We start from the raw sequence: 55,367 nt of genomic DNA on the forward strand, positions 1-55,367 counted from the left end.
GTTGCGCGCTTAAACTCTCACGGAGACCACCATGAGCAAACGATACGCCAAACTGGGACCCGGTGAGGGTCTCAACTATGACTGGGAAAACGACCACACTTTTGTGAAAGTTTCCGGCCAGGACACGGATGGCGCATACACGCTTATGGAAGACAATCTGAAGGCCAGCTTCGCGCTTGGCCTTCATCGCCATGATACCCACGCCGAGACTTTTTACTTTCTGGAAGGCGCGGTGGAATTCTACGTTGATGGCGACTGGCATCGCTGTACGCCCGGCACAACCATGCATGTGCCACCCGGAGTACCCCATGCGTGTCGCGTCGCCGATGGCGCGCCCGCCAGAATGCTGATGATCTTTCAGCCCTCGGGGTTCGACGGGTTTCTGGCTGAACTGGCAAAAATGACCGAGGCTGACTTTGCAGATGAGGCGAAAATGGCCGAGCTGAACGCGCGTTACGACATTGTGCCGATGGGGCCGGTTCCAGCCCATCCGGAAGACAGGGTCTAAAGATGACCACGCCCACGAAAATGTCCGGCGTTTACCTGACGCGCCACGGCGGTCCCGAAGCGCTGGAATGGCGCGAGGATATTCCGGTCCCAACGCCTGGTCCGGGGCAGGTTCTGGTTCGGGTCGCGGCTGCAGGGGTAAACAACACCGACATCAATACACGGGTCGGCTGGTATTCCTCGGACGTGACCGGGGCAACGGACGCCGTTGATCAGGATGTTGATGCCGGAGGCTGGGGAGGTGCGTTGGCGTTTCCGCGCATTCAGGGTGGCGATCTATGTGGGATAGTCGAATTGGCAGGGCAAGAGACCGGGTTTCAAGCCGGGCAACGGGTGACCTGCCCGATCAACTTGCCGCGCCCACGCCCCGGCAATCCGACTGGCTTTATCGCATTAGGCTCTGAAATCGACGGAGCGTTTTCGCAATACTGTCTGGTTCAGGCCGACGACCTGTATGACGTGACGGCCTCACCCCTGTCAGATGTCGAAATCGCCGCCATCCCCTGTGCATTTGGCACGGCCGAGAACCTGTTAACCCGTGCTGGCGTGACCGCTGGTCATAAGGTGCTGGTCACCGGTGCCTCGGGTGGCGTGGGCCTTGCCGCCGTGCAACTGGCGTCTCTACGCGGGGCGACGGTTTGGGGCGTTACGGGATCAACCAAGGCCGAGGTGGTCAAAGCGCAGGGGGCCGTGGACACCTTGGACCGCAACGCGCCGCTGCCCAAGGACATGTTCGACGTCGTGATCGACGTGGTCGGAGGCCCGGCATGGCCCGGCCTGATCCTGGCCCTGAAACCCGGCGGGCACTATGCTGTTTCAGGCGCAATCGCAGGACCAATCGTTTCGGCTGACCTGCGTGAGATCTACCTGCGCGACATCACGATTCGCGGCTGCACACATCAGGCATTTGAAGTCTTTGGCCGCCTTGTCGAGATGATGAATGCGGGCCGCATCAAGCCTTTGGTTTCCAAGACCTATCCACTAAGAGACATCGCCAAGGCGCAGGAGGACTTTCAGTCCAAGGCGCTGCCGGGAAAACTCGTTCTAATTCCGTAGGGAGGTTGGCAAATGGCGGATATCACGCTTCTGGATGGCTCGATCGGGCAGGAACTGGTCAAACGCAGCGGGGACAAACCCACGCCGCTGTGGTCGACGCGCGTGATGATCGACCACCCGGAACTGGTGGAAGCGGTCCATGCCGAGTACTTCCGCCGTGGTGCGACGGTCGCGACGACCAACACCTACGCGGTCCATCGCTCTCGGCTGGAACGTCTGGATATGGAGGATCAACTGCCCGATCTGGTCCGTGCGGCGGTTACCCAGGCGAACCACGCACGCACGGGCGGTTCCGGGCGCATCGCCGGGGCGCTGGGTCCTTTGCTGGCGTCTTATCGCCCCGATCTGAATCCTGATGTGGAAGACGCCGCCGAAAAGTTTGCCGAGTTAGTTACCCTCATGTCCGATGACGTCGACCTTTTCCTGATCGAAACCGTTTCCTCGGTGCAAGAGGCCGAAGGGGCCCTGCGTGGTACGGCTGAGGCAGGCAAACCGGTCTGGCTGGCGCTTTCTGTGATGGATGATGACGGAACACGGCTGCGATCTGGTGAAATGCTTGCCGATATTGCGCCTCTTGTGGATCGGTTCAACCCTGACGCTGTTCTGATAAACTGTTCCCGCCCCGAGGCCATTCCTGCCGCGCTCAAGGTCATAGCCACGATGGGGCGGCCATTTGGGGCCTATGCAAATGGGTTCACCGGGATTGCACAGGATTTCCTGAAAGACGCGCCGACAGTCGACGTGTTGACACAGCGCCACGATCTTGGACCCGAGGCTTATGCCGATCATGCCATGGAATGGGTAGCGCAGGGGGCAACGATTGTTGGCGGATGCTGCGAAGTCGGGCCGGATCACATAGAGGTCCTTGCCGATCGATTGCGGTCCGCCGGGCACCGGATTGTCTGAGAGGAAAGTGATGCCATCGCCGTCGAACATCCCGGCTTCTAACGCGCAGCGACATTTCGACATCGTTGTCGCGCCGGGCTATGTGCTGCTGGAACTGGCGTCATTGGTTGAAGTGCTGCGGTTGGCCAACCGCGTTTGTCCGAGCCCGCCATTCACCTATGCCTATCGCTCTCTGAGGGGTGGCCCGGTCGCCAGCAGCAGCGAGGCGACGATCCAGACCGACCGCATTCCGTCGCAGCCCAACGCGGACTATTTGTTCGTCATCGGAAATTCCGACCCCGATCATCCTGATCTGTCTCTGGGGCGTGTTGTGTCGGATTATACTTTCCGCGGCGCACAGGTCTTTTTGCTGTCCGAAGCTGCAAGCCGCTATATCGACGAGCAGGGGACCGAGGACATGTCGACCCACTGGGAAAACGCGTCCTTCTTGCGTGAACGTCGCGCCCAGTTCGAGGCCAAACTGTCGATTGCAACAGAACAGGGCGCCGTGGTGACCTGCGCCGGGATGGAGGCCACTACCGATGTAGCGCTGGCCGTGATCGGGCGTCATATTTCCGGGCCAACAAGAATGACCGTGGCCGACATCATGCTGCACGAAAACATCCGGGATTTCTCGTCTCTCCAACCATTTTCCGGATCAAAGACCACCGCTACAGGTGACGCCAAGCTGGACCAGTGCATCAAAGTGATGCAGGCTAATATCGAAGACCCGCTGCCGATTAACGAAATCGTCGAAGCGCTAAAGCTTTCGAACCGGTCGCTGGAACGGAAATTCAAGAACTATTTCGGAACCACGCCAAACGGTTTTTACCGCGAAATGCGGCTGGCCAAGGCCAATAACCTGCTGCTGAACACAACGATGAGCGTTCGCGAAATTGGTCTTGCCTGCGGGTTTCCCAACGGTTTCTCGTCGGTCTACAAAAGCTTTTTCGGCGTGACACCCTTTGTGCTGAGACGTGAAAAACGGCAAGTCAAACAACGTTGATTTTTGCAAATGGGCTGACGTTTTTCGTGCATTCTGTGTCGCTCTTTCGTGCCATTTTGGGTGGAAACTCATAAAGCGGAATCATGAGAATGGCTGATCTTCCAAACAAGGCCCGTGTTGTCATTATCGGTGGTGGTGTCATCGGATGTTCGGTGGCGTATCATCTGACCAAGAAAGGCTGGAAAGACGTTGTCCTGCTGGAGCGTAAGCAGCTGACCAGCGGCACGACCTGGCATGCGGCGGGTCTGATCGCCCAGCTGCGCGCAACGGCGAACATGACAAAGCTGGCGAAGTACAGCCAGGAACTCTATGGCTCGCTTGAGGAAGAAACCGGTGTGGCCACAGGCTTTAAACGCTGTGGATCAATCACTGTTGCGCTAACCGAAGAGCGCAAAGAAGAGATCTACCGTCAGGCGGCCATGGCGCGCGCTTTCGGCGTCGAGGTCGAAGAAATCGAGAATGAGCGTGTTCAGGAGCTGTATCCCCACATCAACCTCGAAGGCGTGAAGGGTGCTGTTTACTTGCCGCTGGACGGTCAGGGTGACCCGGCCAACATCGCCTTGGCATTGGCCAAGGGCGCCCGTCAGCGTGGCGGTATCGTCAAAGAACGTGTGAAAGTCAGCGACATTGTCAAACAAGACCGCAAGGTAACCGGCGTAGACTGGGTCGCGGATGACGGCAGCGCATCTGGTCATATCGAATGCGACATGGTGGTGAACTGCGCCGGTATGTGGGGGCATCAGGTCGGCCAGATGGCTGGCGTGAACGTGCCGTTGCACGCCTGCGAACACTTCTACATCGTTACCGAAAATATCGACGGTTTGACTCAGCTGCCGGTTCTGCGCGTTCCCGACGAATGCGCGTATTACAAAGAGGACGCAGGCAAAATCCTGTTGGGTGCATTTGAACCGAATGCCAAGCCCTGGGCGATGGACGGTATTCCTGATACCTTTGAATTCGACCAGCTGCCCGAGGATTTCGACCATTTCGAACCGATACTCGAAGCCGCGTGTGAACGTATGCCGATGCTGGCCGAAGCGGGTATTCACACCTTCTTCAACGGGCCCGAGTCGTTTACCCCCGATGACGCCTATCATCTGGGCCTCGCGCCTGAGATGGACAATGTCTGGGTCGCGGCGGGCTTCAACTCGATTGGCATCCAGTCCGCCGGTGGCGCTGGCATGGCGCTGGCCGAATGGATGGATAGCGGTGAAAAACCGTTCGATCTGGGAGACGTGGACATCAGCCGGATGCAGCCGTTCCAGGGCAATAAGCAGTACCTGTTTGAGCGCTCGAAAGAGACTCTGGGTTTGCTCTATGCCGACCATTACCCCTATCGCCAAAAGGCCACTGCGCGCGGCGTGCGTCGGACCCCATTCCACCACCACCTGCTGGAACAGGGCGCGGTCATGGGCGAGTTGGCGGGTTGGGAACGTGCCAACTGGTTCGCGAATGAAGGGCAGGAGCGCGAGTATCAATACAGCTGGAAACGCCAGAACTGGTTCGAGAACTCGGCTGCCGAGCATAAAGCCGTGCGCGAGAATGTCGGCATGTATGACATGTCGTCCTTTGGCAAAATCCGCGTTGACGGCCCCGATGCCGAAGCATTCATGAACTATATCGGTGGCGGCGATTACTCGGTCCCGAATGGCAAGATCGTCTATACTCAGTTCCTTAACCGCGCAGGCGGGATTGAGGCGGACGTGACCGCCACCCGCCTGACCGAGACCGCTTATCTGGTGGTGACCCCGGCAGCGACCCGTTTGGCTGACCAGACCTGGATGCAGCGCCATGCGGGCAACTTCAACGTCGTCGTCACCGATGTTACGGCGGGTGAGGGTGTTCTGGCCATTATGGGTCCAAATGCGCGTACGCTGCTTGAAAAGGTCTCGCCCAACGATTTCACCAACGCGACCAACCCGTTCGGCACCGCACAAGAAATCGAGATCGGCATGGGCCTGGCCCGCGCCCACCGTGTTACCTACGTGGGAGAGCTTGGCTGGGAAATCTATGTCTCGTCCGACATGGCAGGTCACGTGTTCGAAACCTTGCACGAAGCAGGTCAGGATATGGGGTTGAAACTGTGCGGCATGCACATGATGGATAGCGCCCGGATCGAAAAAGGCTTCCGCCACTTCGGCCACGACATCACTTGCGAGGACCACGTCGTCGATGCCGGTCTTGGTTTTGCGGTCAAGGTCGACAAGGGCAGCGATTTCATCGGGCGCGAAGCGGTGATTGCGCGTAAGGAAAGCGGACCGCATAACCGTTTGGTTCAGTTCAAGCTGACCGATCCGGAACCGCTGCTGTTCCACAATGAGCCGATCATTCGGGATGGCGAGTATGTGGGATACCTCTCCTCGGGCAACTATGGCCACACGCTGGGCGGCGCAATCGGTCTGGGTTACGTGCCTTGCGAAGGCGAAAAGGCGGCTGACGTTCTGGCTTCGACCTATGAGATCGATGTCTGCGGTGTGAAGGTGAAAGCCGAAGCATCACTCAAGCCGATGTACGACCCAAAATCCGAGCGCGTTAAAGTTTAGCGCCAAGGTTCGACACACGGGGCGCTGCGGCGCCCCGTTTTCTTGGTACATATCAATTTTCTTGATGCGACCGTTCACGGTTTTCGCAGTTTCCAAACCCTCCGGAACAGCCGTATAGACAAACGGTATCACCCGGAGATCCATGATGGCGGACGTCGCAACATCACCCCAGAATGAGGACACGCCAAAAGGATTGGCTCTGGCGGTGACCGCCTACGTTCTATGGGGTTTCCTGCCGCTTTACATGAAAGCTCTGGCGCATATCGGGCCGGTCGAGATCGTGGCGCATCGGATTGTATGGTCGGTGCCTGTGGCGGGGCTGTTGCTGGTGGCGCTAGGGCGAACCGGGGATTTGAAGGCTGCCTTACAAAACCCAAAAATGCTGGGCATGGCCTGTCTGACAGCGGCCTTGATCTCGGTGAATTGGGCCATTTACGTCTGGGCGATTGCCAGCGGTAACGCATTGGACGCAGCGTTGGGCTATTACATCAACCCGCTGTTCAGCATTGCGCTAGGGGCAATCCTGTTACGTGAGCCTTTGAATCGTACGCAATTGGCGGCGGTGGGGTTAGCTGCTTTGGGTGTGCTGGTATTGATCGTCGAAGCGGGTCGGCTGCCGTGGGCCGCGCTGGCCCTGACGGTCAGTTGGGGGTTTTATGCTTTCTTCAAACGCTCGCTGCCCATCGGCCCCAATCAGGGCTTTCTGCTTGAGGTTCTGATCCTGCTGATCCCAGCCTTGGTCTACATCACTTGGTTGGGGGCAAAAGGAACCGGCCACTTTGGCGCTGCCGCTGGGGACACCATGCTGCTGGCCTGTGCCGGCATCGTCACCGCTGTTCCGCTGCTGGTCTATGCCAACGGGGCCAAATTGGTGCGGTTGTCCACAATGGGAATCCTGCAGTACATCGCGCCGACGATGATCTTTATCACGGCGATTGCCGTGTTTGGGGAACAGATCGATCGGGGCCGTATGATCGCCTTCCCGCTGATCTGGGCGGCTTTGGTGGTCTATACGATCCCGATGATCCGTCAGATGCGGGGTCAGCGCTGATGCAATAAGTCGGCCGCGGCCTCTGCCCACAAGCGATAGGCTTTGGGGCTTGGGTGATATCCGTCCGGAGCAGCCAGTGCCGGGTCATCCGGAAACTCCAATGACAGGTGCCGGGCTTGCGGGAATGTCGCAGCGGCCTTTTGCAAACCCCGATCCAGCCGGGCCGCCTGTCGCCCCAGTGCCCAGGCCAGAGGTTGGGGCAGGGCCGGAAAACGGTTCATCTGTGGCACGGCGGTGACCACGACGCGTCGAACACCCAGGTTGCTCGTCAGATGATCCAGAAGTTGGGTCTGCAAAGCCGTGAACTTTTGCCGGGATACTCCACGCGTGACGTCGTTTACACCCAAGGCTGTCACGGCGGCGTCATAGCTGCCTTCAAGGTGGTTCAATCGTTCCAGCGTATCCTGTGTTGTGTGACCCGTCGTCGCCTCCAGCCGCCACTCCACGCTGTAATGGCGGGCCAACCGCGCCACGAGAAACCCCGATAGTGCCTGTTGCTGTCGCCCAGCCCCCACACCCGCGGCCGAGCTGTCACCAGCGATGAGCAGCCGCAACCGGGGGCCGCGCCCTTCGCGCCCTTGGCGCGGGCCGGACGGTTCGGGCAGCAGCTGAGCGTTACGACGCACGGAAATCGCCTGTGCTGCCAGAACCGGCAACAGTGGGACACGCAATATCTGATCGGCGGCAATCGGGGCAGTCATGGTTAGCTGAGCGCGTTTTTGTATTCGAGGAAGCGGGCGTCTGTCATCACCCGGGCCATCATCGCCTCGCGCAGGGCACCAATGGTTTTGTAGGGGCGCATGACTACTTCGAAGTTTTGGATCAAACCCTCGTCGTTCAATGTGATCAGATCGACGCCGACCGCGTCCAGATCCCCGACCTTGCATTGAAACTCCAGCGCCCAATCTTTGCCTTCACCCATAATCCGGCGATAGCGGAAGTCGGAAAACACCTGTCCCACGTGACCCAGAACAGCCGCCACGGGTTCGCGTCCGGTCCAGGTGCTGTAGTAAGTCGGCGGGGAAAACCGTACGTCTTCGGCCAGCAATTCGTGGATCAGGGTTTCATCGCCCTTGGCGACAACGTCTTGCATGCGCTCGATTGTGGGGTGCATGGGTTCTCCTCCGCTTTGGGTCTGAGAGTTGCTGAACCGATCCGTTCAGGCAAGCCCGACGTTGCGGGAACCTACGCCGTGCGATAGGCAGGCGCGCATGAGCGAGACCTATGATCCCCCGAATACGCCGTTGGATGTGCTGCATGAGGATGCACAGCTGATCGTGGTGAATAAGCCCTCGGGGTTGTTGTCTGTGCCGGGGCGTGGCGCGCATCTGGCCGATTGCCTGTTGACCCGCGTGCAGGCGGCGTTTCCTCAGGCTTTGCTGGTGCATCGGTTGGATCGGGATACCTCGGGTGTCATGGTGTTTGCCCAGTCACCGCACGCACAGCGGCATCTGAGCATGCAGTTTGAAAAGCGCCAGACCCGAAAAACCTATGTTGCGCGCGTTTGGGGGCGCATCGAGCAAAAGTCAGGAACCGTCGATCTGCCGTTGATCGTGGATTGGCCCAACCGTCCGCGCCAGATGGTATGTCACGAGACTGGCAAACCCGCCGTCACTGACTGGCGGTTTGTGAAATTCGAAGGTGAGACAACGCGCGTCCGATTGTTCCCAAAAACGGGCCGGTCGCATCAACTGCGCGTTCATATGCTGGCGCTGGGCCACCCGATTCTGGGCGATCCATTCTACGCCGAGGGCGAAGCGCGCGAATTCCCGCGTCTGATGCTGCATTCTGAGGAACTGCGCCTAAAAAGCCCGGAGGGCGGAGTTTCGATGAAATTCCGCGCCCCGGCTGATTTCTGACCTCAGGCCGTGCTTGTCCACAGCATCTTGAGGTTGCCCAACGAGAACCGCTTGGTCCGTTTGCGCGGTGCGCAGGGCTGACGGGCAGCCATAATTTCACGTTCGATCTCGAACGCGCGCAAAGTGTGATCCTGCGCCCAGCGGTCCAGTTTCAATGTCATCATCACGTGATTGTCGAGGTATGGCATGGTCGACCTCCTTTGGTTTGTTTCCCAAAGATCGCAGATCACTCCTGACACCACCCTGTCAGTGGGGTGTGCTAGGATGTCAGCAGACCGCCCGGAGAACCTTATGCGCCGCTCAACCCGCCTTTTTGAAATCATCCAGATCCTGCGTTCGGCCGAAATGCCTGTGACGGCGGAGGCGCTGGCAGAAAAGCTGGAAGTGTCAGCGCGTACCGTCTATCGCGATATCGCCGCTTTGCAGGCACAGCGAACCCCGATCGAGGGTGAAGCCGGCGTGGGATACTTGATGCGGCGCGGGTACGACTTGCCACCGTTGAATTTCGACGCTGAAGAGGTCGAGGCGCTGTGGGTTGGTCTGTCGATGCTGGCGCGCACCGGGGATAGCACCCTGCAACAAGCTGCGGACCGTGTATGCCGCAAGATCGACGCTTTGCGCGCGCCTGCGGATTGGCTGCAAGTCGCCCCATGGGGTGCGCCGATGGACGATCCGGCCAAGGGGTGCGTGCCAGTCGTAAACTATCGCGAGGCCATCCGCTCTGAACGCAAAATTCGCATCACCTATGTGAATGCCGAAGGTGAGCGAACCGAGCGGGTCGTCAGACCCGTCGCCCTGATCTACCACATCGAATGCACGATGTTGGCGGCGTGGTGCGAGCTGAGGAATGGGTTTCGCCATTTTCGTACGGATCGCATCTGGGCCTGCGACGTGACAGACGATCATTTCTGCGGGCAGGGGGAGCCTTTGCGAGCGATCTGGCAAGACCAGAACCAATTGGATCCTGTTGAACGGCGGTAATTTGCCGACTTCACCCGATTGTTGCTTGAGCCTATGATGAGGTGACGCGATATACTGCGCCAAACAAAGCGGGTTCGGTGAACGGACCCCTGAGCAGAAGGTGATTTCATGACGATTTCCAAGAGTGTTCTTGCCGCAGGGTTGTGTTCGGCCATGTTTTTGGGGGCCTGTACGGACCCCGGCACATTGAACCTGCCCTCGGACCCGAACCAGAACGCCAAGCAGGGTGCACTCCTCGGCGGTCTGATCGGCGCGGGTGTCGGCGCGATTGCCAATGGATCTGATCCGCTTTTGGGCGCGGTGGCAGGCGGTGCGATCGGTGCGGCAGGGGGTGGCCTGATCGGCAACCAACTGGACAAACAAGCAGCAGAACTGCGTCAGCAACTGGCCAATCAGGGCATCATTGTTACCAACGCTGGCGACCGACTGATTGTGACCGTCCCGAATGATATCACCTTTGACACCGACAGCGCGACCGTGCGCCCGGCACTGCGGGCCGATCTGGTCCGGGTGGGGCAGAATCTGGTGAATTACCCCAACTCGAACGTGCAGGTCATCGGCAATACCGACAGCGACGGCGACGCCGCATATAATCAGGGTCTGTCTGAACGCCGCGCGCGGTCTGTCGCCGATATTCTTCAAGCCAATGGCGTAAGTGGTGCACGCATCTCAACCATCGGCCAGGGCGAAAACCGCCCGATTGCCTCTAACCTGACGCCCGAGGGGAAGGCCCAGAACCGCCGGGTCGACATCGAGATCATTCCGAACGGAAACACATAATGACATGGGCACTTTCGGGTGCCCATTTTTCGCACATTGACTGCGCGTCATCCGGTCTTTGGTGCGTGCGAAAGTTACGCTAGCTATTGGGAAACACCCGAACCGGAGTTTCCTAATGTCTGACCCCATACTTCTGAGCCTGTCCGGCTCATTGCGCCAAAGCGCGACCAACCGCAAATTGCTGCGCGAAGCGGCACGGTTGTTCGAGCCGGGAACGCATATCGAAGCTGATCTGAACCTGCCGCTTTATGATGGTGATCTTGAGGATGGCGAGGGCATTCCTGCCGCAGTGCAAACCTTGTCCGATCAGATCGCGCAGGCTGATGCCGTGATCATTTCGACCCCGGAATATAACAAAGGCCCGTCGGGTGTTCTGAAAAACGCTTTGGACTGGGTCAGTCGAACCGATGGCCGCCCCTGGGCCGACAAACCGGTTGCCGTGATGTCAGCTGCCGCAGGACGCGCAGGTGGCGAGCGGGCGCAGATGGTTCTGCGCGGCTATATGGTTCCGTTCCAGCCTCGTATCCTGCAGGGGCCAGAAATTCATCTGGCCAGCAGCTCGAACGAGTTTGATGAGCAGGGGAAATTGCTGAGCGACCGTTATGAAAGTTCTCTGAGGACACTCATGCAGAAACTGCGGGCTGAGGCTGGGTTCTAAGATCGAGAGGCTGCTTGCCGGGTCTGGTCCGTCTGCATAGTCTGCCGCCATGACTGACGAAATACAGACCGATGTGATGGATCCGGCCCGCGCCTCTGCGCTGCTGGCGGCGCTTGGATCCAACGACAGGGTCGCAGCAGGCGATCAACTGCCGCTGTTCTTTCACCAGCTGTATTTCTGGTCGCCTCAGCCGCCTGCCAATTTGGGGCGGGACGGGCATCCAAAGGTTGGGGGCGGTTTGATCCCCGATATGGGCTTGCAACGTCGGATGTGGGCCGGGGGACGGTTGCAGTTTCACGCGCCGCTGTTCGCGGGTTCGAAAGCCGTGCGCCGGACTGTTCTTGAAAGTGCGGCGACAAAAACCGGACGGACGGGACCGCTGGGGTTTGTTACCCTGCGACACGAGATTTCTCAGGACGGTCAATTGTGTCTGAGCGAATGGCAGGATCTAGTTTATCGGCCTGACCCTTCGGGTACTGACATCAAGCCCAAGCCACCTATGGCCCGTACCGATGAACCCGACAGGCGAGACGTCACTTTCGACAGCACGTTTTTGTTCCGATACTCGGCGCTGACCTTCAATGGGCACCGTATCCATTACGATTTGGACTACGCGCGGGATGTCGAAGGCTATGACGGCCTGGTCGTTCATGGCCCTTTGCTGGCACAATTATTGATGCTGTTTGCCGAGGATCTGGCAGGTCCCTTGGCTCAGTTTTTATTTCGCGCGTCATCGCCGCTAATGCACTCTGAGACGGCGACCTTGTGCCGGAATGGCCAAGCGATGTGGGTGCGCGGACCAGATGGGCGGCAATGCATGTCCGCCGAGTTTGTCCCGCGATCAGAGTGATGCTTCGGGTCTGAAATCACTCGGGATCGCGTCCCGGTTCTCAAGAACCAGATCCGCCATGACCTCAGCTACTTTCGGGGCCATGCCAAAGCCGATCTTGAAACCACCATTGGCAATGAATTGACCTTTGTGTACCGGGTGCGCGCCCAGCATCGGTGCGCGGCTTTTGCTGCGCGGCCGTACACCCGCCCATCGTTCGATGACCTCTGCGCCATGCAGGACGGGAACGGCCCGCATCGCCCGGTCCAGAACGTCATCCAGAGCTGCATCCGTGCTGGTCGGGTCGTCATAGTCACGCTCAGAGGTCGATCCAATCGCCAATGTCCCGTCCGCATGCGGTATGAAGTGGATTGTGTCCGCAAACAGTTGTGGAACCTCTCCCGCATCAAACCGCAGAAGTGCGGCTTGACCCTTGACGCCGTTGCCAACGGTTTTGCCAAGAGCTTCGGTCAGTTCCTGCAGACCGGCAAGGCCGGTGGCATGGACAACCTGTCCGCGAACTGGTGCGTCGGCTACGACCTCGACCCCCATCACCGCCAGTGCGGCAACCAATGCAGCACAGGCCCGGCGGGGATGCATGCGTGCGCTGAGTGTATCATGGACGACAAAGCCCGTGGGGCTGGGTGGGCACCAAGCACCGATTGCGGCTGTTTCAACAACGCTCCATTTGGCGCGGGCTTGCCACAGGTCCGCTGCTGTGATGGCGCGCGCATGGGCAAGATCCAGTGTTCGGGTGTCGGCGATGGGTTGCAGCCGTCCCAGCCGCGCATATCCGGGTGAGACACCGCCTGTGGCCTCGACCTGTTTCCAGAATGGTTCGGCCATGATCAGGCTGTCGAACTGAAACGCCTTCTTGGCATTCCAGTTTTCGGGCACATGCGGTGCCAGTGCGCCAACCAGGCCACCGCTGGATCCGGCTCCGGGACCAAAAGGGTCGACGATCTGCACCTTTGCGCCTCGCCGTGCGCAGGTCCAGGCGATTGACAGGCCGAAAATCCCTGCACCGCGCACCGTCACATCGACCATTGCCATTCCCCTTTACCTTGTTCAGTGTCGCGCCGCTTAGCTACAGGATTCCCCGATGGCAGACCAGCGTGCCGAACTGACATGGACTGAGGATCAGATCCCGGTCTCGGATCGTTTCGACGATCCGTATTTCTCGTTGCAAAACGGGCTGGAAGAGACGCGGCATGTGTTTCTGGCGGGCAATGAGCTGCCTGCGCGGTTCGCACCTGGCTTCCACATTGCTGAATTGGGCTTTGGCACCGGGTTGAACATGCTGACTGTCTGGTCAGAGTGGGAGAGATCGGGCCAGACCACGCCGCTGTCCTTTACCAGTTTTGAGGCCTATCCGATGGCACCCGCGGACATGTCCCGAGCGCTGGCGGCCTTTCCTGAACTTGCGCCTTGGTCTGACCGGTTCCTTGCGCAATGGGAGGGCGGCACATGTGATTTGGGCACCCTGCGGCTGGAGGTTGTTGAAGGCGATGCACGTCAAACCCTGCAAGCATGGGAAGGTGCCGCCGATGCGTGGTTCTTGGATGGGTTCTCTCCGGCTAAAAACCCCGAATTATGGGGTGCAGACCTGATGCAGCAAGTCGCCGACCACACGGCCACTGGCGGAACGGCGGCAACGTATACAGCCGCCGGGTTCGTGCGACGGGGGCTTGAGGACGCCGGTTTCACAGTTACACGCGCACCCGGTTATGGCCGCAAGCGCCACATGACCCGGGCGGTCAAATCATGACGCAGCAGAACAATACGCGCGCCGGGATTGCGTTGATGATCGGGGCGACCATCGTCTTCGCACTGCAGGATGGTATTTCGCGCCATCTGGCGGGAACATACAACACATACATGGTGGTGATGATCCGCTATTGGTTCTTCGCCGCCTTTGTCATCGCTTTGGCCGCACGTGCGCCCGGCGGATTGAAGGCCACCACCCAGACAAGCCAGCTGAAGCTGCAGATATTTCGTGGCCTTCTGCTGGCGGCCGAGATCTGTGTCGCGGTGTTCAGTTTCACTGTTCTGGGCCTGATCGACGCGATGGCCGTATTCATCTGCTACCCGTTGTTGATCGCCGCTCTCAGCGGGCCGGTATTGGGCGAACAGGTCGGCTGGCGACGCTGGGCCGCAATCGGCGTTGGGTGCATCGGTGTTCTGATCATTCTCCAGCCCGGCGTGGGTGTCTTTAACCCTTGGGCCATTGTACCGCTGATCTCGGCTTTCATGTTTGCAGTCTATGGTTTGCTGACCCGTTACGTGTCCCGCCGGGACAATTCCGCCACCAGCTTTTTCTGGACGGGCGTCAGCGGTGCCGTCGCCATGACGCTAGTGGGAATGTGGTTCTGGGAACCGATGGCCCAAACGGATTGGGCCTGGATGGCGCTGCTATGCGTGAGCGGCGTTCTTGGACACTGGTTGCTGATCAAATGCTATGAGATGGCCGAGGCCAGCGCGGTGCAGCCCTTCGCCTATTTCCACTTGGTCTGGAGCGCGATCCTGGGAATCTCGGTCTTTGGTGAAACGCTGCGCCCCGAAGTGGTCATAGGCGCAGCGCTGGTTGTCGCCGCTGGGCTGTTCACCCTATGGCGCGAAAGACGCCAGCGTTGACCCGACCAGTTCCTGCGAGAACGGGATCGGCAAGGCAGGTTGGCCAAGACGGGCGCGATAGACCGGCAGGCTTTCCGACACACGCATCACGTAGTTGCGGGTCTCGCTGAACGGGATCGCCTCAATCCAGTCGACCACGTCGATTTCACCTGCGCGCGGGTCGCCATAGCGATCCATCCACGACATCGGCCGACGCGGACCTGCGTTATATCCGGCCGCCATCATCACGACGTTTCCGTTGAAATCAGCGGCCAGACCGGACAGGTAATTGGCACCCAACTTGGCATTATATTGCCAATCCGAGGTCAGCTTGATCGTCTTGTGGCCGCTTAGGATACCCAATTCCTTGGCCACAAGCTTTGCCGTGGCCGGCATGACCTGCATCAGCCCGCGCGCTCCGGCTCCACTGATCACAACGGGGTCAAACTCGCTTTCCCGACGGGCAATGGCCAGCGTCATTTCCTTGGCCATGGGCAGACCCATGTCGGCAACCGGATGCACCGGGTAATAGGCGGCTGGCAAAACCAGGCCGACTGTTGCAGCGCGTTTGGCGATCATCACGGCCAGATGCGGCTGCTTCAACTCGATCACCAAATCGCCCAACTGATTGGCCTGAACCGGGTCCAGCCCTTCCACCAAATGAGTCAGGAACCGCTCAGATAGGGTGTCTTCGTCAGCCTTCAGCAGCAGTAGCCCGGCCTCCAGCACACTTGAATTGGAGAACTCAGCTTGTTTCCAATGGGGTGCCCGGCGGGGGTTAGCCAGCTCACTATCGAAAGGACGCCCGATCTGCTCTGCCGCCAGCAAGCCGTAGAAAGAGGACTGATAATCCGCACCCATCGCATAAGCGTCATAGGCTTTTTCGGCGTCACCATGGGCCGCATAGGCACGACCCAACCAATACCCGGCGCGTCCTTTCGAGATCGGCGATTTCACCGCGTCCGAGAAGTTCTGGAAATGCCGGATCGCGGTCGCCGGATCATTCAGCTTCCGCAAGGCCAGAAACCCGGAAAACCACTCCAGATCGGCATAGCCATAGCCCATTTCCGGCGTCATGTGGTGATTGGCAGCAATCTGATAGGCGCGGTTCTGGTCCCCATTTCGCATCTCAAGCCGGGCCAACCGGCGACGGCCTTCGGCCCATTTGTCAGGTTCTCCCAACGCATCAGGGCCGTTAGAGCGCGCCAGCATCAAGTCTATCGCGCTGTCGTCCAACTCTTTCTTGTCACGCCAGACGAATCTGTCAAAAGCCAAGCCCGGTGAATCGACCAGCGATTTCGGAACCGCCGCCACCTTGCTGTCGACACCGGGTTGCCGTTTCTGAAGACCGATCCGCGCCTCAGCCAGTTTGCGCTGATCGGCGCTGACCAGCGGCAGCATCTGACCTGCGCTGACAAGATGGTTGTCCCATAGCATCCGGTCCAGGCGTGCGGCGTGATGCGGTTTCAGCAACTTGCCAAAATTCTCAAGATAGTCTTTTTGCAGACCCGAGCCCATTGGCATCGTCCGCCAGGCCGCGACGATATCGGCCTCAGCATCTCCCTGACGACCCTTTGCCTTCAATGCGACGGCATAGTTCAACGCGCCCTCAGCGGTTTGCGGCGGCTGTTTTGCATAGAATCTAAGAACGCGATCCGGGTCGGCGCCAGTGAAGGCGGGCTCACTTTTACGCCGCAACCAAGCCAGACCAGGCCAGTCTGGACGACGATCCAAAAACACCAGAACGTCACCCGAACTGCCAAACCCTTCGCGCAGCCAGTGCCAGACAATGATGTCCCGAGGCACTGAACCCCGCGCACCAGAAACACGCAAGGCTTCATTCCAGTCCCCCTTGCGCATTTCATTCATACCGGCCCGCAGATCACCTGCGGCGTCGGCTCGCACATGTGTGCCCGAAATCAAAATTACGACCGTCAAAAACGCCAGAAAGCGTGTCATCCCTTGCATTTCCCAACCAACCAAGGATACAGCCATTCAGGATAAAGCTTGCGCCGTCGGGTTCAACTCAAGAAAGACAGATTTCTGGCAAACCGAGGCGTAAAAATTACAAACTGCACCTAAGGAGCGTGTCATGTTCAAAGGCTCTATGCCAGCCCTCGTCACACCGTTTAGCAACGGCGAGTTGGACCTGAAGACGCTCAAACACTTGGTGGAATGGCAGATTCAGGAAGGCTCCACCGGGCTGGTTCCCGTTGGCACCACCGGCGAAAGCCCCACGCTGAGCCACGAAGAGCATGAAACTGTTGTCGACGAGGTTGTCAAAGCCTCGGCTGGTCGTGTTCCTGTGATCGCAGGTGCTGGGTCAAACAACACTGTTGAGGCCATCCGGTTTGTGCGATTCGCGCAGAAAGTAGGCGCCGATGCAGCTCTGGTCGTGACGCCATATTACAACAAGCCCACGCAAAAGGGTCTACTGATGCATTTCCGTGCGCTGCATGATTGCGCGGATATTCCGATCATCATCTACAACATTCCCGGTCGATCAATAATCGACATGACCCCTGAAACCATGGGCGAGTTGGCGAAACTGCCGCGCATTGTGGGTGTAAAGGACGCGACCGGAGACCTGGCCCGCGTCAGCCAACAGCGCGCCTCCTGCGGTCCAAACTTTTGCCAGCTGTCCGGCGAGGACGCGACGGCGCTTGGTTTCAACGCGCATGGCGGTGTGGGCTGTATTTCGGTTACCGCGAACGTCGCGCCCAAACTGTGTGCCGAATTCCAGCAGGCGACGCTGAACGGCGACTATGCCAAAGCGTTGGAGTATCAGGACCGCCTGATGCCCCTGCACGAAGCGATCTTTATCGAGCCCGGTCTTGTAGGCGCCAAATACGCGCTCAGCAAATTGGGCCTGTGCAGCGAAGAAGTCCGCTCGCCCCTGTCCGGGCTGGAAAGCAGCACCAAATCGGCGATCGACGCGGCGCTTCAGCACGCAGGCCTTATCTAAGGCGAATTCAAGAAAGAAAAAGGCGGCCTCGAACCTCGAGCGCCGCCTTTTTTTGTTCCGGATCCAGACTTCATCTGGCCAAAAATATCCCGGGGGAGTCGCGGCTTGCCGCGACGGGGGCAGAGCCCCCTACCGTTTTCCGTAATACAGCCCGACGACATGCTCGGCCTGTGCGAAGAACAGCCAGCGTGACGTCGCAACACCGGCCAGATGGGACAGCACAGCCAGCAGCGCGAAGAAATGACCGAATGGCAACAGCAGCAGGATAACCGGCAGAACAAACGCCAACGCAAACGAGATTATGCGCAGTTTTTCGGCATGCTTGCGGCCAACGACGTGAACGAATTCACGCAGCAAATAGTTGGTGCCGGTATGAGGAGGCTCGAATGCACGCACTGTGCCGCGATCGCCCAATCCGGTTGCCGTGCCCAGATTTGTGCCGGACTCCTCCAGTGCTTTGTCGCCCTTTTTCCAGTACAGGATCTGCACCAAAGCAGCGATCAGCAGTAGCGGCAGTGCCACTCGGACCTGCCCGGCCAACAGCGCGCCGCCCGCAAGGCTGAAGCTGAGGAACATGGCCGGAGTCAGGTTCATATTCCAGCGGGGAATGGTTTTGAGCTGCGTGTAGATCATCGACGTGGTAAATACGGTCAGCAGCGAAAACAGCGCACCGATCCAGCCAAGAAGGCTCCAGCGCTGGCCCAGAAAGATCACGCCAATCGCATAAAGCCCCATGACGATCAGAGCGATGACCGCGCACCAGCCTTCGCGGCTGAGCCAACTGGTCTTCCATTGCGTAAACGCTTTCCAAGCCCGCTCGGGGTGGCCAAGGTGAAAGGTGGACGCCATCAGGCCGCCAACGGACAGGGCGTAGGCGATGGCGAAAAAGACAAAAGCGACCCAGCCAGAGACGTCTGGCAAACCGAGGCTCAAAAAGAACAACAGTCCAAAGCCAAGACCCGACAGGGTGGTGAAAATGATGACGGAAGGTGCTGGATGCATCAGAGCTTCTCCAAGGTCTTGTCCAGCCAGCTAAGGAACCCTTTGGGCTCTTCAGCGACCGGGGCCAGCAACGGGGCCAGGATGTCGATCTGATCTTCGACGTTGTCCTTGGGCCGTGGCGGCAGGTATTTGTTGACGGGTTTGGTGCCCATTTCCGGCATCAGGTCCATGCCACCGCGTTCGGCGACCAGTTTGCTGACATCGCTGTCCGCATCGCCCAGATCACCGAAGTGGCGCGCGCCTGCGGGACAGGTGCGTACGCATGACGGAACACGGTCTACTTCAGGCAGGTTTTCGTTGTAGATACGGTCAACGCAGAGGGTGCATTTCTTCATCACCCCTTCGGCCTGATCCAGTTCACGTGCGCCGTAGGGGCAGGACCACGCGCACAGGCCACAGCCGATGCAGTCGCTTTCATTGACCAGAACGATGCCGTCCTCGACCCGCTTGTAGCTGGCCCCTGTGGGGCAAACGGTGACGCAAGGCGCGTCCTCACAGTGCAAGCAGGATTTGGGGAAGTGGATCAGCTGGGCGTGACCTTCCGCCGGTTGCACCTCATAGGAATGCACCCGGTTCAGGAAAGTGCCGGACGGGTTGGCACCATAAGCGTCCTGATCGGATAGCGGCGCGCCGTAGTTTTCCGTGTTCCAGCCTTTGCATGAGATGACGCAGGCGTGGCAGCCAACGCAGGTGTCCAGGTCGATGACCAGACCCATCTTGCGGTCGGTGGATGTGGGGAGCTGGGTCATGACTACCTTGCCTCCGCTTTTTTGGTGAGGGCGGACTGGGGCGCTGCCCCAGACCCCGCGATATTTTTGGCCAGATGACGCAGGGATCGGGTCATTTGCCTACCTTCCATGCCAAATCCTTCGGTCCAGTTCCGACCGGAGATTCAATCGGTGGGAATTCCGGTTGGCTTTCCGCATCCGTTGGTGGGTCAGCTTTTTCGATCTTCACTTTCAGGTCGAACCATGCGGCCTGACCGGTGATGGGGTCAGAGTTGGCCCACCGCAGACCATCGCCCTTGGGCGGCAGCAGTTCGTGGATCAGGTGGTTCAGCAGGAAGCCCTTGGTGGCCTCGGGCGCGTCGTCTTGCAGCGCCCATGCGCCTTTGCGTTTGCCAATGGCGTTCCAGGTCCAGACGGTGTTCTCGTTCAGGGCCGCCATTTCCATGACCGGCACCGTGATCTCGCCATGCGGCGAGGTCACCTTGGCCCAATCACCGTCGCTCAGGCCATTCTCGCGCATCAGCTTAGTCGGAACATAAAGTGGGTTGCGGCCGTGCAACTGGCGCAGCCATGCGTTCTGGGTTCCCCAACTGTGATACATCGCCATGGGGCGCTGGGTCAGAGCGTTGACAGTGAAGCCTTCGTTGCCGGTCTGGTCGGTCTCGTACCAGATGGGCATCGGGTCCAATGTCTCTTTGATGCGTTCCCGCAGGTGTTCCGGGGGCTGACGTTCGCCATGGCCTTCGGCGGCAAGCTGGAACTTGCGCATCGGCTCGGAATAGAGCTGGAACAGGTATGGCTGCGGGCTGTCATAGATGCCCATGCCGACAGCCCAATCCTGATAGGCTGCGTTCCATGGTTTGTAGTAATCCGCGCCTTCGGGAATATGGGCCACGTAGAAGCCGCCGTTTTCGATATAGCGGTTCAACTGATCGGGGTTGACCTCGCCGCGGCCTTCCTTGTCGCCGTTTTCACCACGGAAACCGGCAAGTGGGCCGATGCCGGGCTTGCGTTCGTGATTGACGATATAGTCGGCGTAATCTGTCCATTTGGCGCTGCCGTCTTCGTTGGTGAAGCCCGGCAAGCCCAAGCGGTTTGCCAGTTCGACCAGCGCTGACTGGAAGCCTTTGACATCCCGGTCCGGCTCAATCACCGGCCACCGGATTGCGTCGGCTGCAGCATCCGCTTCACAGATCGGGCGATCGAGCAGCGAGATACAGTCGTGCCGTTCCAGATAGGTGGTATCCGGCAGGATCAGGTCGGCATAGGCCACCATTTCCGACGAATAAGCGTCGGAATAGATGATATGCGGGATTACGTAATCGCCGTTTTCATCCTTGTCCGTCAGCATTTCCATGACACCTTTGGTGTTCATGGATGAGTTCCAGGACATGTTGGCCATGTACATGAACAGTGTGTCAATCTTGTAGGGATCGCCCGCATGTGCGTTCGAGATTACCATATGCATCAGCCCGTGGCTGGACATCGGGTTGTCCCATGTGAACGCCTTGTCGATCCGCGCCGGGCTGCCGTCTGCTTTCAGCGCCAGATCCTCGGGCCCTTGAACAAAGCCCAGATGCGGGCCGTCCAGCGGCGTATTCGGGGTCACCTTGCAATGCGGTCTCGGGTGCGCCTCAACCGGTTTGGGATAGGGCGGCTTGAAGCGGAAGCCACCGGGGACTTCGACTGTGCCAAGGATAATCTGCAACACGTGCAGTGCGCGGCAGGTCTGGAAACCATTGGCATGGGCCGAGACACCGCGCATGGAGTGCATGGCAACCGGGCGACCAATCATCTTGGTGTGTTTTTCGCCGCGGAAATCAGTCCATTCGCGCTCCAACTCGAACGCCTCGTCAAAAGCAACGCGGGCCAACTCGCCCGCGATGGCGCGGATACGGGTGGCGGGGATGCCGCACTGCTCGGCGATGTTCTCAGGCGCGAATTCGTCGCTGAGGTAGCGTTCGGCCATCAGATGGAACACGGGGCGATGGGTGACGCCATCCTTTTCAAAGGTGGCCGACAGGTCGGGGCGGACGCCTGGTTTGTCAAACGCCGTCAGTTCGCCCGTGTTGCGGTCAACAACCAGTGGTTTGCCGTCCTCATCGCGCAGAAACAGACCCTTGGTGGGGCCTTCGGACGCGTCGACCAGAACCGGCGCGTTGGTGTAACGGCTGAGATAGTCCAGATCGATCTTGCCGGCCTTCATCAGCACGTGGATCATCGACAGGATGAACAACCCATCGGTGCCGGGAGTGATCCCGACCCAATCGTCAGCAACCGCGTTATAGCCCGAGCGGATCGGGTTGACGCCGATCACCCGTGCGCCACGGGCCTTGATCTTGCCGATGCCCATCTTGATCGGGTTGCTGTCGTGATCTTCGGCAACACCGAACAGCATGAACAGCTTGGTGTGATCCCAGTCAGGCTGGCCGAATTCCCAGAACGCACCGCCCATAGTATAGATGCCGCCCGCAGCCATGTTGACGGAACAGAAGCCACCGTGTGCTGCATAGTTACATGTGCCGAAGTTCTGCGCCCAGAAGCTGGTGAAGCTCTGGCTCTGGTCCCGACCGGTGAAGAAGGCCAGCTTCTCGGGATTGTCCTCGCGGATCGGCTTGAGCCAGCCAACGGCGATGTCCAGCGCCTCGTCCCAGCTGATCTCTTCGAACTTGCCCGAACCACGTGGACCGACGCGTTTCAGTGGCGCGCGCAGGCGGGACGGGGCATTGACCTGCATGATCCCTGCCGAGCCCTTGGCGCACAGGACGCCTTTGTTAACCGGGTGATCGCGGTTGCCTTCGATATAGGCAACCTTGCCGTCCTTCATGTGTACGTTGATGCCGCAGCGGCAGGCGCACATGTAGCACGTTGTTTTTCTGACCTCGTCAGAGACCTTGGGAGAGGTATTAATGATTGGCTGGTTCATTTCTGGTCCCTGTGGCTTTTGATCCGACTATTCTCATGAGCAGAGATCAATCGGAACAGTATTTCGCTTTAGCCGGATTTACGAGGCGTCTGTCCGGGTTTTGGATGTTTCTGCTTGCACGGCCGTAACCGCGATCATGTGCAGAACGTCCTCGGCGGAGCATCCGCGTGAAAGGTCGTTGGCCGGCTTCGCCAGTCCCTGAAGGACCGGGCCGATTGCTTCGGCACCCCCAATACGCTGCGCGATCTTGTAGCCAAGGTTGCCTGCGTCGAGGTTCGGGAACACAAAGACATTTGCCTCGCCGCGCAGGGGCGAGTCCTTGGCTTTCTTTGCAGCCACCTCGGGGACGAATGCGGCGTCAAACTGCAGCTCGCCGTCGATCAACAGATCGGGGTCAGCGGATTTTGCAATCTGCGTGGCCTCGCTGACCTTCGTGACTTTCGGATGATTGGCGCTGCCGCCGGTGGAAAAGGACAGCATTGCAACGCGGGGTGTCTCATGCGTCAGCGCCTTGAAAGACGCGGCAGATGCCCGGGCGATTTCGGCCAATTCCTGTTCGTTCGGATCAACAACCAGGCCGCAATCGGCAAAGATGTGCGCTCCGCGGACCGTGTGGTGATCGCGGCAGTAGAGCATCAGGAAAAAGCTGGAAACCATGGCCGCGTCGGGCGCTTTGCCGATGATCTGCAAAGCGGCGCGCACTGTGGCCGACGTGGTCTCAACAGCTCCGCCGACGGTTCCGTCGGCATTACCGGTATGAACCAGCATCGCGGCATAGTTCAGGCGGTGTTTGATTTCTTCAGCGGCCTTTTCAGGCGTCATGCCCTTGTGCTTGCGCCGCTCGAAAAGCTCAGCTGCAAACGCTTCGGCAAGGGGAGAGTCCGATGGATCGTGGATTTCGATGCCGTCGACATCCTGACCAGCCTGTTCGGCCAGCAGGGCAGTTACTTTGGCTTTGTCGCCAACCAGAATGATGCGTGCGACACCTTCCTTGCGGGCCTTCAAAGCACCTTCAACAACACGTGGATCATCGCCCTCAGCGAGGGCGATGATCTTGTCGGAGCTGCTGGCAGCTCCGAGAATTGTGCGCAATGGCTTCACGCGATTATGCCCCGGCCGACGTATTCATGTCAGCCGCGTCGATACCGGCAACACGGACCGGCTTTTTCATGGCGTCGCGACGGAAAGGATCGCCCAGTTCCTGGTTGATCATGGCTTCGATCAGAGTGGTGATGCCATTTTTCTGGTCGATGATCGCCTGGTTCAGGGCCGCGGTCAGCTCGTCCTGAGTGCGTGCAACGACGCCTTTCAGACCACATGCGGTTGCGATACCGGCATAAGAGACCTGTTGGTCCAGTTCGGTGCCAACGAAGTTGTCGTCGAACCACAGGGTCGAGTTACGCTTTTCAGCGCCCCACTGGTAGTTGCGGAAAACGATCTGGGTCACGGCGGGCCATTCTTCGCGGCCAATCGCGGTCAGTTCGTTCACAGCGATACCAAATGCGCCGTCACCCGAGAAACCGACAACCGGAACGTCCGGGCAACCAATTTTCGCGCCAACAACGGCAGGCAGGCCGTAACCACAGGGGCCAAACAGGCCAGGTGCCAGGTACTTGCGGCCTTCTTCGAAGGACGGGTACGCGTTACCGATGGCGCAGTTGTTGCCGATATCGGACGAGATGATTGCCTCGGTCGGCAGCGCCGCTTGAATTGCGCGCCATGCCATGCGGGGGCTCATCCAGTCGGGCTTAGCGGCACGTGCACGCTCGTTCCAGGTGGTGCCCGGATCGTCGTTCTCGTGGGTCAGCGAACTCAGTTCTTGCGCCCAAGCTGATTTGGTGGTGGCGATCAGGTTTTTGCGGTCTTCGCGACCTGCTTCACCGGCGTTGTCGCCCAGACGTTCCAGCAGACCTTCGGCCACTTTCTTGGCGTCGCCGACGATGCCAACGGTCACATCTTTGGTCAGGCCGATACGATCAGGGTTCAGGTCAACCTGAATGATCTTGGCATCGGTCGGCCAGTAGTTGATGCCGTAACCAGGCAAGGTCGAGAACGGGTTCAGACGAGTGCCCAGAGCCAGAACAACGTCCGCTTTGGCGATCAGTTCCATACCGGCTTTCGAACCGTTATAGCCCAACGGGCCAGCAAACAGCGGGTGCGAGCCGGGGAAGGCGTCGTTGTGCTGATAGCCAACGCAGACCGGTGCGGTCAGACGTTCAGCCAGATCGGCGGACGCAGGGATCGCGCCGGACAGAACAACGCCAGCACCGTTCAGGATGACCGGGAATTTGGCGTCGGACAACAGGGCCGCGGCTTCGTCCAGCGCTTCGTCGCCGCCAGCAGTTGCGGCAAATTCGACGATCTTAGGCAGTTCGATGTCGACAACCTGGGTCCACATGTCGCGCGGGATGTTCATCTGAGCAGGTGCCGAGGCACGCTTGGCTTGCAGGATGACGCGGTTCAGAACTTCGGCAACACGGCTGGGGTCACGCAGTTCTTCCTGGTAGGCAACACAGTCCGCAAACATGCGCATCTGTTCCATCTCCTGGAAGCCACCCTGGCCGATGGTCTTGTTGGCTGCCTGCGGAGTGATCAGCAGAACCGGGGTGTGGTTCCAGTATGCGGTTTTGACGGCAGTCACAAAGTTGGTGATGCCGGGGCCGTTCTGCGCGATCATCATCGACATCTTGCCGGTGGCGCGGGTGTAGCCGTCCGCCATCATGCCGCCCGAACCTTCGTGGGCGCAGTCCCAGAAATTGATGCCTGCGGCCGGGAAGATATCCGAAATCGGCATCATGGCCGAACCGATGATACCGAACGCATGTTCGATACCGTGCATTTGCAGAACCTTAACAAAGGCCTCTTCAGTGGTCATTTTCATCTGAGTGTTCTCCGCACAATTGAAGAAAGGTTCGGGCACAGCACCCGCCTTTGATACGGTTTTGGCGCAAGGGGCGAAGCGGCGTTAGGGCCAGAACGTTAGGCGGGATATGTCCAGAGTCGTGCTAGGCGGAACGGATGGCATCCGCGATCAGTTTAACGCCCGGCCCGATGCGGTCTCGGCCAATGGACGAGTATCCAAGGCGATAGAAGTTGCGCGGTTGGTGCAACCCATTGAAGAACGAGGCGCCTGGTTCGATGTGCACGCCCTGGCTCTGCAGCTTTTTGGCAAGTTTGGTCGTGTCCACACGATCGGGGGCCGACATCCAAAGCGACGACCCGCCCATGATTCCGCGTCCGGCAACGGTAAGCCCGTACTGTTCGACCGCGCTGTCCAACGCTTCGCGTCGCCGGGCAAGGGTCTTCGACATACGTCGAATCTGAGCATCATAATGGCCTAGGGACAGGAAATAGGCCGCGGTGCGCTGGATATGGCCCGGCGGGTGGCGCAGCACCAAAGAACGCAAGGCGCGAGCCTCGCGGATAAAGGGCTCGGACCCGACAATGTAGCCAAGGCGCAATCCGGGAAACAGCGACTTCGAGAAGCTGCCCACATAGATCACCCGTCCGTCGCGATCCATTGACTTGAGGGCCGGGGACGGGGATCCCAGAAAGGCCATTTCAAACTCGTAATCGTCCTCGACCACCATGGCGTCCAGTTCGCGGGCGCGTTTCAGCAACTCGTGGCGGCGATCGACGGGCATGGTTGCGGTCGTCGGGCTTTGATGGCTGGGGGTCGTGAAAATTACATCTGTTTCATCCGGCAACGCATCCGGGGTCAGGCCATCGCGGTCAACGGCCAGTGGTGAAACTTTGCAGTCGGAGTGATTTAGCAAATCCCGCAGTGCATAATAGCAAGGGTCTTCAATCACGGCAGTGCGGTTGCGGTTCAACAGGATGCGTGAGGCCAGCCACAGGGCGTTTTGCGCGCCCATAGTGATCAGGATCTCTTCGGGGCGGGCGGCGATTCCACGGCGCGGCAACGTGTGACGGGCGATGAATTCGATCAGCAGCGGATCATCCTGATCCATGTAGTCCCCGGTCAGGGAGGCAAAATCCTTGTGACCCAGTGCACGGACCGCGCAGAGACGCCAATTGGCGTGGTCGAACAATTTCCGATCTGCCTGACCATAGATGAAAGGGTATTTGTAATCGCGCCAATTACTGGGCTTGGGCAGCACGTCCCCGTCCGAGAACCTGCGTGCGAGGGCCGTGTCCCAGTCGACATTTTCATCGCGTTTTTGCACGGGCGAATACTTGGGTGGCACGGGCGCGTTTTGCGACACGAAATACCCCGACCGGCCTTTGGCAGTCAGGTAGTCATTGGCCAGTAGTTCCGTATACGCCAGTGTCACCGTGATCCGGCTAACACCCAGATGCGCCGCCAATTTGCGAGACGAGGGCAGCTTTTCCCCAACGTGGAACCGGCCAGACAAGATGCCTTCGGCAATCATCTGTTGGATCTGCGCCTGCAGCGTGCCCTGTCCGTTCAATTCCAGAAAGAATGTGTCGACCGATATTCCCATAGCGCCTTATAGGGTGGACTTAAGGTGAGGGCAATCTGGACTTAATCTCGTCTCGAGAATTCGTGAACAAGGCGCTTGACGAAAAAGAACGACTCACCTAAATAACTAGAAATCTAGTTTAATGGAGAAATCAGATGTGGGAAACAGCTGCAGCAGGATTCTCGGCCATGGGCTCTGAAGCGCGACTGAAGGTTCTCAAGACATTGGTTCGGGCTGGTGAGGCTGGGTTGACCGTTGGGGAAATCCAGAACCGCACAGGCATTGCGCCTTCGACATTGGCACATCACCTGCGGTTCCTCGCGGCCGGCGGGGTCGTCGAGCAAGAGAAAATCGGGCGCGCCACCATCAACCGCGCAAATTACGAAGAATTGAGAGACCTCGCGCAGTTCATTCTTAGCGAATGCTGCGCGGACGAAGTGGGAAAGGCTGCGAACGATGGCTGAGCTGACACAAAACCCAAAGGCACCGGCAAAGGTGGCCGTTGATCTGATCAAAACCCCATGGGCGTTGATCGTGGCCATTTTGGCGCTTGTGGCCGTCCTTGACCCCGGCAATTGGGGAGAGGTTGTAACCTTTGCGGGCAAAGCCCTTGCACATACCGGCCAGTATATTCTGTTCGCCGTCTTGCTGCTGTCTTACCTCAAGGCGACCGGTGCCGAAGTGATGGTTGCGCGCGCCTTTGAGGGGCGCGAAACGCGGATGATCTTTTTGGCCGCAGTCTTCGGCGGCCTCGCACCGTTCTGTTCTTGCGAAGTCATTCCGTTCATTGCTGGTCTGCTGGCGCTTGGTGCGCCATTGTCGGCTGTCATGGCGTTCTGGCTCAGCTCGCCACTGATTGACCCACCGACCTTGTTGATCACGGCAGGCGCATTGGGTTGGCCATTTGCAATCGGCAAGGCCATTGCAGCGGTCGCATTGGGTCTGTTTGGAGGCTTTGCCGTCCGTGCCCTGATGCGAGGCGGCGCGTTTGCCCAGCCTCTGCGCGAATACAAACCGGCTGGCTGCGGATGCGGACCTAAACAGGAGGACAAACCTGTCTGGAAGTTCTGGCAGGTACCCGAGCGTCGTCAGCGCTTCCGGTCCGAGTTCATTCACAACAGCTTGTTCCTGCTTAAATGGTTGGCTCTGGCCTATGTGCTTGAGGCGTTGTTGGTCAGCTATGTGCCGGCCGATCTGATCGCGCGCGTTGTCGGCGGTGACGGTGTTGTACCCATTGTCATTGCCGCGTTGGTCGGGATGCCCGCTTACTTGAACTCCTACGTCGCGCCGCCGCTGCTGGCTGGCCTGATGGAACAAGGGATGAGCGCAGGGGCCGCGATGTCCTTCATGGTCGCGGGTGCCGTCAGTTCGATCCCGGCAATGGCCGCGGTCTGGTCATTGGTCAAACCACGGGTCTTTGCGACCTATCTGGGGCTGGGGATCACTGGGGCCATCACCGCTGGCATTCTGTTCCAGATGATCTGAAACCAAAGCCGCCCGGTGTTCTTACCGGGCGGCTTTACTTATCCTGCTTCGCAGTGGCGCGGCAGTTTGAACCGATACCGAGCCTCGCCACTGTCCACGTACACACGTTTTTCGATGCATGCCGTGGTGCCAACGGTTTGTGAGACCGGAGCGTCGGTCGAAGTGACCGAGGTCGCAGACCCGTCCGGCAGTCGGACCGAAGCAATGACGCCGTTCTTGAGGTCCCCGTTGATGGGTGTCGCTGACAAGACGTTGACGGTCATGAATGCCTCATGCTCGTGCTCGCCGCTGTCGTTGAAGATCAGCAAACCAGCAGCGACGGCAACAAGACCAACACCGCCTGCCACGGGCAAACCCCAGGTCTTCAGGAAGGCATAGATCGAAACGGCGCGATGCGGTCCAAATAGTTTGGAAAGAACGTTCAGCATGGTTTTCTCGTAAAAAAGCCCCGGTCCGTTCAGGCCGGGGCTGTCTGTGCTTTAGGGGCGCGGATCGTCTTCGTCTTCGTCGTCGGCACCGCCTTTGGGCAGGTTGAAGAAGCTGTCCGCGTCGAGGATTGGTTCTTCTTCTTTCTCTTCCGCAGGCTCGTCCGACAGCGAGAAGGTTTCCAGACCTTCGATGGCAGTCGGGATCTTCGGCGCCGCGTCCATTTCCAGCGACTGTTCGGTCGAGACCAGCTTGCGGCGCTCGTCATCGCTCATGACGCCACCTTCGGCAGCTTTCTTTGCTGCGGCTTTCTGCACGATCGCGTCCAACTCGGACTGTTTGCACAGGCCCAGGGCAACGGGGTCGATCGGCTGCATGTTGGAAATGTTCCAGTGGGTCCGTTCACGGATCGACTGGATGGTCGGCTTGGTGGTGCCCACCAGCTTGGCGATCTGACCGTCGCTGAGTTCCGGGTGGAACTTGACCAGCCACAGGATCGAGTTCGGACGGTCCTGACGCTTGGACAGCGGGGTATAGCGCGGACCGCGACGCTTTTCCTCGCCGCTTGCAGCGGGGTTGAACTTGAGCTTCAGCTTGTGCAGCGGGTTGTTCTGCGCGGTGTCGATCTCGTCCTGGGTCAGCTGGTTGTTGGCGATGGGGTCAAAGCCTTTCACGCCAGCGGCCACATCGCCGTCTGCGATGCCCTGCACCTCAAGCTCGTGCATGCCTACGAAATCCGCGATCTGCTTGAAGCTGATCGTGGTGTTGTCCACCAGCCATACGGCTGTTGCCTTGGCCATAAGCGGTTTTGCCATCAGCCCGTCTCCTATAAATACATCTTTCCCGTCGCCGGAATTCGGCGGCCCCTTTTTTGGGGCAGGTTTCCGTTGTCGGGGAACTTGGTCCGTATATAGTCGCGCCAAGGCAAGAAGGGAAGAGGCGAATGCGCTGCGTTGTATTGGGGCTGGTTTCGTGGATTTTCGGTGCAATGGCGGCGCTGGGCGATGGCGAAAAGGCAGGCGAGTTTGACTACTACGTCTTGTCGCTTAGCTGGTCGCCAAACTGGTGCGCCCGCGAAGGCGATGCGCGCGGATCGGATCAATGCGACACCCGGCATGACCATGGCTGGATCCTGCATGGTCTGTGGCCTCAGTACCATCAGGGCTGGCCCGCCTTCTGCCGCACGCCCGAGGCACCGCCATCGCGCGCTATGTCACGCAAAATGACGGATATTCAGGGCAGTTCCGGTCTGGCGTGGCATCAGTGGAAAAAGCACGGGACCTGCTCGGGCCTCAGCGCATCCGACTATTATGCGCTGTCCCGGCAGGCGTATGAGGCGGTTGAGCGTCCTCAGGTATTCCGCAAGCTGGACGCCTCGGTCAAACTGCCTGCATCGATCGTGGAAGAAGCCTTTCTGAAAGCCAACCCCGGCCTTGAGCGCGACATGATCACTGTGACCTGCAAGCAGGGCTATATAGAAGAGGTCCGCCTGTGCCTGTCGCGCGACCTTGAACCCGTTCCCTGTGGTCGTGACGTGATCCGAGATTGCACCGCCAAAGACGCCCTGTTTGATCCGATTCGCTAGAGTTTCTTGTTCTGGCAGTCGCGCGCATATTCCAGCGCCTTGGCAGTGCCTTTCAGGTCAATCGCCATGACCACCTCACCTGCGGGGTTGTAGACCGTCATGGTCTTGTTCTGCGCAATCGCATTCACGAAGCTGCGGTCGGTGAAAAACACAGTCGCGCCAGGCACATCGCGCTGATTGAAGCCGATGGCAGTGGCGTCATAGCTTTTGCCGTCCAGATCGAACCGGATCGGATAACTCTCACCCTGTTTGATGTCGCCCCACGCCTTGTTGTAGACGGCGAAATACCCGCGATTGTCCAGCGCGTCATAGCCCAGCCGCACGACTGAGAGGTCCTGATAGATCGTCTGGATTAGGCACCCGTTGCCAAGCGCGGGGTCCATCATGATGTTCCAACCTTCGACAAATCCCTTGTCGATGAGTTGTTGTGACCATGCGGCGGTCGCGGTGAAGGCGGCGAAGACAAGGGCGAGAATACGGGTCATTGAAAGCTCCGGACAAAACAGGGCAATTCCCGGTGAGGAAGGTTATTAGGTCAGAGATACCTTCTAGATCTTATCACACCAAGAGGTTTTGTTTGACAAGCCGTGTGCACTTGTTGGTACAGGTTTATTGTTTGATTTGGCGACCTAAGCTGTAGTTGTGTCTGACGGGAGACCGATTTCATGAATCGTGAAATGACCAAACTGTTGCGCAAGAGATGTGCTTCAATTCAACTTTTATTGTCAGAAAACAGCCCCCTGCGCGGTGAGTTCGAAGGGGGCAATGAGATTTCCCTTCTTACCGATGGCTCGATATTTCCACATGTCGCCCAGCATGAAGAATGGAGCTTCAACGAAACAAGGTTTATCGGGCAAGCCTGTCCGACTGGACCCTATCACCTAATCGATATCGGTGCGAATGTCGGTCTTTTTTCCCGGCAGGTCCTGATCAACTACCCTCAGGTAATATCAGCATCATGTTTTGAGCCCAGCCCGGATAATACGGAGCATCTGAAGCGCAACCTCAAAGCGATGCCCATGGTGTCGGTTTTCGACTTTGGCTTGGGGCAATCAGACGGTGAACTGGCATTTTACAAAGACAGTGTGAATGGTGGGAATTTTTCCTTCAATCGAGACGCCGTGGCCGGCCGTGAGCATCAGGTCATCGTCGCCAAAATCAGAAGAATAACTGAGGGGCTGTTAGATAAATGCATGGGGGACGAGGCCAGTGACCGACGCCTGATTTGGAAGTCTGACACACAGGGGCTGGACGAGGCATTGATGAGTGAACTGCCCGAAAGCTTCTGGCAGCGCGTTGATCTGGCTTGTTTTGAAGGATGGAGAATAGACAAGCCGTCTCATGACGAACAGGCTTTTCGAAACATCCTAAACAGCTTTGAATACGTGTATATTATTGGGTCGCGCAACAAAAGGCTGCGGCGCGTTAGCAGCGCAAGGTGTATTAGTTACTTGTGCGGAAGAGACCGCAAATGGGCAGACTTCTATCTGTCTCGGGTGGAATTGCACTAAAAGTAGCTTTGCTCAGGTTAAACCTCTGTGCGCTCTGACCGTAGCTTGGTTACCTACAGTTCTTTCCTTGCCCGCAGCGCAGCGGTAATCGTCCCATCATCCAGATAGTCCAACTCGCCCCCAATCGGCACACCCTGCGCCAGTGAAGTCAGACGGACCTGTCCCTCCAATTGATCCGCGATGTAGTGGGCGGTGGTTTGCCCATCGACGGTGGCGTTCAGGGCCAGAATGACCTCAGAAATCCCTTCGGCCATCACCCGATCCTTTAGACGGGGGATGCGAAGCTCGTCCGGGCCGATGCCGTCCAAGGCAGACAGCGTGCCGCCCAGGACGTGATAGCGACCCTTGAAAACTGCAGCGCGTTCCATCGCCCAGAGGTCGGCGACGTCTTCGACCACGCACAATTCTCCGGTCGCGCGATCCTCGCTATCGCAGATGTCGCAGATATCGGTGGTGCCCACGTTGCCGCAATTCAGGCATTCGCGGGCGGTGGCGGCCACCTGCTGCATTACGTCCGACAGGGGCGTCAGCAGCAGGGTGCGTTTTCGGATCAGGTGCAGCACCGCGCGGCGAGCCGAACGGGGGCCGAGGCCCGGCAGTTTGGCCATCAGGTCGATCAGATTGTCGATATCGCTGTTCGAACTCACGGCGTGCGCTCCTGCAAAAGGGCCGGGCAGTTGTGCCCGGCCTTTGGGTCGTCAGGAGTGTCTATCAGAACGGCAGCTTGATGTCTGCGGGCAGACCCATGCTTTCGGTCAGCCTTGCCATCTCTGCTTGAGAGCGCTCGGCCGCTTTGGTTTGCGCGTCCTTGATAGCGGCCAGAATCAGATCTTCGACAACTTCCTTATCGTCGCCATTGAAAATCGACGGATCGATGTCCAGACCCTTCAGCTCGCCTTTTGCTGTGGCGGTGGCCTTCACCAGCCCTGCACCGGATTCGCCTACAACCATCAGGTTGTTCAGCTCTTCCTGCATGTCCGTCATCTTGGTCTGCAAATCCTGTGCGGATTTCATCATCTTGGCCATATCGCCCAGACCGCCGAGTCCTTTGAGCATTTCTTTTCTCCTGCAAATCGGTTTGCCGCCTAAATACGGATGCTGCCGGTAGGGTACAAGGGGAGAGCTTCTCCCGCCCGTCGTCAAGGTCTTTGGCAAGACCTTTCCTCCCGTTGGGCCCGGCAGCGCGGGAGTGTTTCCGCTTTGGTCGCTCGGATCAATCCTCCTCGAACGGATCCCATTCGTCTTCGACCTCCGGCAGGGCTTCGGTTTCGACCTTGGCGGCGCGTTCTTCCGGGGTTTCGATCCGCTTGATGCGCGCTTTTGGAAACTGCATCAGAACGGCTTGAACCAGTGGGTGTTGTTCGGCCTGCGCTTTCAACGCCAGATCAGCCGCGTCTCGTACCTCGGCGATTGTTGCTGCGTCCCCGTCGGCCACAATTGAGACGGCCCATCGGTTTCCGGTCCAGCGTTGCAAGGCCGAACCAAGCCTTTGCGCCAGATCGGTCGGCGCTTTGTCCGTCGGCGTGAACTCGATTCGTCCCGGGGAATACGAGACGAGACGCACGCCGTTTTCGACCTCAACCAACAGTTTTACATCCCGGTTCGTGCGGATCAGTTCGACCACGTATTCGAAGGTTGGATAGTGTGCCAGCGCGGTCTGGACGTCCTGGGCAAGCGCTGCAGTGGGCGCCCCTGCAGGCCCGCGTTGCGCCGAGAGATGCGCAGAGGACGTCGCCTGTGCAGGTGCATGAGTTGGCACAGCCACACCACCGCCAGGTCCCCCGCTTGGTGGGGGGGGAGGTGCATCCTGTAGTCGTTTGATAAGCTCTTCGGGGCTTGGCAAATCGGCCACATGGGTCAGACGAATGATTGCCATTTCGGCGGCCATCATCGCGTTGGGTGCTGCAGAGACCTCCTCCAGCGCTTTCAGCAACATCTGCCACATGCGCGTCAACACTCGCATCTGCAGCGCCTCGGCCATCTGTTGACCCCGTGCGCGTTCATCCGGTGAGACGGTGGGGTCATCGGCGGCATCGGGCGTGATTTTGACCACGGAAACCCAATGGGTGATCTCGGCCAGATCGCGCAGAACAGCCAGCGGATCGGCCCCTTCGGCATACTGGCCGCTCAACTCAGTCAATGCCCCAGCCGCATCGCCACGCAAAATCATGTCCATCAGATCCAACACGCGCCCGCGATCTGCAAGGCCCAACATTGCCCGAACCTGATCGGCGCTTGTTTCCCCTGCACCATGTGAGATCGCCTGATCCAACAGCGAGGTCGCATCGCGGGCAGAGCCTTCGGCCGCGCGTGTGATTAAAGCAAGCGCGTCTTCTGCGATCTGTGCGTTTTCCGCTGCTGCGATCTTGTTGAGAAGGCCAATCATGTCTTCGGGTTCGATCCGGCGCAGGTCAAACCGCTGGCAGCGCGACAGCACAGTCACCGGAACTTTGCGAATTTCGGTCGTCGCAAAGATGAACTTTACGTGCTCGGGCGGTTCCTCGAGCGTTTTGAGCAGCGCATTGAAGGCGCTGGTCGACAGCATGTGAACTTCGTCGATGATATAGATCTTGTAGCGCGCGCTGGCGGCGCGGTAGCGGACACTGTCGATGATCTCGCGGATGTCGTTCACGCCGGTTCGGCTGGCGGCGTCCATCTCCATCACGTCGACATGGCGTCCTTCCATGATGGCCACACAATGCTCGCACTGGCCGCAAGGTTCGGTCGTTGGCTTGCCTTCACCATCGGGGCCGATGCAGTTCATGCCTTTGGCGATAATCCGGGCAGTGGTAGTTTTGCCGGTGCCGCGAATACCGGTCATGATAAAGGCCTGCGCGATCCGATCCGCTTCGAACGCGTTTTTCAGCGTGCGTACCATTGCGTCCTGTCCAACCAGATCAGCAAAGGTTTCGGGGCGGTACTTGCGGGCAAGAACCTGATAGGCGGGGCTGGGCGTTTCGGTCATGTCTGCTCTGTCAGATTCGTGTCAGAAATGCAGCGTAGAGACCCGGGCCGCCCACGTCCACAGCAGGCTTTGTGGAATTTCGGTTTGGACAGCGTCTGTAAGCGGGATAAACCAGCTGTCAAAATTTGGTGGGCCGGTGGCAGTAGGAGCATTAGCTTTGGCAAAATTTGCGATCTACGCGCTGCCTGTTGGCTCAGGCATCTTGGCGCTGTCCCCCTTGCCGGGCGGCGGCGGTGGGTATGTGGACGATCTGAGGGTGATACAGGACTGGAACCCTGATCTGGTGATTTCAATGACCACCGAGGCCGAGATGCGGCAGGTCGGCGCAGGCGGTTTTGGTCGAGACGTTCAAAGCAGGTCCGTGACCTGGGTGCATCTTCCGGTCGAGGATTTTGGCACACCGCCCCTGCCAATCGAAACTCTTTGGCCCCAAGCCAGCGCAGCCGCCCGGCAGGTTCTGTCCGACGGTGGACGCGTGCTGGTGCATTGCCGGGGCGGTTGTGGGCGGTCGGGGATGGTCGCGCTGAGGCTCATGGTGGAAAGCGGCGAAGATCCAAACCACGCGCTAAACCGGCTGCGCTTGGCCCGACCATGCGCGGTGGAAACGGATGAGCAGATGGCTTGGGCCATGAAACCGGCCCAGAGCGATCAGTGAACTAGGATCAGGCCGTGGCTTGTTGAACAACCTGATGCGATGGACGCGGTGCAAGGGCCGATGCCTGAAGCATGGCGCAAGGCAAGGCCGCCAAAACACCAGCAGGCAGAGTGGAAAAGTCAGGGCCGAACATCATATCGGCGTATTCGTCCAACGTGTCGGCTGAGTCGCCTGTGTTTGCCCCGCAATAGACCCTGATCCGGGCCGGGCTGGCGCGAAACCGTGCGGTGCAACCCTCATCGCAATGGGTCAGTTCGCTGGAGCCGTCCACCTCAAATTCGCTGGTCGTCATTGGTTGTGCTGTTGCCATCGCCTCGGCCAATGCCCGAGCCATTTGGGCCAATGCGGGGCAGGTTTTCCCCGTTTTCTGGCACAGGGTGGCGGTGAATTCGTGGGTCGTTGTCTTCCAGATCATAATGCGCCCTCCGCGCGGTGAGCGGGGGACGTGGAACAGGGAACTCAGCGTACTGAAGACCTGCCCGGACACCCCGCCCGAGTTTCGGTTTTTACTTTGATGGCAGGTCTCCTGACTTGCGGGTCATTGCTTTGCCGACCTTCCCAGCCTTTCGGCCAGTGGTATTTCGGCATTGCTTACCGCTTACAGTTGCGGGGGCAGTCGCGGCCTTGGTCCGTTCCGGCTTTGCCGGGCTGGACCGCACCGAGTTCCCTTTTCATCCCGCCCCAATATAAGGACGAGAACCATCACCTCATCGCTAGCGGTTGTAGGTGGCTTGAGTCAAGCGGGCTGTTTTCCATCGTTCAAGTGGACGCTTGGTCACTTTGAAAATCTGTTGACTCTAGTCGCGCAAAAGCGCCGATATGCCATATGTGAACCGAATAGTTCAGATGCTTGCGAGGGCACCATGTTGGACAACACTCCGGTCGCTTTGACCGAAGATTTCACGTTTTCTGCCGGAGAGGCCGAACTGTCGGCACGGCTGTATATGCCTGCCTCGGCACCTGATGTGGCGGTTGTAGTCCATGCAGCTACAGGCGTACCGCGCGACTATTACCAGCATTTTGCGCGGTGGTTGGTGGACGAACAGGGTATGGCCTGTCTGACCTATGACTATCGCGATTTTGGCCACTCTCTACGCGGGCGCCTGCGCGATTCGCAGGCCACGATGGCCGATTGGGCGTTGATCGACATGCCCGCTGCCCGCGCTGAAATGCGGCGCAGATTTCCCGCCGCCCAGCAGTGGAGCATTGGCCATTCGGTGGGTGGAATGCTGGGGCCAATTCAGCCCGATATTGAGCAGATCGACCGGATGATCTGTGTCTGTTCAGGTTTGGTGACGGTATCCGACCACCCCTGGCCGTATCGCGCACTGGCGACAATGTTCTGGTATGCCCACCCGCCATTGCTGGTTAAGGCATTGGGATACCTGCCGGGCAAGGCACTTGGGTTCGGCTCGGACCTTCCGGCACGTGTCTACTGGCAGTGGCGCAAATGGTGCACCGCTGCGCTGAGCTACGTGCCGGAAATCGGCAAAAGCCTTCCAGACGCCCGTTGGGCTGCGTCGGAAACACCCGTCGATCTGTTCACAATGGACGATGATCAGGTGGTGCCCCCGAACGCGGTTTGGCGCCTGGCCGATCTTTACGGTCCCAAAGCCCGCCGGCATCAGTTGTCGCCGAAAGACTTTGGATTGGCCGAGGTCGGTCACATCGGCGCATTTGCGCGCCGAAATGCAAACATATGGCCCCGGTTGATCGCCTGAGTCGGTATTTACAGATTTTTGCTGGATTTCTTGTCCTGCATCACCGATCGTACCATCTTACCAAAGGCCTTGTCGCGCGCACGAGACTGCGCCACGGTTTCCGAGTTCCTCTCATCCTCGCGCCGCAGTTTTCGCCAACGCTCTAGCCGCTCTGTGTCAAGGGATCCGATGGAAATCGCATCCTGCACAGCGCATCCCGGCTCGGCCTGATGCTGACAATCGGAAAAGCGGCAGGTTTGGGCCAATTCCAGAATATCGGAAAAGACCTCATCGACGCCATCTTGTGCATCCAGCAACCGCAAAGCCCGCATGCCGGGTGTATCGACCAGCCAGCCTCCGTTCCGCATCGGATGCAACGCGCGGGCAGTTGTCGTGTGCCGCCCGCGCGCGTCGTCCTCGCGAATACCGGACGTTGCCTCATCCAGACCAGTCATGGCGTTGACCAATGTTGTCTTGCCGACACCGGATGAGCCAACCAATGCAGCGGTCTGTCCAGCAGGGCACCAGGACAGTACTTGCTGCACGTCCAGGGTATCCAAAGCATTGATTGCCAGTACGGTCAAAAACGGAGCCAGCGACTCGGCTGCTTTGGAGAAATTACTAGGATCGGTACAGGTATCGGCCTTGGTTAGTATGACGACCGGATAGCACCCGGCCTGATGTGCCAAAGCCAAATACCGTTCCAGCCGGGCCAGATTGAAGTCGGCATTGCAGGAACTGACGATGAACAGCACATCCACATTGGCGGCGATCAACTGGGCCTCGGCCCCAGTTCCGGCGGCGCGGCGTTTCAAAAGGCTGCGGCGCTCCAGCAGGTGTTGAACCCGGTTTTGATCATCCGCCAATACCCAGTCGCCGACGGCAAAGTCGCCCGTCGGCTGGTTTAGGGTGAGCAGCGGTGCTTCACCGTTGATGTTTGCACCGATCAGACGATCACGGTGAACGGCTGTGATGCGAAAGGGAGCGCATGTAGGATTGGCCGCATGTTGGGCGGCAAAGTGTGAGGACCATCCCAGGTCCGAAAGTGTAAAAGACATTGTTCTGCCTGTGTTCAGGTACAGCTATCCGTCTGGATGGCGGTCGCGCATCCAGCGGTAATGTGTTCAGGCAGGTGTGAGGGTCGGCCTCAGAAACGCTCTGCCCAAAGGGTTTTTGCTACAATCATAAAAGCCCTCCTGCGGCTAACGATTCAAGTAAGTGAGAGGTTGGACATCGACCCAAGCGGGGCTCGTTGTGGCTGCTTCCTTCCGGACCTGACCAGGTTGGCGAGGCGCTCGCCCGCGCCAACCTCTCGAAAATCGATATAGGGAAGACACGCAGAAATGACAACCCGTCACAGTGAGAGTTGAATGCGCAAGAACCCTTCGGCATCCGTTCCAGCCAGCGTTGGGCTGAACTCTGCGATGTCTGCGAGGTGACGTTGTGCCTGTTGGCCGGTCTTCAACAGGACAGAGGATCCCGGCATGGGCGCAAAACGGAATGGGCAGGGGCCCTGTTCCAGCGATTCAGCGGGCATTGCACCGGTCAGGTAATCTTTTAGCGCGTGTTGGATCGGCAAAGCCGGAAAGTTGATGATTTCGGCGTCCCGTATGATCGGAAAATGCCCGCCGCCGCTGGCCCGATAATTGTTCAGTGCAACGACAAAGCGTTGTTCGGCCGTCACCGCGTGGCCTTGGAAACGAAGATCTGAGATGCGCTGGTATGCCGGATTTACCAGTCGCCCTTCCGCATCGAACCGAGGCGGAACGCTCAGGTCGATCACGTAGCTTAGCCCGAACAGAACATCGAAATTGTGTCCGGCTCGATCAGGATTGACCAATTCAGTTTGCACGCCGGGTTTCACCTGATTGAATACGCCCGCAGACATTTCAAGCCAATCTCTGATGTGCTCTCCTGTCACCGCGACCGAACGAAGTTCGTTTGGAAAGATGTTCAGATCAGCCACGTGCCGCATACGCATGACGCCCGCAGGAATGTCCGAGTAAAAGCGAGGCCCGGCGCGACCACCGAACTTCGAAGGTGCCACGGCAGACAGCAATGGTGTCGCTTTATGGGGTGTGCCCTTCAGGATCTGGCGCACGGCCGAAGCCTGTGCTGCCGCCACCATCGCAAGCCCGCGATCCTTGGCGCAAAAGCTGAAATAGCTGTGCAGGCTCTGATCCGTATGCCCAATCGGTTCCGCGGCCCGTTTTCGTGTTGCGGAATGCACATCTGAAAACAGCGCCACCAACAGCGGGTCTTCGGCCGCCGGGTCAGCACCTGAGACTGGGCGCAGTTCAGTGCGATGAGCCGCGACCGACCAGCCCTTTTCTACCGAGGCAACCAGCGTCAGATCAATCACGCCAAGATGAGATCCGGCAGATCCCGGCATGACAACAGGTGTGCCATGCACCATACCGCCAGTGGCATCGACGTGTTCCAGCCCAGCGTGTGACTTCCCCGGCAGGGTCAGATGCGTGTGCCCGGCGATGATGGCGTCAATGCCCTCAATCGCGGCAAGGGGGATTATCGCGTTTTCAAGATCGGGCGCGGGGTCGACGGACCCCAGCCCCGTATGGGCAAGCGCGATGATCACGTCGCAGCCGTGGGATCGAAGCTCTGACACTTTAGTGCGCGCGCAGGTCAGAATGTCGTCTATCCGGACGTCATTACCCAGCCGATGAGATTCCCAATTCCGGGTCTGCGGCGGAACCACCGAGAAGACGCCGACGGTTAGCGAGGCTTGGTGCCCCGCGACCTCAACCCGGCGGGTTAGAACTGCCTGATCCTGCCAGACCTCGTTAGCGCCTGGGCGATGAACATTGCTGCAAACCACCGGACAGGGGGCCTGCGAAAGGATGCGGTCCAGTATATCTTGACCGAGCCCGAAATCATGATTGCCCAACCCGATCGCATCATACTCTAACGCGCCAAGGGCCTGCATCAGCGCATGCGGCTTGTCAGCTTGCTCGGCGGCCATATCCCCAACCGGAGTTCCCTGCAGCGAATCGCCATTGTCAAAAAGCAGCACGGTTGAGCCTTCCGCCTGCGCCTCAGTTCGGGCTTCGAGGATCAGACTGGCGGTTCGGGTCAGGCCAATTGTGGGTTCAGGGGTGTCAGAATAGTAATCAAAACTCCTCAAGTTCATATGAAGATCCGTGGTGGCCAGTATTCGGATCTGCACGGTCTGCGAAGGCAGAGAAGGGGAAGGTTTCAAATTTCTACTTTTGGCAGTTTTGTCTTAGTCATATTCAACAAAAAGATTAATCACAGTGAATTGCAAGGCTTAGCTGTGTTCATTCGATGGCGACCTGTGATTTTGAGGGTGAAACACCGTTGCAACTGATTGACCGACATGGCAGCCCTGTGCGGACAAGTCTAAGGATAACTTATGAAAAATGCGGAATATGTGACGTTTGGTAGCTCGGGGCTGGATCGTGCGGCGCATATTCGTGGGGATGCTGATGCGGTCGCGCGGGCGCGAACGCATCCCGATGCAAAATGCCTGCTGTTGTGGCGCGGTAAAGTTTTGGTTCAGGGTGAGGCGCTGGATCGATTGGGGCTGATCGCGATGTCGCATAAGCTGGTCGAAAACGGGCCGGGCGGTTCCGTCGAGCAGCCTGTATTCCTGGGACTATCAGATGACGCGCCGGTGTTTGCCACTGATATTTCGGGCTGGACGGCTGATGGGTTGGACGTGTCCGGTGTCGGAGGCTTTATCGACAAGTCAGAGCAACAGCACCCGGACTTGCCCCACGGCCATGTTTTTGCCGAACTGCGCCGGATCATGACCCGTTTGTCGGCGCGTGACGCCGAACTGGCGGCCTCGGCCAAGGCGGTGACTGCATGGCACGACACGCATCGGTTTTGCGCGCGGTGCGGCGCAGCCAGCGAACTTGTGCAGGCTGGGTGGCAGCGCAGTTGTCCGTCCTGTGGTGGGCAGCACTTTCCGCGTACCGATCCGGTCGTCATCATGTTGATTACCAGTGGCGATTCAGTGCTGATGGGGCGTTCGCCGGGCTGGCCGGAAGGGATGTATTCGCTGCTGGCAGGGTTTGTTGAACCGGGTGAAACGCTTGAGGCCGCAGTCCGCAGGGAAGTGATGGAAGAGGCCGGGGTGCCCGTGGGTGAGGTCCGTTACCTGTCCAGCCAACCCTGGCCGTTTCCGGCCTCTTTGATGTTCGGCTGCGCAGGTGAGGCGTTGTCGCGCGACATCACCATCGACCCGGTCGAAATCGAAGATGCGATGTGGGTTACCAAATCCGAGATGATGCAGGCCTTTGCCGGTGAACACCCCGTTTTGCTGCCAGCCCGCAAGGGTGCGATTGCGCATTTTCTTTTACAAAACTGGCTTGCAGATACATTGGACTGACAAAATACTGTTCTGAAAAGCGAGAGAACCCCGAACCACAATGCAGTTTACAGTGCGCGAAGATATCGAAGCTCCCATCAACTCGGTGTTCGAAATGGTGGCCGACTTTGACCGATTCGAACGGATCGCGATGCGGCGCGGGATCGAGGTCCGGCGGATTTCGGGCGAATTGGGCGTTGTACCGGGCACCAGTTGGGAGACAGAATTCAGGTTACGCGGAAAGCCACGTCAGATTTCCGTGCAGATGGCCGAATGCGACCCGCCTTTGCTGATGCGGTTCGAAGCGGCAAGCAAGGGGATGAACGGGGTCACGACGGTGGAGCTTTTGGCACTGTCGCAGCGCCGCACGCGTCTAAGCGTTGATATGTCCCTGTCAGCCAAATCCCTGCCTGCGCGGCTGCTGTTACAATCGCTCCGGCTTGGGCAATCCCGGTTTCGCAGACAGTTTCAGTTGCGCCTGACTGAGTTCGCACGGGAAATGGAACAACGCCACATTCATGGTGGCTGATTACCCAATGCTTTGGTGGGAACGAGATGGTTAGCTTTATTGTTCGTGAGGCGGTGTTGACGGATGCCCAAGGTATCTCAGAGGTGCTGCGGGACATCGCAGCGGCCGGAAAGCGTAACAAGCGCTGTGACGTTGATTTTGCCCGCGATCATTATGTGGCCGACCCCGACCGGATCAGATGTTCCGTCGCTGTTCAGGGGGAACAGGTCCTGGGGTTTCAATCGTTGAAATGGGCGGTTGAAAACAACCCATATGGTGCTCCGGTCGGGTGGGGCGTCATTGGAACGCATATTCGCCCGTCTGCCGCACGGCGCGGTGTCGGGCGTGCCCTGTTTCGTGCGACGCTCTTGGAGGCACGGCAAAGTGGACTACCGGCCATTGATGCAACCATTTCGGCCACAAACGCTGAAGGATTGGCCTATTATTTGGCGATGGGCTTTGTGGATTACCGGCAGCACGAGGGTGCCCAGTGCAAAAGCTTTTCCGTAATTTGAACCGAGGTCGCTTCAGCCGCGCGGTTGAGCTGCTGGGTAGACGCCCAAAATCTCGACATTCGTGGTGAAGTGTTCCAGTTCTTCCATCGCCAACTGTACGTTTCGATCGTCCGGGTGGCCCACGATATCGGCATAAAACTGGGTCGCAGTGAACGACCCATCGACCATGTAGCTTTCCAGCTTGGTCATGTTGATGCCGTTGGTCGCAAACCCACCCATCGCCTTGTAAAGCGCAGCCGGAATGTTGCGCACCTGAAAAACAAAACTGGTGATCATGCCGTGTTCTCCGCGGCGTGACATGTCAGCCTGCTGTGACATCACCAGAAAGCGCGTGGTGTTGTTGTCGCGGTCTTCAATGTGCCGGGCAAGTACGTTCAAGCCGTAGATTTCGCCGGCCAACTCGCTGGCCAATGCTGCCGAATGCACCTCTCCTTGTTCCGAGACCTCGCGGGCCGCACGCGCGTTGTCGGGACTGACGCGTCCTTTAATGTTGTGCTCTTTCAAAAATCCGGCGCATTGCGGTAGCAGAACTAGGTGCGAGTGTGCCTCGGTGACATCCTCGATTTTGGCCCCTGGTACGGCAAGCAGGTTGATGTGAACGCGCACAAACGCTTCTTCGATGATGTGCAACCCGCTGTGGGGAAGCAAACGGTGGATATCGGCGACCCGGCCATACGTGGTGTTTTCGACCGGCAGCATTGCCAATTCAGCCTCACCTGCGCGCACCGATTCGATCACATCTTCGAAAGTCCGGCAGGGCAGGGCCTCCATATCGGGGCGGGCATTACGGCAGGCCTCGTGGCTGTAGGCGCCGGGTTCTCCCTGAAATGCAATACGTTTGGTCATTTGGTCGATTCCGTGCAACAAGTTCGATAATTGGGCGTTTAGTCGCGGTGTCTATACCTTGCCTCTTGTAAGGGGAAGCCTTAGACACCCCGCAGACAGCTGAAATGGACTCGCGATCAATGTTCGACACGATGACAGTTACCAAGGCCGCAGCAGGCCTGTTTGGCACCTTCCTGGTGCTGCTTTTGGCCAAATGGGGTGCCGAAGTGCTTTACCATGCGGATGGGCATGGTGAGACGGCCTCGTATATTATCGAAACCGAAAGCTCCGGTGAAAGCGCTGACGGCGAAGAAGTGGTGTTCGAAGACATGCTGGCCGCCGCAGACCCAAATAAGGGCGCGCGGGTTTTCCGTAAATGTACTGCCTGCCACAAGCTGGAAGACGGCGCCAACGGCACTGGCCCCTACCTGTTTGCAATCGTGGATCGCCCGGTTGCTTCAGCCAAAGGTTTCACTGGCTACTCAGCTTCGATGCAAGCCCATGGCGGCAATTGGACACCCGAAGCGCTGGATGCGTTCCTGACCCGCCCCAGTGCCTATATCTCAGGTACATCCATGAGCTTTGCGGGTCTGAAAAAACCGCAGGAACGGGCCGACCTGATTGCCTACCTGCAGACCATCAACTGATCTTTCGCTCAGTTTTGACGCATTCAAAAGCCGCTGCCCCGTGCAGCGGCTTTATTTTTTGTCTAAGTAAATCTTCACAAAGTGTTCACGCACTCTAAACTTGAAACTGGCAGTGCTGGTCTTTTAGCTGCCGCAAACAATATTAAAGACGTCAACGAGCAGGGGATGAACCACATGAAATCCAATCGAGTTACCGCTTTAGCGCGAACAAGGGATTTCGGACGCTTAGTTCACATTCTAGCTTTGGGGGCATTGCTCTGTGCAGCCGCTGCAACTCAGCTTTTTGCTGAGGAAAAGATCATCAAATCACACGGGTTCTCGGAATTCGGTGATTTGAAGTATCCGGACGGCTTTGCGCATTTCGACTATGTGAACCCGGATGCGCCACGTGGTGGAGAACTCTCCTATGCGGCGCAAGGCACGTTCGACAGCTTTAATCCCTATACCAGGCAGGGCCGGGCTGGTGCGAGGTCGGCAGATCACTACGAAAGCCTGCTGGTTCCATCCTATGACGAACCGGCGGCCTATTATGGCCTGCTAGCCGAAAGCCTGGAGTACCCCGAAAGCTATGATTGGGTGATCTTCAACATCCGCCCCGAGGCGCGGTTTTCCGACGGCACACCGGTGACGGCCGAAGATGTGGTGTTTTCCCATAATCTGCTGCTGGACCAAGGGCTGAAATCTTATGCCGACGCAATTCGCCAGCGGATCCCCAAGGCCGAGGCGCTGGATACCCATCGTGTAAAGTTCTACTTCTCGCCAGATTTCCCCCGCCGAGGCCGGATTTCTCAAGTTGGGGCCACGTCGATTTTCTCTAAGAAATGGTTCGAGGAAGACCCTGAAAACCGCCGATTGGACAAGTCGCGGCTCGATCCGGGTATCGGCTCGGGGCCATATGTTCTGGATGATTATGATATCAACCGGCGCATCGTCTATAAGCGCAACCCCGATTATTGGGGCAACGATGTCAACGTCAACGTGGGCCGCAACAACTTTGACACCATCCGCGTCGAGTATTTCGCCGATTCCATTGCTGCGATGGAGGGGTTCAAGGCGGGCACGTTTACCCTTCGGCAGGAAAACAACTCGAAAAGCTGGGCAACGGCCTATGATTTCCCGGCAATTGCGAATGGTTCTGTCGTGCGGGCTGAACTGGCAGACGGAAATGTGCCGTCGGCGTCGGGCTTCATCATGAACCTTGACCGGCCAAAGTTTCAGGACCCCCGCGTTCGCGAAGCTATCCAGCTGGCATATAATTTCGAATGGACAAATGAGAGCCTGCAATATGGGTTATTCCAGCAGCGTAGTTCGTTCTGGGAAGGAACGCATCTTGAGGCGACCGGTCTGCCCGAAGGGCGCGAGCTTGAGGTGTTGCAAGAATTGGGCGACGCGCTAGACCCTGCCATCCTGACCCAGGAACCGGTTTCGGCGCATGAATCCCGGGCCGCCCGCCAAAATGACCGTGGCAACTTGCGTAAGGCGATGAAACTGCTGGACGAAGCTGGCTGGCTTGTTGGGGATGACGGCATTCGTCGCAACGACAAGGGCGAGGTGCTGTCGGTTGCATTTCTGTCCGACCAGCCAACGCTGGACAGGCTCATTCAACCCTTCGTCGCCAATTTGCGGGCAATGGGGATTGATGCCAGTTACAACCGCGTGGACAACGCCCAGTTCACCTTGCGCCGCCGGGACCGTGATTTCGACATGATTGTTGGCGGGTACCCGCGATCGTTGCAGCCATCGACCGGATTGTATCAGCAGTTCGGAACCGAAGCAGCCTCATACTCGGTCTTCAACCCGTCGGGTGTGCATGGCCCGGATATCGAACCGCTGATCGATAACATTGCCTCTGCCGAAGACAGCGAAGAGCTGTTTGCAAATGTCCGCGCATTGGATCGCGTTCTGCGCGCCAAACGGATCATGGTTCCCACGTGGTATCTGGGCAAGCACTGGGTTGCTTACTGGGACATGTACGAATTCCCGGAAAATCTGCCGCCTTACGCATTGGGTGTTGAAGACCTTTGGTGGATCAACGAAGAGAAAGAAGCCGAGTTGAAATCCTCCGGCGCCTTGAGGTAATCCGCCCCCATGGGAGCATATATTCTTAGACGACTGTTGCTGGTCATCCCAACCCTGCTTGGGATTATGATCGTCAACTTCACGCTGGTTCAGTTCGTTCCTGGCGGACCGATTGAACAGATCATCGCCCAGTTGGAAGGTGGCGGTGATGTGTTCGAAGGGATCGCCGGCGGCGGCAGTGACATCGAGCAGCAGACCGGCGGCACGAATGACCGCTACATTGGTGCGCGTGGCCTTCCGCCCGAGTTTATCGAAGAACTGGAAAAGGAATTCGGGTTCGACAAACCGCCGGTTGAGCGGTTCTTCGACATGATGGGCAATTACCTGACGCTGGATTTTGGCGAAAGCTATTTTCGGTCGATCAGCGTAACCGATCTGGTGTTGGAGAAGATGCCAGTGTCGATCTCGCTGGGTCTGTGGTCCACGCTGATCGCGTATCTGGTATCGATCCCGCTGGGCATTCGCAAGGCGATTAAGGACGGGTCACAGTTTGATACCTGGACCAGTGGCGCGATCATCGTAGCCTATGCTATTCCCGGCTTCTTGTTTGCGATCCTGCTGTTGGTTCTGTTTGCCGGGGGATCATATTGGCAGATATTCCCGCTCCGGGGGCTGACCTCGGACAACTGGGACAGCCTCAGCCTGTTTGGTAAGATCGTTGACTACTTCTGGCACATTGCCCTGCCGATTATCGCGCTGACGATTTCGGCCTTTGCGACGCTGACTCTGCTGACCAAGAACTCATTCCTGGACGAGATCAAAAAACAATATGTCATGACCGCCCGCGCCAAGGGTCTGAGCGAAAGTCAGGTTCTGTACGGCCATGTTTTCCGCAACGCGATGCTGATCGTAATCGCCGGATTCCCTGCGGTTTTCATCGGCGTCTTCTTCGGGGGGTCGATCATCATCGAGACGATCTTCTCGCTTGACGGTCTCGGCCGTCTGGGGTTCGAGGCAGCCGTTGCGCGGGACTATCCGGTGATCTTCGGCACTCTGTTCATCTTTGGCTTGATGGGGTTGGTTGTCGGCATCATCAGTGACCTGATGTATGTGCTGGTCGACCCGCGCATCGATTTCGAAAAGCGGGAGGGGTAAATGGCACTTTCCCCTCTCAACCAGCGTCGCTGGCGCAATTTTCGTCGTAATGGGCGTGCATTCTGGTCGCTGATGGTCTTTTCCGTGCTATTTGGTTTGTCGTTGTTCGCCGAATTCATCGCCAACGACAAACCGATCCTCGTGAAATACCGCGGTGAGTTTTACACGCCGATTTTCAATTTCTACGCGGAAACCGAATTCGGCGGTGATTTCCAGACCGAGGCAATCTATCGCGACCCCGAGGTGCAGTGCCTGATCGACAGCGGTGGCATCGAAGACTGTTTTGACGACCCCGAGGGGATTATCGACGAAATCAAGGCCGGTACATTCCAGGCAGAAGGGTACGAGCGTGGCTGGGCCGTCTGGCCGTTGATCCCGTATTCCTTCAACACCAGCGTTGATCGCCCCGGTGCAGCGCCGCTGCCACCCAACGGGCAAAACCTGCTGGGCACGGATGACACCAAGCGCGACGTGTTGGCCCGTGTAATTTATGGCTTCCGACTGTCGATTTTGTTCACGCTTATGGTCACGGGTGTGGCCAGTCTTGTGGGAATTTTTGCCGGCGCTATTCAAGGCTTTTTTGGCGGCTGGCTGGACCTGATCTTCCAACGGATCATCGAGATCTGGTCGGCGACGCCTTCGCTTTACGTCATCATCATCATGTTCGCCATTCTGGGACGAAGTTTCTGGCTGCTTGTCGCGCTGATGATCCTGTTCAGCTGGACCGGACTTGTGGGTGTTGTCCGGGCTGAGTTCCTGCGGGCGCGAAATCTGGAATATGTGCGCGCCGCACGGGCGCTGGGTGTGGGCAATATGACAATCATGTTCCGCCACATGCTGCCCAACGCGATGGTCGCCACGCTGACCTTCATGCCCTTTATCGTGACGGGCACCATCGGCGGCTTGGCCTCACTGGATTTTCTGGGCTTCGGCCTGCCGTCTTCCGCCCCGTCTTTGGGTGAGTTGACCTTGCAGGCCAAGCAGAACCTGCAGGCACCTTGGCTGGCCTTCACCGCCTTTTTCACCTTTGCCATCATGCTGTCGCTACTGGTCTTCATCTTCGAAGGCGTGCGGGATGCATTTGATCCCAGAAAGACCTTTTCATGAGCCTGCTGGATGTGAACAACCTCAAGGTCTCGTTCCGTCAGGACGGGCAGGTGAGCGCAGCAGTCAAGGGGGTGTCCTTTACTGTGGATCGGGGTGAAACGGTTGCGCTGGTGGGCGAATCCGGATCTGGCAAATCAGTCACTGCGCTGTCGACAGTGTCTTTGCTGGGTGACAGTGCGATTGTCGAAGGTTCGGTCACCTATGAAGGGCAGGAGATGATCGGCGCGTCTGACCAGCGCCTGATGGATGTGCGCGGCAACGATATCAGCTTCATCTTTCAGGAGCCGATGACCTCGCTCAACCCGCTGCACACGATCCAGAAACAAATGGCCGAGTCACTGGCCCTGCACCAGGGTCTGACAGGTGATGCAGCACGGGCCCGGATCGTCGAACTGCTGACCAAGGTTGGCATTCGCGATCCCGAGGAGCGCCTGGACAGCTATCCGCATCAATTGTCAGGTGGCCAACGCCAACGCGTCATGATCGCCCTGGCACTTGCCAACAAGCCCGATATCCTGATCGCGGATGAGCCGACAACGGCCCTGGATGTGACCATTCAGGCGCAGATCCTCGAATTGCTGGCCGAGCTTCAGAAATCTGAGAATATGGGGATGCTTTTCATCACCCACGACCTTGGGATCGTGCGCCGTATCGCCGACCGGGTCTGTGTGATGAAGGATGGCGAGATTGTCGAAACTGGCGCGACCCAGGAGATCTTTGACAACCCCCAACACCCCTACACCCGCAAGCTGCTGGCGGCCGAACCATCTGGTCACCCCGATCCTGTGGCACCCGACGCCGAAGAAGTGGCGCGCACCGATCACCTTAAGGTCTGGTTCCCGATCCAGCGCGGGTTCCTGAAACGCACAGTTGGCCATGTGAAGGCGGTGAACGATGCAACGCTCAGCGTACGCGCCGGTGAAACCTTAGGGATTGTGGGCGAAAGCGGCTCGGGTAAGACAACGCTGGCGCTGGCGATCATGCGGTTGATTGCGTCCGAAGGGGCGATAACCTTCCGCGATCAGGATGTACGCCGCTGGTCGACGCGAGAGTTGCGGCGCTTGCGCAAGGATATGCAGATTGTGTTTCAGGACCCATTCGGAAGCCTCAGTCCCCGGATGACTTGCCAGCAGATCATTGCCGAGGGGCTGGCGATCCACAAGGTCGACCCGCACCGCTCGCCACGGGAACTGGTGACCGAAGTGATGACCGAAGTGGGCTTGGACCCGGCTGCGATGGACCGCTATCCGCACGAATTCTCGGGCGGGCAGCGTCAGCGTATTGCCATTGCACGAGCCATGGTCCTCAGGCCCAAATTGCTGGTTCTGGATGAACCGACCAGCGCCCTGGATATGACTGTGCAGGTTCAGATCGTCGACCTGTTGCGCGATTTGCAGCGTAAGTACGGACTGGCCTACCTATTTATCAGCCACGATCTGAAAGTCGTGCGTGCGATGTCCCACAATGTGATTGTCATGCGAAACGGTGACGTGATCGAAATGGGGTCAGCCGAAGATCTGTTCGAAAACGCCCAGACAAACTATACCCGCGAACTGATTGCGGCGGCGGGCTGAAACCAGCCCGCCCGGGGCTTTCAGGCATTCGCTGTTTCGCGTGCCGCGGATTTTGGAACCGGGCCGCGAAGCTCTTCGTAATGGTCGAATTGCAGTTTTACCCACCCGGTGCCGCGTGTCGCGCTGGCGAGGGTGCGGTGTAACTCGTCTTCGGCCACAGCAGGCAGTTGGGCATTGAAAATCTCCCATCCAGACGCGTTGGGATTGCCTTCAAAGCCCAGAACCTGACCCTGCAGCGAACTGATTGTAGGCACCAGGTCGCCCACGAAATCCGAGGGCAAGTGGATTTCGGCGTTCAGGATGGGTTGCAGGACCACCGGTTTCGCCTGCGGCAAAGCCTCTCGAACCGCGTTCTTGCCCGCAGTGCGGAACGCATAGTCAGAACTGTCGACGTTGTGATGCTTGCCGTCGCTGAGCGTGACTTTGACATCCACAACCGGGAACCCTTCAGGCCCTTGAACCAGCGCATCCTTGGCCCCGTGTTCGACCGAAGGGATATAGTTTCTGGGCACGGCGCCCCCTTTGACGATCTCTTCGAATTCGAACCCGGCCCCACGTGGGGTCGGTGCGATCGAGATCACCACATCGGCAAATTGTCCTGCGCCGCCGGATTGTTTGCGGTGGCGATGACGATGTTCGATCGGTGCGCGGATGGTCTCGCGATAGGCCGTCTCAACCGTCTGGGTCTCAATCTCGATACCGAAGTCTTCAGCCAGCTTGGCGCTGACCCGGCGCATATGCTGAGGCCCTTGCGATCCCAGAACGGCATGACCGCTCAGTTCATCGTGCTGCAGGTGCAGTCCGGGGTCAATCTCGACCAGTCGGGATAACGCGTTGGACAGGCGTACATCGTCACGCTCATGTGCCGGCGACACAATTTGCCGGTGGGCGGCCGGATGGGCCTCGGCCCACTCCGGTAGCGGTGTGGCTCCGGTACTGTCATACAGGTTGCCGGGGTTGAGGTGGTCGGATTTCACAGCCAGCCCGATCTGACCAGCTTCCAATTCCGAGATTTGTGTTTTTGCGTCCAGTGTCGTCAGGTTGCCAACCGTTTCGCCGCCTAAAGCTTCATGCGCTTTGACGCCCTTGCCCAGACCGCGCAGCACGATGATTTTTCCGATGTGCTTTTTGACATCCGCGAACCCGGCAATTGCGCGCGCGTCTTCAGCTGCTTCGTCCCGCCCGGCGGCGATGTTGAATTCAGGAGCTTCGTGACGCAGCGCTTTCATCAAACGGGTCAGCCCGTTGCCGTGGCTGGCGGACCCCAGGCAGGCCGGGATCAACTGATGGTTTTGCAGAACCTGCGCGGCCAGATCATAGATTTCTGCGCTGGGCGGCTGTTTGTCCTCAATCAGTTGCTCCAACAGATGATCATCGAAATCTGAAAGCGTCTCCAACAATTCGGTTCGGGCTTCCTGTTCCCGGTCTTCGACGGACTGCGGAAGTTCGATCAGGGCCGAGGGTTGCCCTTCCTGATACTTCCATGCCCGTTCCGAGATCAGGTCGACCGCGCCGATGATCGCCTCGCCATCGCGGATTGGAACCTGCCGCAATGCGATGTGGTGTGTGCAGTAGGTTTGCAGAGCGGCGATGATATCGCGGATGCGTCCATTTGGGGTGTCCATGCGATTGATGAACAGAAAGCAGGGGATACCCGCCTCTTCGACCAGCCGCAGATAAGGGGCGCAAAGCACGGCGGCGTCCGGGTCGGGCGGTACGACTACGACAGCAGCATCCGAGATCGCCATGGCAGGGCCGACATAAGCCATGGTGTCGCTGCCACCATTCACGTCGATGGCACACCAGGGTTCGTCCAAGTAAGAAAAACCGTGCAAATGCACGGTTCCGGAAACGTCGAATGTGGTTGGCCGGCCATCAAGGTGGCTGATGGCCTCGACCAGTGTTGTTTTGCCCGAGTGGCTGGGGCCGAGGACAGAAAAAACGCGCATGAATGCAGTCCCTCTTTCAAGTTGCAGAACGGCTGCACGAAAAAGGCGGTCGAGCGCGAACGCGTCGGCACATACTGTCTGGTACTCTGCCTGCCTCAGGCACGGGGCGGATTTCCACCCGCCCTACAAGTGTGGGGAAAACCCACCCTCCGCGTCAAGTCCTGTCCTGCGTCGGTGTCAGATCGCCGAGCTGTGTCCCGCCTTGCTCAGATCATAGGCATCAAAGGTGCGGGCGACCATTCGGGTCAGCGCGCGCGCCTCGGTCGGGATGAACAGGCCGTCTTCAGAGATGCTTAGCAACCCGTCGAAGGTTGCGTTTGCAGTCTGATACATCTCCTGCAATTCCGCGGCGGTGATGTTGTGGTCGCGCAGAATCTCGGCGGTATCTATCCGGAAATCGCACATCAACGCTTCAATCAATCGGGCGCGCAAGATGTCTTGGCCTTTGAACAAATGCCCACGGGATATTGAGAACCCGCCCTCGCGGATCGCTTTGGTATGCGCCGACGTCGCGGGTGCGTTCTGGGCGTATCCTTGCGGGAATCGTGAGATCGAGCTCGCACCAATCCCGATCAAAACGTCGGACTGATCGTCGGTGTAGCCCTGAAAGTTGCGCTTTAGCCTTCCCGTGTTCAGTGCGTGCGTCAGCCCGTCATCCTGCGTGGCAAAGTGGTCGATGCCGATTTCGGCATACTTGTCCCACAGGAACAGGCGCCGGGCCGTATCGAACAGATCCAGGCGGTCTTCGGGCGTTGGCAGGGCATCCGTTGGGATCAGCTGTTGCCGCTTGGCCATCCACGGCACATGCGCATACCCGTACAACGCCACCCGGTCCGGGCTGAGCGACAGCAATTTCTGCACGCTTTCAGTCATCCGCGCCTTGGTCTGGTGCGGCAGACCATACAGAATATCGGCATTCAGGCTGGCGATGCCGCGCGCGCGGATCATTTCTATGGCCTTGCGGGTGGTGTCGTAACTTTGGATGCGCCCGATGGTTTTCTGGATTTCGTCGTCGAAATCCTGCACTCCGATAGACGCACGGTTCATGCCAGCCTCGGCCAATGCATCGAGCCGACCCTCGTCAATCTCGTTCGGGTCGATTTCGACCGAGAACTCTGCATCCGGCCCCAGCGGGACAATCTCAAGAATCCGGGCGGCCAGATCGCGCATCAGATCGGGGTTCAGCAGGGTGGGTGTACCACCGCCCCAATGCAGGCGCGAAAGGGTTACCCCCGCAGGAAGGTGGGCGGCCAGTAGGTCCAGCTCGGCCTTGAGGACATCCACATAGGCGATCACCGGGTTGTCGGTCTGGGTGCCTTGCGTCCGGCAAGCGCAGAACCAACACAGCCTGCGGCAGAACGGGACGTGGACGTACAGTGACACGGAACTGCCGGGCTTAATCCCGGAAATCCAGTCGCCAAAAAGACTTGGCCCGACATCGTTGCTGAAATGTGGGGCGGTGGGATAGCTTGTGTAACGCGGGACTTTCGCGTCAAATAGTCCAAGCTGTGCCAATTGCGGTTTCACTATCATACCGATACCGTTAAGCCACGGCCGTCTATGAAACCTTGACTGAGATCAAGTGGAACCGCGAACGATGTTAAAAGCGCAATTTGACCATACCAACTGTTCCGACTGCCCCATTCGGCACCGAGCCGTCTGTGCACATTGTGATGTCGATGAATTGGAAGAGCTTGAAGGCATCAAGTATTACCGGACCTTTGAGGCGGGCCAAACGGTTATCTGGTCGGGAGATCAGATGAATTTTGTGGGCTCTGTCGTGTCGGGCATCGCCTCGTTGACCCAGACGATGGAAGATGGTCGGACGCAAATGGTCGGCCTGCTATTGCCCAGCGATTTTGTTGGACGACCCGGTCGGGAAACAGCGCCCTACGACGTGTTGGCCACAACCGATTTGGTCATGTGCTGTTTTCGCAAGAAACCGTTCGAAACCCTGATGGGCAGCACGCCGCACATCGCCCATCGACTGCTGCAGATGACGCTGGATGAGCTGGACGCGGCGCGTGAATGGATGTTGGTTCTCGGGCGCAAAACCGCGCGCGAGAAGATTGCAAGCCTGCTGTCAATCATTGCCCGGCGGGATGCTTCAATTGCGCCCAAGCAAAAACCTGGCCCGATTGTCTTTGACCTGCCGCTGACGCGTGAGGCTATGGCAGATTATCTGGGATTAACCCTTGAAACCGTAAGTCGCCAGATTTCGGCCCTGAAGAAAGAAGGGGTTATCGAGTTGGAAGGCAAACGCCACGTGACAATCCCCGACATGCGGCGTCTGATGGACGAGGCCGGCGACGACTCCGATGGCGGTTTTCTGGTTTAAGCCTGTTCTGCTGCCTGCAGCCGTGATTTACTGAATACGTGAATGAACCGCGCAGGAGTAAGGCATGGAATTCAGTAGCATTTTGGCAATGCTGGTCATCGGTGCGATCGCCGGGTGGCTTTCGGGAAAAATTATGGAAGGCCGCGGGTTCGGCCTGATCGGAAACATAATAGTAGGGATCGTGGGCGCCTTTCTTGCAGGTCTGATTTTCCCGGCGCTGGGCTTTTCGGTTGGCGGCGGCGTGTTTTCGTCAATACTCTTCGCAACCATCGGCGCGGTCATACTGTTGTTTGTGATTGGTCTCATAAAACGCGTCTAGGCCATCCGTCCGAACGGAAGGCCTTGAATAGGAAAAACGCCCGATCAGTGTGCCAGAAACACTGGGACCGAGGCTTGTTCCAGCATGTTGCGGGTTGCACCACCCAGAATGGCTTCGCGGAACCTAGAATGGCCATATGCACCCATAACGATCATGTCCGCCTCACTATCTTCGGCGTGCCTGTTCAGGATGTCTGACACACGGGTCATGGTTTTGCTGAGCACATCAATCTCACATTTGACCCCGTGACGGGCCAGCATCTGAGACAGCAGTCCACCTGGGTCAGAACGGTCGGGGCCGTGGCGCGGCGGGTCGATGACGACAATCCGAACCAGATCGGCTTGCGTCAGGAAAGGCAGGGCGCATCGGATGGCGCGCATAGCTTCGACACTTTCATTCCACCCGATCAGCACAGTACCGGGGCGCTCAAAGGGCGCTGCATTGTCGGGTGTGACCAGAATTGGCGCGTGACCCTCGAACATGGCGGCTTCGACAATTGGTTCGGCTTCGGCGCTGCGGTCTTTGCCATAAGGTTTAGGCAGGACAACCAGATCCGAGAACCGGGCACGATGCGCCACGTGGCGACCAATATCAGCGATCTGAGCGACCCCGCTTTCAGCAGACCAGCGAATACCGGACTTACCCATGTAATCCTGAGTTTGCGTCAGCAGTTCGTCGGCGTCTGCGTTGGCCCGGCTCAGCGTTTCTTGCAGGACCAGAGCATTTGCACCTGCGTAATAATAGCCCGCTTGGCTGCGATCGACGCCAAGGCATAGCGCTTCAGCATGCGCATCCTGTGCATTTGCCAGTGCAACCATTTGCGCCAAGGCTGATTGTGATTGTCCCGAGTCCGTTACGACTGTGAGAAGAGATTTGTACGCCATTTTGACCTCTTGTCT

The 55,367-nt window shown here is 58.4% G+C and carries 55 protein-coding genes, 1 other RNA gene and 1 riboswitch (1 of these 57 only partly in view); of the genes, 31 read left to right on the forward strand and 25 right to left on the reverse strand.

All coding sequences use genetic code 11. The features are described 5' to 3' along the window. From AC2FJE_RS17980 to rarD, 7 genes are all read left to right on the forward strand, one after another. Positions 1-13, forward strand: the 3' end of a protein-coding gene (locus AC2FJE_RS17980) for a GcvT family protein (protein WP_496706399.1). 2,438 nt of this gene lie to the left of the window's left edge; only the last 13 of its 2,451 coding nucleotides appear in the window; its start codon lies beyond the left edge, outside the window; it ends in the stop codon at positions 11-13. An 18-nt stretch (positions 14-31) separates the two neighbouring features. Then, complete coding sequence (locus AC2FJE_RS17985) at positions 32-508, forward strand: cupin domain-containing protein (protein ID WP_282120300.1); 477 nt, start codon at positions 32-34, stop codon at positions 506-508. 2 nt (positions 509-510) lie between these two features. Then, entirely contained in the window at positions 511-1,563 is a 1,053-nt protein-coding gene (locus AC2FJE_RS17990; RefSeq protein WP_282170479.1) for a zinc-binding dehydrogenase, read from the forward strand. 12 nt (positions 1,564-1,575) lie between these two features. Beyond that, positions 1,576-2,469: a homocysteine S-methyltransferase family protein gene (locus tag AC2FJE_RS17995; protein WP_496757021.1), complete on the forward strand. Its 894-nt coding sequence runs from the start codon at positions 1,576-1,578 to the stop codon at positions 2,467-2,469. A gap of 10 nt (positions 2,470-2,479) precedes the next feature. Further along, positions 2,480-3,454, forward strand: coding sequence for a GlxA family transcriptional regulator (locus AC2FJE_RS18000; RefSeq protein ID WP_282120297.1), 975 nt, complete (start codon positions 2,480-2,482; stop codon positions 3,452-3,454). Positions 3,455-3,543: 89 nt separating this feature from the next. Then, positions 3,544-5,997: a GcvT family protein gene (locus tag AC2FJE_RS18005; protein WP_496757019.1), complete on the forward strand. Its 2,454-nt coding sequence runs from the start codon at positions 3,544-3,546 to the stop codon at positions 5,995-5,997. Between the two features lie 145 nt (positions 5,998-6,142). After that, the gene (rarD, locus tag AC2FJE_RS18010) at positions 6,143-7,048 is read left to right on the forward strand and encodes an EamA family transporter RarD (RefSeq protein WP_282170475.1); all 906 of its coding nucleotides are present in this window, start codon (positions 6,143-6,145) and stop codon (positions 7,046-7,048) included. Here rarD and AC2FJE_RS18015 read toward each other — a convergent pair. Together AC2FJE_RS18015 and AC2FJE_RS18020 are read right to left on the reverse strand one after the other, a co-directional pair. Continuing rightward, positions 7,039-7,749, reverse strand: a complete 711-nt coding sequence (locus tag AC2FJE_RS18015; protein ID WP_109310692.1) for an SGNH/GDSL hydrolase family protein — start codon at positions 7,747-7,749, stop codon at positions 7,039-7,041. The genes rarD and AC2FJE_RS18015 overlap by 10 nt on opposite strands. Positions 7,750-7,751: 2 nt before the next feature. Further along, positions 7,752-8,162: a nuclear transport factor 2 family protein gene (locus AC2FJE_RS18020; RefSeq protein ID WP_108861144.1), complete on the reverse strand. Its 411-nt coding sequence runs from the start codon at positions 8,160-8,162 to the stop codon at positions 7,752-7,754. A gap of 97 nt (positions 8,163-8,259) precedes the next feature. Here AC2FJE_RS18020 and AC2FJE_RS18025 point away from each other — a divergent pair, with 97 nt between their 5' ends. Further along, a complete protein-coding gene (locus AC2FJE_RS18025; RefSeq protein ID WP_282120295.1) occupies positions 8,260-8,907 on the forward strand; it encodes an RluA family pseudouridine synthase in 648 nt (215 codons plus the stop codon). A gap of 2 nt (positions 8,908-8,909) precedes the next feature. On the opposite strand, the gene AC2FJE_RS18030 is transcribed toward AC2FJE_RS18025, so the two are convergent. Next, entirely contained in the window at positions 8,910-9,095 is a 186-nt protein-coding gene (locus AC2FJE_RS18030) for a hypothetical protein (RefSeq protein WP_058272537.1), read from the reverse strand. 103 nt (positions 9,096-9,198) lie between these two features. Here AC2FJE_RS18030 and AC2FJE_RS18035 point away from each other — a divergent pair, with 103 nt between their 5' ends. The 4 genes from AC2FJE_RS18035 to AC2FJE_RS18050 all read left to right on the forward strand — a co-directional run bounded on the left by AC2FJE_RS18035 (position 9,199) and on the right by AC2FJE_RS18050 (position 12,176). Next, positions 9,199-9,888, forward strand: coding sequence for a helix-turn-helix transcriptional regulator (locus AC2FJE_RS18035; protein ID WP_282120294.1), 690 nt, complete (start codon positions 9,199-9,201; stop codon positions 9,886-9,888). A 108-nt stretch (positions 9,889-9,996) separates the two neighbouring features. Further along, positions 9,997-10,668 carry a YiaD family glycine zipper/OmpA-like lipoprotein gene (locus tag AC2FJE_RS18040; RefSeq protein ID WP_058272535.1) on the forward strand — a complete coding sequence of 224 codons (672 nt, stop codon included), beginning with the start codon at positions 9,997-9,999 and terminating at the stop codon, positions 10,666-10,668. Between the two features lie 115 nt (positions 10,669-10,783). Then, entirely contained in the window at positions 10,784-11,326 is a 543-nt protein-coding gene (locus AC2FJE_RS18045) for an NADPH-dependent FMN reductase (RefSeq protein WP_108861149.1), read from the forward strand. 49 nt (positions 11,327-11,375) lie between these two features. Continuing rightward, positions 11,376-12,176 carry an HTD2 family dehydratase gene (locus AC2FJE_RS18050; RefSeq protein ID WP_496757007.1) on the forward strand — a complete coding sequence of 267 codons (801 nt, stop codon included), beginning with the start codon at positions 11,376-11,378 and terminating at the stop codon, positions 12,174-12,176. On the opposite strand, the gene AC2FJE_RS18055 is transcribed toward AC2FJE_RS18050, so the two are convergent. After that, positions 12,168-13,208: an NAD(P)/FAD-dependent oxidoreductase gene (locus tag AC2FJE_RS18055; RefSeq protein WP_496757002.1), complete on the reverse strand. Its 1,041-nt coding sequence runs from the start codon at positions 13,206-13,208 to the stop codon at positions 12,168-12,170. The genes AC2FJE_RS18050 and AC2FJE_RS18055 overlap by 9 nt on opposite strands. Positions 13,209-13,257: 49 nt before the next feature. Here AC2FJE_RS18055 and mnmC2 point away from each other — a divergent pair, with 49 nt between their 5' ends. After that, the gene (gene mnmC2, locus AC2FJE_RS18060; RefSeq protein WP_496699350.1) at positions 13,258-13,923 is read left to right on the forward strand and encodes a tRNA (5-methylaminomethyl-2-thiouridine)(34)-methyltransferase MnmC2; all 666 of its coding nucleotides are present in this window, start codon (positions 13,258-13,260) and stop codon (positions 13,921-13,923) included. Next, the gene (locus AC2FJE_RS18065; RefSeq protein WP_282120289.1) at positions 13,920-14,789 is read left to right on the forward strand and encodes a DMT family transporter; all 870 of its coding nucleotides are present in this window, start codon (positions 13,920-13,922) and stop codon (positions 14,787-14,789) included. Before mnmC2 ends, AC2FJE_RS18065 begins: the two co-directional genes overlap by 4 nt. On the opposite strand, the gene AC2FJE_RS18070 is transcribed toward AC2FJE_RS18065, so the two are convergent. After that, on the reverse strand, positions 14,763-16,727 hold the full coding sequence (locus AC2FJE_RS18070) for a lytic transglycosylase domain-containing protein (protein WP_282170466.1): 1,965 nt from the start codon (positions 16,725-16,727) through the stop codon (positions 14,763-14,765). The genes AC2FJE_RS18065 and AC2FJE_RS18070 overlap by 27 nt on opposite strands. Before the next feature lie 133 nt (positions 16,728-16,860). Here AC2FJE_RS18070 and dapA point away from each other — a divergent pair, with 133 nt between their 5' ends. Next, the gene (gene dapA / locus AC2FJE_RS18075; RefSeq protein ID WP_496706373.1) at positions 16,861-17,733 is read left to right on the forward strand and encodes a 4-hydroxy-tetrahydrodipicolinate synthase; all 873 of its coding nucleotides are present in this window, start codon (positions 16,861-16,863) and stop codon (positions 17,731-17,733) included. A gap of 129 nt (positions 17,734-17,862) precedes the next feature. Here dapA and AC2FJE_RS18080 read toward each other — a convergent pair whose 3' ends face one another. The 6 genes from AC2FJE_RS18080 to pdxR all read right to left on the reverse strand — a co-directional run bounded on the left by AC2FJE_RS18080 (position 17,863) and on the right by pdxR (position 26,855). Further along, a complete protein-coding gene (locus AC2FJE_RS18080; RefSeq protein WP_282170465.1) occupies positions 17,863-18,735 on the reverse strand; it encodes a dimethyl sulfoxide reductase anchor subunit family protein in 873 nt (290 codons plus the stop codon). Further along, entirely contained in the window at positions 18,735-19,484 is a 750-nt protein-coding gene (locus tag AC2FJE_RS18085) for a 4Fe-4S dicluster domain-containing protein (RefSeq protein WP_108861155.1), read from the reverse strand. The genes AC2FJE_RS18080 and AC2FJE_RS18085 overlap by 1 nt, the downstream gene beginning before the upstream one ends. 91 nt (positions 19,485-19,575) lie before the next feature. Further along, positions 19,576-22,389, reverse strand: a complete 2,814-nt coding sequence (locus tag AC2FJE_RS18090; RefSeq protein ID WP_496756992.1) for a molybdopterin oxidoreductase family protein — start codon at positions 22,387-22,389, stop codon at positions 19,576-19,578. A 78-nt stretch (positions 22,390-22,467) separates the two neighbouring features. Beyond that, positions 22,468-23,490, reverse strand: a complete 1,023-nt coding sequence (gene pta / locus AC2FJE_RS18095; RefSeq protein ID WP_058272525.1) for a phosphate acetyltransferase — start codon at positions 23,488-23,490, stop codon at positions 22,468-22,470. Positions 23,491-23,494: 4 nt separating this feature from the next. Continuing rightward, on the reverse strand, positions 23,495-25,270 hold the full coding sequence (xsc, locus tag AC2FJE_RS18100; protein WP_282153008.1) for a sulfoacetaldehyde acetyltransferase: 1,776 nt from the start codon (positions 25,268-25,270) through the stop codon (positions 23,495-23,497). A 124-nt stretch (positions 25,271-25,394) separates the two neighbouring features. Further along, positions 25,395-26,855: a MocR-like pyridoxine biosynthesis transcription factor PdxR gene (gene pdxR / locus AC2FJE_RS18105; protein WP_058272523.1), complete on the reverse strand. Its 1,461-nt coding sequence runs from the start codon at positions 26,853-26,855 to the stop codon at positions 25,395-25,397. 134 nt (positions 26,856-26,989) lie between these two features. Between pdxR and AC2FJE_RS18110 the strand changes: the two genes are divergently transcribed. Together AC2FJE_RS18110 and AC2FJE_RS18115 are read left to right on the forward strand one after the other, a co-directional pair. Continuing rightward, on the forward strand, positions 26,990-27,298 hold the full coding sequence (locus AC2FJE_RS18110; protein WP_108861160.1) for an ArsR/SmtB family transcription factor: 309 nt from the start codon (positions 26,990-26,992) through the stop codon (positions 27,296-27,298). Next, complete coding sequence (locus AC2FJE_RS18115) at positions 27,291-28,319, forward strand: permease (RefSeq protein ID WP_496756981.1); 1,029 nt, start codon at positions 27,291-27,293, stop codon at positions 28,317-28,319. The genes AC2FJE_RS18110 and AC2FJE_RS18115 overlap by 8 nt, the downstream gene beginning before the upstream one ends. 38 nt (positions 28,320-28,357) lie before the next feature. Here the strand turns inward: AC2FJE_RS18115 and AC2FJE_RS18120 are convergent, their stop codons facing one another. Together AC2FJE_RS18120 and AC2FJE_RS18125 are read right to left on the reverse strand one after the other, a co-directional pair. Beyond that, entirely contained in the window at positions 28,358-28,747 is a 390-nt protein-coding gene (locus AC2FJE_RS18120; protein WP_108861162.1) for a hypothetical protein, read from the reverse strand. A 51-nt stretch (positions 28,748-28,798) separates the two neighbouring features. Next, a complete protein-coding gene (locus AC2FJE_RS18125) occupies positions 28,799-29,560 on the reverse strand; it encodes a DUF1013 domain-containing protein (protein ID WP_108861163.1) in 762 nt (253 codons plus the stop codon). Positions 29,561-29,688: 128 nt separating this feature from the next. On the opposite strand from AC2FJE_RS18125, the gene AC2FJE_RS18130 reads away from it, so the two are divergent. Beyond that, positions 29,689-30,330 (forward strand): ribonuclease T2 family protein, encoded by a 642-nt coding sequence (locus AC2FJE_RS18130; protein WP_496756977.1) that lies wholly within the window; start codon positions 29,689-29,691, stop codon positions 30,328-30,330. On the opposite strand, the gene AC2FJE_RS18135 is transcribed toward AC2FJE_RS18130, so the two are convergent. Then, on the reverse strand, positions 30,327-30,815 hold the full coding sequence (locus AC2FJE_RS18135) for a hypothetical protein (protein WP_496756974.1): 489 nt from the start codon (positions 30,813-30,815) through the stop codon (positions 30,327-30,329). The two genes, AC2FJE_RS18130 and AC2FJE_RS18135, sit on opposite strands and share 4 nt — an antisense overlap. 180 nt (positions 30,816-30,995) lie before the next feature. On the opposite strand from AC2FJE_RS18135, the gene AC2FJE_RS18140 reads away from it, so the two are divergent. After that, on the forward strand, positions 30,996-31,841 hold the full coding sequence (locus AC2FJE_RS18140; RefSeq protein WP_496756972.1) for an FkbM family methyltransferase: 846 nt from the start codon (positions 30,996-30,998) through the stop codon (positions 31,839-31,841). A gap of 53 nt (positions 31,842-31,894) precedes the next feature. Here AC2FJE_RS18140 and recR read toward each other — a convergent pair whose 3' ends face one another. From recR to AC2FJE_RS18155, 3 genes are all read right to left on the reverse strand, one after another. Then, positions 31,895-32,488 (reverse strand): recombination mediator RecR, encoded by a 594-nt coding sequence (recR, locus tag AC2FJE_RS18145; RefSeq protein WP_496756970.1) that lies wholly within the window; start codon positions 32,486-32,488, stop codon positions 31,895-31,897. Between the two features lie 64 nt (positions 32,489-32,552). Then, a complete protein-coding gene (locus AC2FJE_RS18150; protein ID WP_108861168.1) occupies positions 32,553-32,897 on the reverse strand; it encodes a YbaB/EbfC family nucleoid-associated protein in 345 nt (114 codons plus the stop codon). Between the two features lie 157 nt (positions 32,898-33,054). Then, positions 33,055-34,806: a DNA polymerase III subunit gamma/tau gene (locus tag AC2FJE_RS18155; protein WP_282120276.1), complete on the reverse strand. Its 1,752-nt coding sequence runs from the start codon at positions 34,804-34,806 to the stop codon at positions 33,055-33,057. A 157-nt stretch (positions 34,807-34,963) separates the two neighbouring features. On the opposite strand from AC2FJE_RS18155, the gene AC2FJE_RS18160 reads away from it, so the two are divergent. Then, positions 34,964-35,461: a protein-tyrosine phosphatase family protein gene (locus AC2FJE_RS18160; RefSeq protein WP_496756966.1), complete on the forward strand. Its 498-nt coding sequence runs from the start codon at positions 34,964-34,966 to the stop codon at positions 35,459-35,461. Between the two features lie 7 nt (positions 35,462-35,468). On the opposite strand, the gene AC2FJE_RS18165 is transcribed toward AC2FJE_RS18160, so the two are convergent. Continuing rightward, positions 35,469-35,876 carry a hypothetical protein gene (locus AC2FJE_RS18165; RefSeq protein WP_058272511.1) on the reverse strand — a complete coding sequence of 136 codons (408 nt, stop codon included), beginning with the start codon at positions 35,874-35,876 and terminating at the stop codon, positions 35,469-35,471. 84 nt (positions 35,877-35,960) lie between these two features. Next, a riboswitch (cobalamin riboswitch) is annotated at positions 35,961-36,180 on the reverse strand. A 144-nt stretch (positions 36,181-36,324) separates the two neighbouring features. Here AC2FJE_RS18165 and AC2FJE_RS18170 point away from each other — a divergent pair. Next, a complete protein-coding gene (locus AC2FJE_RS18170) occupies positions 36,325-37,182 on the forward strand; it encodes an alpha/beta hydrolase family protein (protein WP_496756959.1) in 858 nt (285 codons plus the stop codon). 8 nt (positions 37,183-37,190) lie between these two features. Here AC2FJE_RS18170 and rsgA read toward each other — a convergent pair whose 3' ends face one another. The 3 genes from rsgA to AC2FJE_RS18185 form a co-directional block, all read right to left on the reverse strand. Continuing rightward, complete coding sequence (gene rsgA / locus AC2FJE_RS18175; RefSeq protein ID WP_496756954.1) at positions 37,191-38,219, reverse strand: ribosome small subunit-dependent GTPase A; 1,029 nt, start codon at positions 38,217-38,219, stop codon at positions 37,191-37,193. Positions 38,220-38,377: 158 nt separating this feature from the next. Further along, positions 38,378-38,476: signal recognition particle sRNA small type (gene ffs, locus AC2FJE_RS18180), an RNA gene on the reverse strand. 39 nt (positions 38,477-38,515) lie between these two features. Further along, the gene (locus AC2FJE_RS18185) at positions 38,516-40,345 is read right to left on the reverse strand and encodes a bifunctional 2',3'-cyclic-nucleotide 2'-phosphodiesterase/3'-nucleotidase (RefSeq protein WP_496761272.1); all 1,830 of its coding nucleotides are present in this window, start codon (positions 40,343-40,345) and stop codon (positions 38,516-38,518) included. A gap of 207 nt (positions 40,346-40,552) precedes the next feature. On the opposite strand from AC2FJE_RS18185, the gene nudC reads away from it, so the two are divergent. From nudC to AC2FJE_RS18200, 3 genes are read left to right on the forward strand one after another with little or no spacing between them, the layout of a single operon-like run. Further along, positions 40,553-41,533, forward strand: a complete 981-nt coding sequence (nudC, locus tag AC2FJE_RS18190; RefSeq protein ID WP_496722109.1) for an NAD(+) diphosphatase — start codon at positions 40,553-40,555, stop codon at positions 41,531-41,533. 40 nt (positions 41,534-41,573) lie between these two features. Next, positions 41,574-42,041 (forward strand): SRPBCC family protein, encoded by a 468-nt coding sequence (locus tag AC2FJE_RS18195; protein ID WP_496739432.1) that lies wholly within the window; start codon positions 41,574-41,576, stop codon positions 42,039-42,041. A 26-nt stretch (positions 42,042-42,067) separates the two neighbouring features. After that, a complete protein-coding gene (locus AC2FJE_RS18200) occupies positions 42,068-42,535 on the forward strand; it encodes a GNAT family N-acetyltransferase (protein ID WP_496756950.1) in 468 nt (155 codons plus the stop codon). A 12-nt stretch (positions 42,536-42,547) separates the two neighbouring features. On the opposite strand, the gene AC2FJE_RS18205 is transcribed toward AC2FJE_RS18200, so the two are convergent. Next, positions 42,548-43,381, reverse strand: a complete 834-nt coding sequence (locus tag AC2FJE_RS18205) for a prephenate dehydratase (protein ID WP_058279807.1) — start codon at positions 43,379-43,381, stop codon at positions 42,548-42,550. Positions 43,382-43,500: 119 nt separating this feature from the next. On the opposite strand from AC2FJE_RS18205, the gene AC2FJE_RS18210 reads away from it, so the two are divergent. The 5 genes from AC2FJE_RS18210 to AC2FJE_RS18230 all read left to right on the forward strand — a co-directional run bounded on the left by AC2FJE_RS18210 (position 43,501) and on the right by AC2FJE_RS18230 (position 49,862). Continuing rightward, a complete protein-coding gene (locus AC2FJE_RS18210; protein WP_496757224.1) occupies positions 43,501-44,007 on the forward strand; it encodes a c-type cytochrome in 507 nt (168 codons plus the stop codon). A gap of 174 nt (positions 44,008-44,181) precedes the next feature. After that, the gene (locus tag AC2FJE_RS18215) at positions 44,182-46,086 is read left to right on the forward strand and encodes an extracellular solute-binding protein (protein WP_496756946.1); all 1,905 of its coding nucleotides are present in this window, start codon (positions 44,182-44,184) and stop codon (positions 46,084-46,086) included. A gap of 9 nt (positions 46,087-46,095) precedes the next feature. After that, the gene (locus AC2FJE_RS18220; protein WP_058272504.1) at positions 46,096-47,181 is read left to right on the forward strand and encodes a microcin C ABC transporter permease YejB; all 1,086 of its coding nucleotides are present in this window, start codon (positions 46,096-46,098) and stop codon (positions 47,179-47,181) included. Then, positions 47,182-48,288 (forward strand): ABC transporter permease, encoded by a 1,107-nt coding sequence (locus AC2FJE_RS18225; protein ID WP_108861177.1) that lies wholly within the window; start codon positions 47,182-47,184, stop codon positions 48,286-48,288. Continuing rightward, positions 48,285-49,862, forward strand: coding sequence for an ABC transporter ATP-binding protein (locus tag AC2FJE_RS18230; protein ID WP_496756943.1), 1,578 nt, complete (start codon positions 48,285-48,287; stop codon positions 49,860-49,862). The genes AC2FJE_RS18225 and AC2FJE_RS18230 overlap by 4 nt, the downstream gene beginning before the upstream one ends. 20 nt (positions 49,863-49,882) lie before the next feature. On the opposite strand, the gene AC2FJE_RS18235 is transcribed toward AC2FJE_RS18230, so the two are convergent. Beyond that, the gene (locus AC2FJE_RS18235) at positions 49,883-51,811 is read right to left on the reverse strand and encodes an elongation factor G (RefSeq protein ID WP_496756941.1); all 1,929 of its coding nucleotides are present in this window, start codon (positions 51,809-51,811) and stop codon (positions 49,883-49,885) included. Between the two features lie 177 nt (positions 51,812-51,988). After that, positions 51,989-53,344 carry an oxygen-independent coproporphyrinogen III oxidase gene (hemN, locus tag AC2FJE_RS18240; protein WP_496756939.1) on the reverse strand — a complete coding sequence of 452 codons (1,356 nt, stop codon included), beginning with the start codon at positions 53,342-53,344 and terminating at the stop codon, positions 51,989-51,991. A 64-nt stretch (positions 53,345-53,408) separates the two neighbouring features. Here hemN and fnrL point away from each other — a divergent pair, with 64 nt between their 5' ends. After that, the gene (gene fnrL / locus AC2FJE_RS18245; RefSeq protein ID WP_282120264.1) at positions 53,409-54,149 is read left to right on the forward strand and encodes a transcriptional regulator FnrL; all 741 of its coding nucleotides are present in this window, start codon (positions 53,409-53,411) and stop codon (positions 54,147-54,149) included. A gap of 64 nt (positions 54,150-54,213) precedes the next feature. Continuing rightward, on the forward strand, positions 54,214-54,468 hold the full coding sequence (locus AC2FJE_RS18250; RefSeq protein WP_170417060.1) for a GlsB/YeaQ/YmgE family stress response membrane protein: 255 nt from the start codon (positions 54,214-54,216) through the stop codon (positions 54,466-54,468). A 44-nt stretch (positions 54,469-54,512) separates the two neighbouring features. Here the strand turns inward: AC2FJE_RS18250 and AC2FJE_RS18255 are convergent, their stop codons facing one another. Continuing rightward, positions 54,513-55,352, reverse strand: a complete 840-nt coding sequence (locus tag AC2FJE_RS18255; RefSeq protein WP_282120263.1) for a universal stress protein — start codon at positions 55,350-55,352, stop codon at positions 54,513-54,515. Positions 55,353-55,367 lie beyond the last annotated feature (15 nt).

The sequence above is a fragment of the Ruegeria sp. CDSC002 genome (genome assembly GCF_059610905.1).

What these genes read in the sequence shown, in the direction of transcription:
- AC2FJE_RS17985 (WP_282120300.1), top strand. Translation starts at nt 32, where the DNA reads ATGAGCAAACGATACGCCAAACTGGGACCCGGTGAGGGTCTCAACTAT.
- AC2FJE_RS17990 (WP_282170479.1), top strand. Translation starts at nt 511, where the DNA reads ATGACCACGCCCACGAAAATGTCCGGCGTTTACCTGACGCGCCACGGC.
- AC2FJE_RS17995 (WP_496757021.1), top strand. Translation starts at nt 1,576, where the DNA reads ATGGCGGATATCACGCTTCTGGATGGCTCGATCGGGCAGGAACTGGTC.
- AC2FJE_RS18000 (WP_282120297.1), top strand. Translation starts at nt 2,480, where the DNA reads ATGCCATCGCCGTCGAACATCCCGGCTTCTAACGCGCAGCGACATTTC.
- AC2FJE_RS18005 (WP_496757019.1), top strand. Translation starts at nt 3,544, where the DNA reads ATGGCTGATCTTCCAAACAAGGCCCGTGTTGTCATTATCGGTGGTGGT.
- rarD (WP_282170475.1), top strand. Translation starts at nt 6,143, where the DNA reads ATGGCGGACGTCGCAACATCACCCCAGAATGAGGACACGCCAAAAGGA.
- AC2FJE_RS18015 (WP_109310692.1), bottom strand. Translation starts at nt 7,749, where the DNA reads ATGACTGCCCCGATTGCCGCCGATCAGATATTGCGTGTCCCACTGTTG.
- AC2FJE_RS18020 (WP_108861144.1), bottom strand. Translation starts at nt 8,162, where the DNA reads ATGCACCCCACAATCGAGCGCATGCAAGACGTTGTCGCCAAGGGCGAT.
- AC2FJE_RS18025 (WP_282120295.1), top strand. Translation starts at nt 8,260, where the DNA reads ATGAGCGAGACCTATGATCCCCCGAATACGCCGTTGGATGTGCTGCAT.
- AC2FJE_RS18030 (WP_058272537.1), bottom strand. Translation starts at nt 9,095, where the DNA reads ATGCCATACCTCGACAATCACGTGATGATGACATTGAAACTGGACCGC.
- AC2FJE_RS18035 (WP_282120294.1), top strand. Translation starts at nt 9,199, where the DNA reads ATGCGCCGCTCAACCCGCCTTTTTGAAATCATCCAGATCCTGCGTTCG.
- AC2FJE_RS18040 (WP_058272535.1), top strand. Translation starts at nt 9,997, where the DNA reads ATGACGATTTCCAAGAGTGTTCTTGCCGCAGGGTTGTGTTCGGCCATG.
- AC2FJE_RS18045 (WP_108861149.1), top strand. Translation starts at nt 10,784, where the DNA reads ATGTCTGACCCCATACTTCTGAGCCTGTCCGGCTCATTGCGCCAAAGC.
- AC2FJE_RS18050 (WP_496757007.1), top strand. Translation starts at nt 11,376, where the DNA reads ATGACTGACGAAATACAGACCGATGTGATGGATCCGGCCCGCGCCTCT.
- AC2FJE_RS18055 (WP_496757002.1), bottom strand. Translation starts at nt 13,208, where the DNA reads ATGGCAATGGTCGATGTGACGGTGCGCGGTGCAGGGATTTTCGGCCTG.
- mnmC2 (WP_496699350.1), top strand. Translation starts at nt 13,258, where the DNA reads ATGGCAGACCAGCGTGCCGAACTGACATGGACTGAGGATCAGATCCCG.
- AC2FJE_RS18065 (WP_282120289.1), top strand. Translation starts at nt 13,920, where the DNA reads ATGACGCAGCAGAACAATACGCGCGCCGGGATTGCGTTGATGATCGGG.
- AC2FJE_RS18070 (WP_282170466.1), bottom strand. Translation starts at nt 16,727, where the DNA reads ATGACACGCTTTCTGGCGTTTTTGACGGTCGTAATTTTGATTTCGGGC.
- dapA (WP_496706373.1), top strand. Translation starts at nt 16,861, where the DNA reads ATGTTCAAAGGCTCTATGCCAGCCCTCGTCACACCGTTTAGCAACGGC.
- AC2FJE_RS18080 (WP_282170465.1), bottom strand. Translation starts at nt 18,735, where the DNA reads ATGCATCCAGCACCTTCCGTCATCATTTTCACCACCCTGTCGGGTCTT.
- AC2FJE_RS18085 (WP_108861155.1), bottom strand. Translation starts at nt 19,484, where the DNA reads ATGACCCAGCTCCCCACATCCACCGACCGCAAGATGGGTCTGGTCATC.
- AC2FJE_RS18090 (WP_496756992.1), bottom strand. Translation starts at nt 22,389, where the DNA reads ATGAACCAGCCAATCATTAATACCTCTCCCAAGGTCTCTGACGAGGTC.
- xsc (WP_282153008.1), bottom strand. Translation starts at nt 25,270, where the DNA reads ATGAAAATGACCACTGAAGAGGCCTTTGTTAAGGTTCTGCAAATGCAC.
- pdxR (WP_058272523.1), bottom strand. Translation starts at nt 26,855, where the DNA reads ATGGGAATATCGGTCGACACATTCTTTCTGGAATTGAACGGACAGGGC.
- AC2FJE_RS18110 (WP_108861160.1), top strand. Translation starts at nt 26,990, where the DNA reads ATGTGGGAAACAGCTGCAGCAGGATTCTCGGCCATGGGCTCTGAAGCG.
- AC2FJE_RS18115 (WP_496756981.1), top strand. Translation starts at nt 27,291, where the DNA reads ATGGCTGAGCTGACACAAAACCCAAAGGCACCGGCAAAGGTGGCCGTT.
- AC2FJE_RS18120 (WP_108861162.1), bottom strand. Translation starts at nt 28,747, where the DNA reads ATGCTGAACGTTCTTTCCAAACTATTTGGACCGCATCGCGCCGTTTCG.
- AC2FJE_RS18125 (WP_108861163.1), bottom strand. Translation starts at nt 29,560, where the DNA reads ATGGCAAAACCGCTTATGGCCAAGGCAACAGCCGTATGGCTGGTGGAC.
- AC2FJE_RS18130 (WP_496756977.1), top strand. Translation starts at nt 29,689, where the DNA reads ATGCGCTGCGTTGTATTGGGGCTGGTTTCGTGGATTTTCGGTGCAATG.
- AC2FJE_RS18135 (WP_496756974.1), bottom strand. Translation starts at nt 30,815, where the DNA reads ATGACCCGTATTCTCGCCCTTGTCTTCGCCGCCTTCACCGCGACCGCC.
- AC2FJE_RS18140 (WP_496756972.1), top strand. Translation starts at nt 30,996, where the DNA reads ATGAATCGTGAAATGACCAAACTGTTGCGCAAGAGATGTGCTTCAATT.
- AC2FJE_RS18150 (WP_108861168.1), bottom strand. Translation starts at nt 32,897, where the DNA reads ATGCTCAAAGGACTCGGCGGTCTGGGCGATATGGCCAAGATGATGAAA.
- AC2FJE_RS18155 (WP_282120276.1), bottom strand. Translation starts at nt 34,806, where the DNA reads ATGACCGAAACGCCCAGCCCCGCCTATCAGGTTCTTGCCCGCAAGTAC.
- AC2FJE_RS18165 (WP_058272511.1), bottom strand. Translation starts at nt 35,876, where the DNA reads ATGATCTGGAAGACAACGACCCACGAATTCACCGCCACCCTGTGCCAG.
- AC2FJE_RS18170 (WP_496756959.1), top strand. Translation starts at nt 36,325, where the DNA reads ATGTTGGACAACACTCCGGTCGCTTTGACCGAAGATTTCACGTTTTCT.
- rsgA (WP_496756954.1), bottom strand. Translation starts at nt 38,219, where the DNA reads ATGTCTTTTACACTTTCGGACCTGGGATGGTCCTCACACTTTGCCGCC.
- nudC (WP_496722109.1), top strand. Translation starts at nt 40,553, where the DNA reads ATGAAAAATGCGGAATATGTGACGTTTGGTAGCTCGGGGCTGGATCGT.
- AC2FJE_RS18195 (WP_496739432.1), top strand. Translation starts at nt 41,574, where the DNA reads ATGCAGTTTACAGTGCGCGAAGATATCGAAGCTCCCATCAACTCGGTG.
- AC2FJE_RS18200 (WP_496756950.1), top strand. Translation starts at nt 42,068, where the DNA reads ATGGTTAGCTTTATTGTTCGTGAGGCGGTGTTGACGGATGCCCAAGGT.
- AC2FJE_RS18205 (WP_058279807.1), bottom strand. Translation starts at nt 43,381, where the DNA reads ATGACCAAACGTATTGCATTTCAGGGAGAACCCGGCGCCTACAGCCAC.
- AC2FJE_RS18210 (WP_496757224.1), top strand. Translation starts at nt 43,501, where the DNA reads ATGTTCGACACGATGACAGTTACCAAGGCCGCAGCAGGCCTGTTTGGC.
- AC2FJE_RS18215 (WP_496756946.1), top strand. Translation starts at nt 44,182, where the DNA reads ATGAAATCCAATCGAGTTACCGCTTTAGCGCGAACAAGGGATTTCGGA.
- AC2FJE_RS18220 (WP_058272504.1), top strand. Translation starts at nt 46,096, where the DNA reads ATGGGAGCATATATTCTTAGACGACTGTTGCTGGTCATCCCAACCCTG.
- AC2FJE_RS18225 (WP_108861177.1), top strand. Translation starts at nt 47,182, where the DNA reads ATGGCACTTTCCCCTCTCAACCAGCGTCGCTGGCGCAATTTTCGTCGT.
- AC2FJE_RS18230 (WP_496756943.1), top strand. Translation starts at nt 48,285, where the DNA reads ATGAGCCTGCTGGATGTGAACAACCTCAAGGTCTCGTTCCGTCAGGAC.
- AC2FJE_RS18235 (WP_496756941.1), bottom strand. Translation starts at nt 51,811, where the DNA reads ATGCGCGTTTTTTCTGTCCTCGGCCCCAGCCACTCGGGCAAAACAACA.
- hemN (WP_496756939.1), bottom strand. Translation starts at nt 53,344, where the DNA reads ATGATAGTGAAACCGCAATTGGCACAGCTTGGACTATTTGACGCGAAA.
- fnrL (WP_282120264.1), top strand. Translation starts at nt 53,409, where the DNA reads ATGTTAAAAGCGCAATTTGACCATACCAACTGTTCCGACTGCCCCATT.
- AC2FJE_RS18250 (WP_170417060.1), top strand. Translation starts at nt 54,214, where the DNA reads ATGGAATTCAGTAGCATTTTGGCAATGCTGGTCATCGGTGCGATCGCC.
- AC2FJE_RS18255 (WP_282120263.1), bottom strand. Translation starts at nt 55,352, where the DNA reads ATGGCGTACAAATCTCTTCTCACAGTCGTAACGGACTCGGGACAATCA.